Annotated in this window: 37 protein-coding genes and 1 pseudogene (1 of these 38 cut by a window edge); 23 read left to right on the forward strand and 15 right to left on the reverse strand. The window is 38.2% G+C overall.

Translation table 11 applies throughout. The features are described from left to right. Positions 1–202 carry the final stretch of a DUF808 domain-containing protein gene (locus ADA56_RS09375; RefSeq protein ID WP_049370283.1) on the forward strand. Its footprint begins 647 nt before the window's first position, so 202 of the gene's 849 nt are visible here — the last part of the coding sequence; its start codon lies off the left edge, out of view; the stop codon is at positions 200–202. Positions 203–268: 66 nt separating this feature from the next. Here the strand turns inward: ADA56_RS09375 and proA are convergent, their stop codons facing one another. Continuing rightward, the gene (gene proA / locus ADA56_RS09380) at positions 269–1,522 is read right to left on the reverse strand and encodes a glutamate-5-semialdehyde dehydrogenase (RefSeq protein WP_049370284.1); all 1,254 of its coding nucleotides are present in this window, start codon (positions 1,520–1,522) and stop codon (positions 269–271) included. Positions 1,523–1,729: 207 nt separating this feature from the next. On the opposite strand from proA, the gene ADA56_RS09385 reads away from it, so the two are divergent. Beyond that, positions 1,730–2,110, forward strand: coding sequence for a hypothetical protein (locus tag ADA56_RS09385; RefSeq protein WP_049370285.1), 381 nt, complete (start codon positions 1,730–1,732; stop codon positions 2,108–2,110). A 159-nt stretch (positions 2,111–2,269) separates the two neighbouring features. Here the strand turns inward: ADA56_RS09385 and ADA56_RS09390 are convergent, their stop codons facing one another. Next, positions 2,270–2,932 (reverse strand): trimeric intracellular cation channel family protein, encoded by a 663-nt coding sequence (locus tag ADA56_RS09390; protein ID WP_049370286.1) that lies wholly within the window; start codon positions 2,930–2,932, stop codon positions 2,270–2,272. A 132-nt stretch (positions 2,933–3,064) separates the two neighbouring features. On the opposite strand from ADA56_RS09390, the gene ADA56_RS09395 reads away from it, so the two are divergent. Beyond that, positions 3,065–3,865 carry a hypothetical protein gene (locus ADA56_RS09395; protein ID WP_049370287.1) on the forward strand — a complete coding sequence of 267 codons (801 nt, stop codon included), beginning with the start codon at positions 3,065–3,067 and terminating at the stop codon, positions 3,863–3,865. After that, positions 3,865–4,743, forward strand: coding sequence for a DMT family transporter (locus tag ADA56_RS09400; RefSeq protein ID WP_049370288.1), 879 nt, complete (start codon positions 3,865–3,867; stop codon positions 4,741–4,743). Before ADA56_RS09395 ends, ADA56_RS09400 begins: the two co-directional genes overlap by 1 nt. Before the next feature lie 51 nt (positions 4,744–4,794). Here the strand turns inward: ADA56_RS09400 and ADA56_RS09405 are convergent, their stop codons facing one another. Beyond that, positions 4,795–5,013, reverse strand: coding sequence for a YdcH family protein (locus tag ADA56_RS09405; RefSeq protein ID WP_005695756.1), 219 nt, complete (start codon positions 5,011–5,013; stop codon positions 4,795–4,797). A 238-nt stretch (positions 5,014–5,251) separates the two neighbouring features. Between ADA56_RS09405 and serS the strand changes: the two genes are divergently transcribed. Continuing rightward, positions 5,252–6,541 (forward strand): serine--tRNA ligase, encoded by a 1,290-nt coding sequence (gene serS / locus ADA56_RS09410; protein WP_049370289.1) that lies wholly within the window; start codon positions 5,252–5,254, stop codon positions 6,539–6,541. Positions 6,542–6,698: 157 nt separating this feature from the next. Continuing rightward, on the forward strand, positions 6,699–7,643 hold the full coding sequence (gene tehA / locus ADA56_RS09415) for a dicarboxylate transporter/tellurite-resistance protein TehA (RefSeq protein ID WP_049370290.1): 945 nt from the start codon (positions 6,699–6,701) through the stop codon (positions 7,641–7,643). Between the two features lie 78 nt (positions 7,644–7,721). On the opposite strand, the gene ADA56_RS09420 is transcribed toward tehA, so the two are convergent. Continuing rightward, positions 7,722–8,435, reverse strand: coding sequence for a UTRA domain-containing protein (locus tag ADA56_RS09420; RefSeq protein WP_049370291.1), 714 nt, complete (start codon positions 8,433–8,435; stop codon positions 7,722–7,724). Between the two features lie 194 nt (positions 8,436–8,629). Between ADA56_RS09420 and malQ the strand changes: the two genes are divergently transcribed. The 3 genes from malQ to ADA56_RS09435 are packed head-to-tail and all read left to right on the forward strand — an operon-like array spanning position 8,630 to position 14,879. Next, positions 8,630–12,403, forward strand: a complete 3,774-nt coding sequence (gene malQ / locus ADA56_RS09770; RefSeq protein ID WP_080972367.1) for a 4-alpha-glucanotransferase — start codon at positions 8,630–8,632, stop codon at positions 12,401–12,403. Positions 12,404–12,412: 9 nt separating this feature from the next. Further along, positions 12,413–13,204, forward strand: coding sequence for an endonuclease/exonuclease/phosphatase family protein (locus ADA56_RS09430; RefSeq protein WP_049370292.1), 792 nt, complete (start codon positions 12,413–12,415; stop codon positions 13,202–13,204). Positions 13,205–13,214: 10 nt separating this feature from the next. Beyond that, complete coding sequence (locus ADA56_RS09435) at positions 13,215–14,879, forward strand: PTS transporter subunit IIBC (protein ID WP_049370293.1); 1,665 nt, start codon at positions 13,215–13,217, stop codon at positions 14,877–14,879. A gap of 201 nt (positions 14,880–15,080) precedes the next feature. Here the strand turns inward: ADA56_RS09435 and rnb are convergent, their stop codons facing one another. The 3 genes from rnb to ADA56_RS09450 all read right to left on the reverse strand — a co-directional run bounded on the left by rnb (position 15,081) and on the right by ADA56_RS09450 (position 18,756). Beyond that, positions 15,081–17,060 (reverse strand): exoribonuclease II, encoded by a 1,980-nt coding sequence (gene rnb, locus ADA56_RS09440; protein ID WP_049370294.1) that lies wholly within the window; start codon positions 17,058–17,060, stop codon positions 15,081–15,083. Positions 17,061–17,126: 66 nt separating this feature from the next. Beyond that, on the reverse strand, positions 17,127–17,915 hold the full coding sequence (locus ADA56_RS09445) for an SDR family oxidoreductase (RefSeq protein WP_049370295.1): 789 nt from the start codon (positions 17,913–17,915) through the stop codon (positions 17,127–17,129). Positions 17,916–18,000: 85 nt separating this feature from the next. After that, positions 18,001–18,756, reverse strand: a complete 756-nt coding sequence (locus ADA56_RS09450) for a Nif3-like dinuclear metal center hexameric protein (protein ID WP_049370296.1) — start codon at positions 18,754–18,756, stop codon at positions 18,001–18,003. Between the two features lie 440 nt (positions 18,757–19,196). On the opposite strand from ADA56_RS09450, the gene ADA56_RS09455 reads away from it, so the two are divergent. From ADA56_RS09455 to ADA56_RS09470, 4 genes and pseudogenes are all read left to right on the forward strand, one after another. Beyond that, on the forward strand, positions 19,197–19,514 hold the full coding sequence (locus ADA56_RS09455) for a hypothetical protein (RefSeq protein ID WP_049370297.1): 318 nt from the start codon (positions 19,197–19,199) through the stop codon (positions 19,512–19,514). Between the two features lie 13 nt (positions 19,515–19,527). Further along, positions 19,528–20,391 carry a hypothetical protein gene (locus ADA56_RS09585; RefSeq protein WP_053086270.1) on the forward strand — a complete coding sequence of 288 codons (864 nt, stop codon included), beginning with the start codon at positions 19,528–19,530 and terminating at the stop codon, positions 20,389–20,391. Between the two features lie 668 nt (positions 20,392–21,059). Then, positions 21,060–21,341, forward strand: a pseudogene (locus ADA56_RS09985) (hypothetical protein); the annotation flags it as partial. Positions 21,342–21,660: 319 nt separating this feature from the next. Next, on the forward strand, positions 21,661–22,248 hold the full coding sequence (locus ADA56_RS09470) for a hypothetical protein (protein WP_049370299.1): 588 nt from the start codon (positions 21,661–21,663) through the stop codon (positions 22,246–22,248). 82 nt (positions 22,249–22,330) lie between these two features. On the opposite strand, the gene ADA56_RS09475 is transcribed toward ADA56_RS09470, so the two are convergent. Beyond that, positions 22,331–23,266, reverse strand: coding sequence for a Kdo(2)-lipid IV(A) acyltransferase (locus ADA56_RS09475; protein ID WP_049370300.1), 936 nt, complete (start codon positions 23,264–23,266; stop codon positions 22,331–22,333). A 97-nt stretch (positions 23,267–23,363) separates the two neighbouring features. Between ADA56_RS09475 and hldE the strand changes: the two genes are divergently transcribed. Continuing rightward, the gene (hldE, locus tag ADA56_RS09480) at positions 23,364–24,794 is read left to right on the forward strand and encodes a bifunctional D-glycero-beta-D-manno-heptose-7-phosphate kinase/D-glycero-beta-D-manno-heptose 1-phosphate adenylyltransferase HldE (RefSeq protein WP_049370301.1); all 1,431 of its coding nucleotides are present in this window, start codon (positions 23,364–23,366) and stop codon (positions 24,792–24,794) included. A gap of 130 nt (positions 24,795–24,924) precedes the next feature. Further along, on the forward strand, positions 24,925–25,194 hold the full coding sequence (rpsO, locus tag ADA56_RS09485) for a 30S ribosomal protein S15 (RefSeq protein WP_005628925.1): 270 nt from the start codon (positions 24,925–24,927) through the stop codon (positions 25,192–25,194). Between the two features lie 113 nt (positions 25,195–25,307). On the opposite strand, the gene prlC is transcribed toward rpsO, so the two are convergent. Further along, a complete protein-coding gene (gene prlC, locus ADA56_RS09490) occupies positions 25,308–27,347 on the reverse strand; it encodes an oligopeptidase A (RefSeq protein WP_049370302.1) in 2,040 nt (679 codons plus the stop codon). 230 nt (positions 27,348–27,577) lie between these two features. On the opposite strand from prlC, the gene ADA56_RS09495 reads away from it, so the two are divergent. From ADA56_RS09495 to ADA56_RS09510, 4 genes are all read left to right on the forward strand, one after another. Next, complete coding sequence (locus ADA56_RS09495) at positions 27,578–27,940, forward strand: YbaN family protein (protein WP_049370318.1); 363 nt, start codon at positions 27,578–27,580, stop codon at positions 27,938–27,940. Next, positions 27,933–29,495, forward strand: a complete 1,563-nt coding sequence (locus ADA56_RS09500) for a peptide ABC transporter substrate-binding protein (RefSeq protein WP_049370303.1) — start codon at positions 27,933–27,935, stop codon at positions 29,493–29,495. The genes ADA56_RS09495 and ADA56_RS09500 overlap by 8 nt, the downstream gene beginning before the upstream one ends. A 136-nt stretch (positions 29,496–29,631) precedes the next feature. Further along, positions 29,632–30,273: a MerR family transcriptional regulator gene (locus ADA56_RS09505; protein ID WP_049370304.1), complete on the forward strand. Its 642-nt coding sequence runs from the start codon at positions 29,632–29,634 to the stop codon at positions 30,271–30,273. Next, positions 30,270–33,719 (forward strand): acyl-[ACP]--phospholipid O-acyltransferase, encoded by a 3,450-nt coding sequence (locus tag ADA56_RS09510; protein ID WP_049370305.1) that lies wholly within the window; start codon positions 30,270–30,272, stop codon positions 33,717–33,719. The genes ADA56_RS09505 and ADA56_RS09510 overlap by 4 nt, the downstream gene beginning before the upstream one ends. 91 nt (positions 33,720–33,810) lie before the next feature. On the opposite strand, the gene ADA56_RS09515 is transcribed toward ADA56_RS09510, so the two are convergent. From ADA56_RS09515 to ADA56_RS09530, 4 genes are all read right to left on the reverse strand, one after another. Then, positions 33,811–35,115, reverse strand: coding sequence for a sodium ion-translocating decarboxylase subunit beta (locus ADA56_RS09515; protein ID WP_049370306.1), 1,305 nt, complete (start codon positions 35,113–35,115; stop codon positions 33,811–33,813). A gap of 10 nt (positions 35,116–35,125) precedes the next feature. Continuing rightward, positions 35,126–36,916, reverse strand: coding sequence for a sodium-extruding oxaloacetate decarboxylase subunit alpha (oadA, locus tag ADA56_RS09520; RefSeq protein WP_049370307.1), 1,791 nt, complete (start codon positions 36,914–36,916; stop codon positions 35,126–35,128). 15 nt (positions 36,917–36,931) lie between these two features. Then, positions 36,932–37,198: an oxaloacetate decarboxylase subunit gamma gene (locus ADA56_RS09525; protein ID WP_049370319.1), complete on the reverse strand. Its 267-nt coding sequence runs from the start codon at positions 37,196–37,198 to the stop codon at positions 36,932–36,934. A 286-nt stretch (positions 37,199–37,484) separates the two neighbouring features. Next, positions 37,485–38,516: a branched-chain amino acid aminotransferase gene (locus ADA56_RS09530; RefSeq protein WP_049370308.1), complete on the reverse strand. Its 1,032-nt coding sequence runs from the start codon at positions 38,514–38,516 to the stop codon at positions 37,485–37,487. Between the two features lie 481 nt (positions 38,517–38,997). On the opposite strand from ADA56_RS09530, the gene ADA56_RS09535 reads away from it, so the two are divergent. The 3 genes from ADA56_RS09535 (at position 38,998) to ADA56_RS09545 (ending at position 41,584) form a co-directional block, all read left to right on the forward strand. After that, the gene (locus ADA56_RS09535; RefSeq protein ID WP_049370309.1) at positions 38,998–39,888 is read left to right on the forward strand and encodes a transcriptional regulator GcvA; all 891 of its coding nucleotides are present in this window, start codon (positions 38,998–39,000) and stop codon (positions 39,886–39,888) included. Then, a complete protein-coding gene (rlmM, locus tag ADA56_RS09540; RefSeq protein WP_005698765.1) occupies positions 39,885–40,973 on the forward strand; it encodes a 23S rRNA (cytidine(2498)-2'-O)-methyltransferase RlmM in 1,089 nt (362 codons plus the stop codon). The genes ADA56_RS09535 and rlmM overlap by 4 nt, the downstream gene beginning before the upstream one ends. A gap of 113 nt (positions 40,974–41,086) precedes the next feature. Next, positions 41,087–41,584: a hypothetical protein gene (locus ADA56_RS09545; protein ID WP_049370310.1), complete on the forward strand. Its 498-nt coding sequence runs from the start codon at positions 41,087–41,089 to the stop codon at positions 41,582–41,584. 28 nt (positions 41,585–41,612) lie between these two features. Here the strand turns inward: ADA56_RS09545 and ADA56_RS09550 are convergent, their stop codons facing one another. Beyond that, positions 41,613–42,035 (reverse strand): hypothetical protein, encoded by a 423-nt coding sequence (locus ADA56_RS09550; protein WP_005626903.1) that lies wholly within the window; start codon positions 42,033–42,035, stop codon positions 41,613–41,615. A 4-nt stretch (positions 42,036–42,039) separates the two neighbouring features. Further along, the gene (locus ADA56_RS09555; RefSeq protein WP_049370311.1) at positions 42,040–43,077 is read right to left on the reverse strand and encodes an IS1595 family transposase; all 1,038 of its coding nucleotides are present in this window, start codon (positions 43,075–43,077) and stop codon (positions 42,040–42,042) included. Positions 43,078–43,208: 131 nt separating this feature from the next. Between ADA56_RS09555 and ADA56_RS09560 the strand changes: the two genes are divergently transcribed. Continuing rightward, positions 43,209–43,541 carry a helix-turn-helix domain-containing protein gene (locus tag ADA56_RS09560; protein ID WP_049370312.1) on the forward strand — a complete coding sequence of 111 codons (333 nt, stop codon included), beginning with the start codon at positions 43,209–43,211 and terminating at the stop codon, positions 43,539–43,541. Positions 43,542–43,643: the final 102 nt, after the last annotated feature.

The following is a 43,643-nucleotide window of genomic DNA, read 5'->3' on the forward strand; positions in this document are numbered from 1 at the left end:
TTTTATCGGTACGCTTGCGATGTTCTTAGTCGGTGGCGGTATTTTTGTGCATAATGTAGATTTCATTCATCATTTGCTCGCTGATTATCAATTAGCTGATGGCTTATTAGGTAATGTGGCAACGTTAGTCGTTGGTGTGATTGTTGGGGCGATTGCTTGTGCGATTGTATTACCCGCAATGAAATTATTCGGTAAACACTAAAAACGAGATAAAAAATAACCGCACTTTGATGCTTTCAAGGTGCGGTTTTTTTATGGATGAAACAGACTATTTACGAGAAGTGTAATCGCCGATACAGACCCATTTATAGCTGGTTAAGGCCTCTAATCCCATTGGACCACGAGCATGAAGTTTTTGAGTACTTACCGCCACTTCTGCACCTAAACCAAATTGTCCGCCATCGGTAAATCGAGTACTTGCATTAACATACACGGCTGCTGCATCTACTTGATTAATAAACTGTGTCGCTAATCGTTGGTTTTCCGTTAAGATACTTTCTGAATGTTGTGTGCCATATTCACGAATGTGAGCAATTGCCTCATCCATATCTTCAACCACCACGACATTGAGATCGAGTGAGCCCCATTCTTGGCGTAGTGCTTGTTCGGTCACTTCTTGCACATCGACATTTGCAGCTTGAAGAATCGAAAGTGCGGTCGATTTTGCATGGAATTTTACTTTTTTCTCGGCTAAATATTTCGCGAGTTTTGGTAGGAAGGTTTCTGCAATCGAGCGTTGAACTAAAAGCGTTTCCAACGTATTACATGTGCTTGGACGTTGGCATTTTGCATTAGCAATCACCGCAAGGGCTTTTTCTTGGTCTGCACTTTCTTCCACAAAAAGATGACAAACACCCACACCACCGACAATCACTGGAATGGTAGAATGTTGTTTACAAAGCTCATGTAAACCGGCGCCCCCACGAGGAATAATCATATCCACGTAGCGATCCAATTTAAGCAGTTGCATCACAAGTTCACGATTCGGATCGGTAATAGCTTGGACTGCATGGCGTGGTAATCCCGCTTGTTCAAGGGCATTTTGTACCACTTCCACTAAAATTTGGTTGGAATGTTGTGTTTCTTTTCCACCACGTAAAATCACGGCATTACCGGTTTTTAAGCAAAGACTCGCCACATCAATGGTGACATTGGGACGTGCTTCGTAAATGGTACCAATTACGCCAAGCGGTGTACGAACGCGTTCGATTTTTAATCCGCTATCTAAGGTGCCCCCATCAATAATTTTTCCCACTGGATCAGTGAGAGAAATCACATGGCGGACATCATTCGCAATACCTTTTAGGCGCTCTTCGGTTAATAAAAGGCGATCAATTAAGGCTTCAGATAAGCCGTTTTGTTTCGCAATTTCAATATCTTTTTGGTTCGCGGCTAGAATACGCTCCGCTTGTTGTTCTAATTGATCTGCAATAATGCTGAGCGCATGATTTTTTTCAGTGGTGTTTAACTGCGCTAAAATAAAGGCTGCATCTTTGGCCTGTTTGCCCATTTGTTCTAACATATCGAATCCCTTGTTATTGCAACAAAAATATGGTGTAGCTTATCGTAAAAATGCGTAAGGTGAAATGATTAAAATTAAGGATTTTGTGAATTATGAGTAATGATTTATCATCTAGTCAGTTTATATCCCGTGAGTAGGGTGCGATTTGAGAATTTATAAACCCTACTTAAGTCTTAATATTTCTTAAACAATAAAATAAAGGTTTGTATGACATTATTTGAAGAGTGTGTAGAAGCTCTTTCAGACGATTTTAGCCTCTTATCAGAAGAAAAAGAGAAAGAGGTTCTAAATATTTTTTATAAATATCCATTTGAGTATGGAAATATAAATAAATTAAAGGAAGGTATTGTTACTTTAAAATTTGATAAATTGATTAAATTGGTTGAAGAAAAAGTAAAATCTTCAGAAGTTTATGTTTTAGCCGATATAAATGGAGTACCTATCTTTAAAACTAATTTATTCTTAGCTTTAGAAAAAATAGATGATATATCTGCATTATCAACAAAAGTGTTTTTGCTTGGGGATGGTTATTTGGCTCAAATAGTGCCCCAAACACCTCCATTAGATATTGTAGCCTTGAATTCTTAGTAGTTTGTGAGTCGTTTGGGATTTTAGCCGTGTACAATCAAAGTGTTAGAACATAAAATGTGTTTGGTTTTTAAGAAATTTTTAAATGCTTTTATCTTATGGCCCATCATACTATTTCTTTAATTAAAGAAATCTAAATTTACATCTTATCCATTATTTCTATTTCGTTTTCTTCGGTAATTTATCATTTGTTTCCTCTTCTTGCTCTTGGAAATCGAAAACGGGTAATCCCCAACCAAATCGAACTGCAAGTAAGCGCAATGCAAAACCACTGAATAACGTGAGTAAAATTGAAAGCGTGTGTTCTACTTGAAGGTGTTGTAATGCCATATACATAGCGGCAGAGAAGAATGACACGCTGGCGTAAAGTTCTTTTTGGAATACAAGGGGAATGCGGTTACAGAGTAAATCACGTAATACACCACCAAATGCCCCTGTCACCGTTGCCGCAATGGATGTCACGGTAAAGCCATAACCCATATCAATGGCAATCTGCGCACCGATAATGGAATACACGATTAATCCTAAAGCATCTAACACCAAGAAAATCGTGCGGAAGTAGCGCATGAAATGTTTGATGAAGGGCGCGATAAAAACCGTTAATACAGCTGCACCAGCCACCATAATGAAATATTCAGGATGTTTAACCCAGCCAAGCGGGTAGTGCCCAAGTAAAACATCGCGTACCGAACCGCCGCCAATCGCCGTCACGCAGGCAATAATAATTACCCCAAAAATATCCATTTTTTCTCGTCCAGCGGCTAATGCGCCGGTAATTCCTTCGGCAGTTATTCCAATAATATAAAGTACGCTTAATAGCATTTTTTGTGGTTCCTAAAGTGCGGTTATCATTTTGCTTATTTTAAAAGGGAATGAGTCAAAATGCACGAAAGCCATTAAAAAAAGCTGTAAATTTTGGCATAATGACGCCTTCTTTTTCTAATCGAGAATCTTATGTCAGAAGAACAATCCAAACCCTTAGCCGCATTTCTTGCTCTCTTGCCAATTGGGTTGCTATTAATTATTGAATTTTTTGCAGAGTCTTTGCAATCTGCTGAAAAATTGATTCCTCATTTAGCCTTTGGTGTGCTGATTGCTCAGTTACTTTGTTTGGTTGCGTTTATTAAAGGCGAAATTTGCCCAGGGCAGCGCGGACGTTTAATCAAAGCAAATGTCTGTTTTGCACTTTATTGGTTAGTTTGGCTTGGAATGAGCTTAGCCTCACCACATCATTACGTGATGACTGATATTGTCAGCTTATGCGGGTTATCTGCCGTATATGCAGTATGGAAACAACCTAAAGATGAATCGGCTCGGCGTGGTTTTCTCTTAATGGCATCGTTGGTGAGTGGATTGGGTGTAATTGCTTATTTGATGATTTTCTTCGGCAATCCAACACCAAATTTCGTGCAATATAATCCATTGGCACAATCGGTGATGGGCGTATTATTAGCGAATTTATGTTTGTCTGTTTCTCGTAATCGTCTGCAAGGTTTCATTGCGTTACTGCCATTATTGATGATTTTACTACTTGCACTGAATGCGTTGGCAGTACTGATCTTTATTATTTATCAAGGTGTAAGTGCGGTCAATTTTGATGGTGTTTTCGCATACGGTATTTATTTTGTTCTTCATTTAGTAATAGCAGGGGTATTGCTTTTGCACAGTGTTAATAAATGGAAACTCAGTTATAACAGCTTACTCATTTTATTCTTTATGGCGGCGAGTTTGGCTGTCTGGGCAATGTTTATTTAATGGATAAAATAAAATCTTACGCTGCCCCGATGTTAGTCTTGGGCTGTGTGTTATTCGGTTTAGGAAGCCTGATTGTTAAGTTTGTTCCAGTGGGTGGTTATGCCATTGCATTTTGGCGTTTACTTATTGCCTCTTTTATTTTCTGGTTCTTAATGAAATTAAAAAGACAGCGTTTCCCGAAAAGCCGTAAAGCGATGATGTATGCCGCATTAGCCGGCATCTTTTTAGCTTTTGATTTATCTTTTTGGCATGAAAGTGTATATGCGGTAGGGCCGGGTATTTCAACGTTGCTGAATAGTTTGCAGATTTTCTTTTTGGCCGCAATTGGCTATCTCTTCTTTGGTGAACGCCAAACGAAATTACAAATGTTAAGCCTTTTTCTAGCGGTTGCGGGTGTTGTCTTAATCTCAGGGGAAGAGCTACAGCATAATTTTGACGGTATGTACGGCATTATCATTGGGCTCATTTCGGCAGGCATGCTTGCCGCTTCAATGATTATGATTAAAAAAGTGCACGAAGAAGAACCTACTGCTTTATTTTCGTTAATGTTTATTTTGAGTTTAAGTGGTGCGCTTGTCTTAATTGTTCCTTCGTTGATTTTTAATTCCGATAACCTCTATCCTACCACTTTCACCGATTGGGGATTGGTGTTCATTTATGGTGCAGTGATGCAATGTGTCGCTTGGGGCATGATTGCTTATACCATTCCTTATTTGTCGTTAGGTTTAACCGGTTTGTTGCTTCTTTCCGAACCGGTGGTGGCGCTTGTGATTGATTATTTTGGCTTGGATAAGCCCATCAATCATTGGCAATGGACGGGAGCAGTGCTGACATTAGTAGCGATTTATCTGGGCTCTCAAAAGAATAAAACCACTTAAAACAAAAAAGTGCGGTAAATTTCACCGCACTTTGTCTTCACATTAAACCAATTACTCAGCTGCTTTCTTTTTCAAGTATTGATAGAGCTCGTCTTTAATCCGTAATTTTTCTTTTTTCAAGTTCTCAATTTCCGTATGAGTAGCGAGTTCTATGTTATCAATCTTATTTTTGATCTCTTGGTCTAACACATTGTGTTTTTCAAACAAGCGATCAAAATAAGCATCTTTGTTTTTGAGATTAGTAATTAAATCGCGAAATTCAGGAAACATAGGTTACTCCTCTTGGTTAACGTTCATTTTTATTATAGAACTTTTTTTTGCTGTTTCTAGTGCCTCATTCTCAGAATTTGACAGAGATCACAAAATTAAATCATGGCAAAGTGCGGCCATAAAATTGGATGTTTTTGAAGAGGTTAATAAAAGAAAAATCAGGCTTTTAACTGGTTTATTTGCTCAAAGCACGCTAGAATAAAGGTATCTGTTTCATAATGAAAAATAGGGAATTCCAATGATCGATCCAAATTTACTCCGTAATAATCTGGCTGAAGTAGCAGAAAAATTAAAAGTAAAACGTAACTTTATTCTTGATACGGAAAAACTTACCGCATTAGAAGAACAACGCAAAGATTTACAAGTAAAAACTGAAACATTACAAGCAGAGCGTAACGCGCGTTCCAAAGCCATTGGTGCGGCAAAAGCACGTGGTGAAGACATTGCACCATTATTGGCTGAAGTGGATAACATGGGCGAACAGCTAAACGAAGCGAAAACTCAACTTGATGCTGTGTTAGCAGAAATCAATCAAATCGCGTTAAGCATTCCAAACCTTCCAGCAGATGAAGTGCCATTAGGTAAAGATGACACTGAAAATAAAGAAATTTTACGTTGGGGTACGCCGCGTACATTTGATTTTGAGATCAAAGATCACGTGTCATTAGGTGAAGATACCAATGGCTTAGATTTTGCAGCAGGGGCTAAATTAGCGGGTGCGCGTTTTGCGGTAATGAAAGGTCAAATTGCTAAAATGCACCGTGCATTAGCGCAATTTATGTTAGATCTTCATACTGAACAACATGGCTATTTAGAAGCTTATGTACCTTATTTAGTTAACCATGCGACCCTTTATGGTACAGGCCAATTACCAAAATTTGGCGAAGATTTATTCCATACTTTAGCGTTAGAAGGCGAACAACCTTACGCATTAATTCCAACAGCGGAAGTGCCAGTGACTAACCTTGTACGTGATGTGATTGTTGATGAAGCAGATTTGCCAATCAAAATGACCGCACATACACCATGTTTCCGTTCTGAAGCAGGATCTTATGGTCGTGATACCCGTGGTTTAATTCGTATGCACCAATTCGATAAAGTGGAAATGGTACAAATCGTTGATCCTGATAAATCTATGGAAGCGCTTGAAGAATTAACAGGCCATGCAGAAAAAGTATTACAGCTTTTAAATCTGCCATATCGTAAAGTATTACTTTGTACTGGTGATATGGGCTTTGGTTCTTGCAAAACTTACGACTTAGAAGTGTGGGTGCCTGCACAAGATACTTACCGTGAGATTTCTTCTTGCTCTAACATGTGGGATTTCCAAGCGCGTCGTATGCAAGCACGTTGCAAAGCAAAAGGTGATAAGAAAACTCGCTTAGTGCATACATTGAATGGCTCTGGTTTGGCAGTGGGTCGTACATTAGTGGCGGTGCTTGAGAACTATCAAAATGCAGACGGCTCAATTACAGTGCCGGAAGTATTACGTCCTTACATGGGCGGATTAGAAGTGATCTGCAAATAATCAAAAAAATATTAATTCAATTTAGGGCTAATGTTTATTAGCCCTTTCTTTCATTTAGAGAAATGAGATTTTTATTCTAGTCTTTGAGATAAATCCACATCAATATTCATGCTTTTATAGGTAATCTTATAAGGTATCAATTTTTAGGAGAATAATAATGACTGATAAACGACCATTTCCGTTACCAACAGGGTATTTTGCGATTCCATTAGGTTTAAGCGCTTTATCTTTAGCCTGGTTACATATGGGTGATACGCTCTCTTTTTCTCGAAATGTGAGTGATATTATTGGATTAATCTCTGTTTCAGTATGGGCACTTTTCGTCTTGCTTTATATTTATAAAATGATTTATTTCTCTCAAGAAGTACGAGATGAATATTGTTGTCCGATACGTTTTTCTTTTCTCGCCTTAATACCGATTACAACGATGTTAAGCGGGGATGTTCTGTATCGTTGGTTTCCTCTTATTGGCGAGGGATTAATTTGGATCGGGACAATTGGGCAACTGTTGTTTGCTTCAGTGCGTATTAGTGCATTATGGAAAGATGGCACATTTGAGGAAAAATCGACACTGCCACCTTTTTATTTGCCCTCTGTGGCGACTAACTTTACAAGTGCCTCATCATTAGCCTTGTTAGGCTATCAAGATTTAGGTTATTTGTTCTTAGGTGCAGGGATGATTGCTTGGATTATTTATGAACCAGTGTTATTCCAACGTTTACGCGTGTTGCAGATTGAACCACAATTTCGTCCAACAATGGGGATTATTCTCGCTCCAGCATTTGTGGGCTCGTCGGCTTACTTATCGCTTAATGGGGGAGAGATCGATCTTTTCGTTAAACTCTTATGGGGGTACGGTTTTTTACAAATATTCTTTTTAATTCGTTTGTTCCCTTGGATTAGTGAAAAAGGGCTTAATATTGGCTTCTGGGCTTTTTCATTCGGATTAGCTTCTTTAGCGAATGGGGCGGTTTCTTTTGTTCATCATAACGTACTGAGCGGATTGGCAAACGGTGCATTTATCTTTGCTAACTTGATGATGAGTGGTTTGGTGCTGATGACATTAGGAAAAATTTTCAAAGGACAATTTTGGTTAAAATAGCTTAAATAAAAAGTGCGGTTAAAAATGACCGCACTTTTTTTATGAATTTTTTAAATAACAACCTATCATTTACAAAAACTAGACATGTCGTCTTGCTGTTGATGTAAATGCAATTTTATCTGGTCGATAGCTAATACTCCCATATTGAAACGGTCGACCATCCGCCAAATAAGTGGTGCTTGTCACATTCACAACCATGTCATACTCACCAAGATCGATCGCATTTTTTTCTTCTTCGTTAGCATAGCGAAAGATAATTTTTCGTTGTGAGTGACTAATTTTTAATTTTAATTCGTTTTCTAAATAGTGATAAATAGAGTGTTCAGCGATTTCTCGGCTAATAAAAGGCACGATGCGGCGATCAAAATAAGAAACCTCGTATTCAACGGCTTCACCATCAATTTCACGGAGACGAGCAATACGGTAGAAATCGATCTGATCATCGACATTAAAAATATGCATCAGCTCTTCTTCACCTTGCACAATATACAAGCTGGTTAATGTGGTTTTTACTTGGTGCGTTGAGGTACTATTTAATTCGCTGACGGTTTTAATTTCAGAAAGCATTTGTGGTTTAGATAAGTCATGCTCTAAAACAATCGAATTTCGGCCTTGTTGCTTTTGAATGTAGCCATCAATTTCAAGTAAAGAAAGGGCTTTTCGAATAGTATCTTTAGAAAAACCATAGCTTTGCATGAGTTCATTTTCACTCGGGAGCTCTTGCAATGGTGCTAAATTACCATTGTTAATTTGGGTCTTTATCTCGTTATAGACCTGTTTATACTTGCTCATTTTTAATCCTTTTATCGACCGTTCGTTCCATAGGTTTCGCCATAGCATATCATAAAATCATAAATGTTATACGTATAAAATGTGATATTAGTCATATTTTTATGAAAATGTTTTAAACTTTTACGTATAAGTTGTTGCATAAAAATACGCTTAGGTTAGAATGTGCCAAAATATAACTTCCTAGAGGAAATATTATGCTTACTCGTTCAAGTGGTGTTCTTATGCACATTACCTCACTACCAAATGCATTCGGGATTGGTAGCTTTGGGCAATCGGCTTATGATTTTGTCGATTTTTTAGTTGAAACTAAACAAACTTATTGGCAAATTCTTCCACTTACCACCACCAGTTATGGTGATTCTCCTTATCAATCTTTCTCTGCAATTGCAGGCAATACTCACCTTATTGATTTTGACTTATTAACTCAAATGGGTTTGTTGAAAGAAGCGGATTATGCATCGGTTAATTTTGGTGATGATCCAACTAGCGTGGATTATGAACGTATCTTTTACGCACGCCGTCCGATTTTAGAAACAGCCGTAAAAAATTTTTTAGCGAATCAATCACTCCAAGCTGATTTCAATCACTTCGAGAAAAACAATCGATTATGGTTGGACGATTTTGCTGAGTTTATGGCAATTAAAGAGCATTTCGGCAATCAAGCATTGCAAAAATGGGATGATAAAAAAGCCGTTGCACGCGATCCAAAAACATTAGAAAAATATCGCACGATGTTAACGGATCAAATTCAGTACTTTAAAGTGACGCAATATTTCTTTTTTAAACAATGGAGCGAGTTAAAACATTACGCGAATCAAAAAGGCATTAAGATTATCGGTGATATGCCGATTTACGTGGCTGCAGATAGTGTAGAAGTTTGGACAAAACCAGAACTCTTCCAATTAGATGAAGAACGCAATCCGCTTGTTGTTGCTGGAGTTCCAGCGGATCAATTCAGTGCAACCGGACAGCTTTGGGGCAATCCGCTTTACGCTTGGGAAGAGCATAAAAAACAAGGCTATGCGTGGTGGATTCATCGTATTGAAGAAAGTTTCAAGATTTATGATGTACTTCGCATCGACCATTTCAAAGGTTTTTCCGATTATTGGCAGGTAGATGGAAAAGCCGATATTGCTAAATATGGTAGTTGGCAGCCAGGTCCCGGCTATGATTTATTCAAAGCTGTTAAAGAGCAATTGGGTGACTTACCGATTATTGCCGAAGATTTAGGTAATATTGATGATAAAGCCAGAAAATTGCTTGCAGATTGTAATTACCCAGGTATGAAGATCTTGCAATTTGGTTTTGAAGATGTCAGCGGAAAAAGTTTAGATAGCCCGCATTATTGCATCCCACATTCCATTGTTTATACCGGTACACATGATAACGAAGTAACTAATGGTTGGTATAACGGACTTACCGAACAACAGCAACAATATATTAATGATTATACGCATCGTGGTGAGGATGAATCGATTTGTCAGGCGATGATTCGTCAGCTTTTTGCAACGGTTAGCAATACCGCGATCGCCACAATGCAAGATGTTTTAGATTTGCCAGCCAGTTCAAGAATGAATGTTCCTTCAACAATTGGTGGAAACTGGCAATGGAGAATGCAGCAATCAGATTTAACGCAAGATAAAAAAGACTTTTTAGCAAAAATGACCACGTTATATCAACGTGCTAATCAGGAAAAAACAATGATTAAATTTAGTACATTTGTAAAAAACGAAACCAATAAATCGCTTGAGCAATTAAGTGATAAAGAAACTTATATTCAATTATTAAATTACGTAAAAGCACTTTCTGCAGATAAACCTAAAAACACAGGTAAACGTAAGGTTTACTATATCTCAGCAGAGTTTTTAATTGGTAAATTACTTTCTAATAACCTGATTAATCTTGGTGTGTATCAAGATATCAAAACAGAATTAGAAAGTGCGGGTAAATCATTAAGTCATATTGAAGATATTGAACCAGAACCGTCTTTAGGAAATGGTGGGTTAGGTCGTTTGGCTTCTTGTTTTATTGATTCAATGTCTACACTTGGCTTAAATGCTGAAGGGGTAGGTTTAAATTATCATTATGGGTTGTTCAAACAAGTCTTTAAAAAGAATGAACAACATGCGGAGCCTAATGATTGGATTGAAGATAACTCTTGGTTAATTCCAACAGATATTACCTATGAGGTGCCATTTAAGAAATTTACGTTAACCTCTAAACTAGATCGCATTGATATTTTAGGTTATAAGAAAGAAACGAAAAACTATCTCAATTTATTTGATATTCAATCAGTGAATCCTAAACTGATTAAAAAAGGTATCGAGTTTGATAAAACTGCGATTGAAGAAAATCTGACTTTATTCCTTTATCCAGATGATTCAGATAAGAATGGGGAATTACTGCGTATTTATCAACAATACTTCATGGTATCAAATGCTGCACAATTATTAATTGATGAAGCAATTGCGCGTGGCAGTAACTTACATGATTTAGCGGATTATGCGTATGTACAGATCAATGATACCCACCCTTCAATGGTGATTCCTGAATTAATTCGCTTATTAACGGAAAAACATCAGATTAAATTTGCCGAAGCCGTTGAAATTGTACGTAATATGGTAGGCTATACAAACCATACCATTTTGGCTGAAGCATTAGAAAAATGGCCACTCGCTTATTTAGATGAAGTGGTGCCGCATTTAGTGGTGATCATTAAGAAATTAGATAAATTAGTGCGTGCAGAATATAAAGATCTAGCAGTGCAAATCATTGATAAACAAAAACGTGTGCATATGGCGCACATGGATATTCACTTTTCAAATTCAGTCAATGGTGTGGCGGCATTACATACAGAGATTTTGAAAAATTCAGAACTTAAAGCGTTCTATGCGTTATATCCTGAAAAATTCAATAATAAGACAAACGGCATTACCTTCCGTCGTTGGTTAGAGTTTTCTAACCAAGCATTAGCGGCTTACATTAAAGAATTGATTGGTGATGAGTATTTGCATGATGCAACGAAATTAGAGAAATTGTTAGCCTTTAAAGATGATAAAAAGGTTCATCAACAATTAGCGAAAATTAAGTTTGAAAACAAATTGGCGTTAAAAGCGTACCTTAAAGAAAATAAAGGTATTGATTTAGATGAAAATTCAATCATTGATACGCAAATTAAGCGTTTCCATGAATATAAACGCCAACAAATGAATGCGCTTTATGTGATTCATAAATACTTAGAAATTAAAGCAGGTAAATTACCAAAACGTAAAATTACCGTCATTTTCGGCGGTAAAGCTGCACCTGCTTATGTGATTGCACAGGATATTATTCACTTAATTCTTTGTTTATCTGAGTTAATCAATAATGATCCTGAAGTTAACAAGTATTTAAACGTCCATTTAGTGGAAAACTATAATGTGAGTGTGGCGGAAAAACTGATTCCAGCAACCGATATTTCAGAACAAATTTCACTTGCCTCTAAAGAAGCTTCTGGTACAGGTAATATGAAATTTATGCTTAATGGCGCGTTAACCTTAGGCACAATGGATGGGGCTAATGTTGAAATTGCAGAATTAGCCGGTGCTGAAAATATCTATACATTCGGTAAAGATTCAGAAAGCATTATTAAACTTTATGAAACAGCGGGTTATGTTTCAAAAGCGTATTATGAAAACGACAAAGATATTAAAAGAGCAGTTGATTTTATTCTGAATCCTGCCGTGGTGAAATTAGGCAATAAAACACGTTTAGAACGTCTTTATAACGAGTTATTAAATAAAGACTGGTTTATGACGTTAATCGACTTTAATGCTTATGTCGACGCGAAAGAACAAATCTTAGCCGATTATGAAGATCAAGATAGTTGGAATGAGAAAGTGGTGCACAATATCGCCAAAGCGGGCTTCTTCTCATCTGACCGCACTATCGCTCAATATAATGCAGATATTTGGCATTGTGAGGGCTAAGGGGAAGCAATGAAACTACTTACCCTGAATGTACACGCTTGGTTAGAAGCTAACCAAGCGGAAAAAATAGAGATTCTTGCTGAGACTATTGTAGAAAAGGGTTATGACATCATTGCCTTACAAGAGGTTAATCAATTGATGTCGGCTCCTGCTATTTCGCCAACGTTAAAGCAAGATAACTATGGTGTCATTCTGTTAAATAAAATCAATCAACGCGTTGCACAGAAATACTCACTTGTTTGGAGCAATTCGCATATTGGTTACGATAAATATGATGAAGGCATTGCATTTTTAACGCGTTTGCCTGTTTATGATGTTGATGCGTTTTATTGTAGCCAACATCAACGTCTTGACTCGATTCTCTCGCGTAAAATCATTGGCTTGACGGTAGAATATCAAGGCCAGTTAATTGAATGTTATTCTTGTCATATCAATTTGCCAAATTGTGATGGAGAAAACCAACTTGATAATGTTCGTTATATTGTAGAGCGAAGTCAAAGTGCGAATCTTAAAATCCTGATGGGTGATTTCAATACTGATGCAATAAGCGATCAGCAAGCTTACCAGCAGATTAAATCCTTAGGCTTATTCGATACATTTGAAATGGCAGAGCAGAAGGATAGCGGTATCACTGTGGAGAAAGCGATTGACGGTTGGAAAGGCCATAGTGAAGAAAAGCGACTAGATTATATTTTTTTAAATCAGGCAAAAAAGGTTTTATCCAGTCAGGTTATTTTTAATGGGAAAAATAAACCGATTGTTTCCGACCATTTTGGCGTAGAAGTAGATCTCATCTTGTAGGAGGATTGATATGAAAAAACTACTCAGTTTTGAGTTTTGGCAAAAATTCGGTAAGTGCCTAATGGTTGTGATTGCCGTTATGCCAGCAGCGGGTTTAATGGTGAGTATTGGTAACTCACTGCCTTTGATTAGTGACGCAGAATGGCTAGCGCTTGTCGGAAACATTATCGCCCAAATTGGTTGGGGGATTATTGGTAACCTTCATTTGTTATTTGCTTTAGCGATTGGTGGTAGCTGGGCAAATGAGCGTGCGGGTGGGGCATTTGCAGCAGGCCTGGCTTTCATTTTAATTAACTTAATTACCGGTAACTTTTTCGGTGTGAAACTTGAAATGCTAGCGGATCCAAATGCACATGTAAGTACAGTATTGGCCGGTGAAATTCCTGTGGCGAATTACTTTGTGAATGTGCTTGGGCAACCTGCGTTAAATATGGGTGTGTTCGTTGGTATTATCGCCGGTTTTGTGGGTGCAACAACTTTTAACCGTTACTACAATTTCCGTAAATTACCTGAAGTACTGACATTCTTTAATGGTAAACGTTTCGTTCCTTTCGTTGTTATTTATCGTTCTGTATTAGTGGCGATCTTCCTATCATTATTCTGGCCTTTAGTTCAAACAGGAATTAATCATTTCGGTCAATGGATTGCTAACTCACAAAACTCAGCGCCAATTTTAGCACCATTTATTTACGGTACCTTAGAGCGTCTATTGCTTCCATTCGGTTTACACCACATGTTGACTATCCCAATGAACTACACTTCATTAGGCGGTACTTATGAGTTCTTAACTGGTGCACAACAAGGTAAACAAGTATTTGGTCAAGATCCACTTTGGCTTGCCTGGGTGACTGACTTAATCAACCTAAAAGATGCAGGTAATTTAACCCAATATAACGACCTTCTTTCAACAGTGACACCAGCTCGATTCAAAGTAGGACAAATGATTGGTTCAACTGGTATCTTAATGGGCTTGACACTCGCAATGTATATCAATGTGGATGAAGATAAGAAAAAACTTTATAAAGGTATTTTCCTTTCATCTGCACTTGCCGTGTTCTTAACAGGCGTAACAGAGCCAATCGAATACATGTTTATGTTTGTTGCATTACCGCTTTATATTGTTTATGCCTTAGTACAAGGTTGTGCTTTCGCTATGGCAGATATTGTTGACTTACGTGTGCATTCATTCGGTAACATTGAGTTCTTAACGCGTACTCCGATGGCGATTAAAGCGGGTATTGGTATGGATGTGATCAACTTTATTTGGGTATCCATCCTGTTTGCGGTTGCCATGTTCTTTATTGCGAACTTTATGATTAAGAAATTTAATCTCGCGACAGCGGGCCGTAATGGTAACTATGATGCGAAAGGTTCAGATGAAGCTCCTCGTGAGGAGCAAAAGGTCGCAAATGCTAACACGCAAGTTATTCAAATCATTAACTTACTTGGTGGACGTAATAACATTGCAGATGTTGATGCTTGTATGACACGTTTACGTATTACCGTACATAATCCAGATTTAGTGGGTGATGAAGCAAGCTGGAAACAAGCAGGCGCAATGGGCTTTATTGTGAAAGGTTCTGGTATCCAAGCAATTTATGGACCAAAAGCAGATGTTTTAAAATCAGATATTCAAGACGTGCTTTCATCTGGCGTAGAAATTCCTAAAATGTAATTCTACCTAAATATCTATTTTATCCCCGCCTTCAAGGCGGGGATATCATATCAATATCTCATCTTGATGTTCTTCAATATATCCCAATAATCCTTTTATTTAATACTATAGACGTACAAAATATTTTTATAACTTAGGTTTTATAAAAAAATACCGCCTGTTGTGTAACGAGCGGTATTTCTAGATAGAGGGAAGTGGTTATTAAATGATTAATTGACCGACAATACTGCGAGTTTCTTCTCGTACTTCGGTGAGTTTTACTTTCACTAAATCACCGATTTTGTAACGACGTTCCCCTTGGATATACATCGCCAATTCATCAGTATTTACTTGCATTTCATCTTTATTTGGATGCAATGTAGAAGCTGGTACGAACATAGATGCGCCATTTTCTAATAATTGAACACGTAAACCACCACGCATCACATCTTGTACTTCTGCATCAAATTCAGCATTTTCAGCGACTTTGTCAGCAAGGTAGCGACAATATAGCCAATCGGCAATATCACGCTCAACCAAGCGATTTTGACGACGGGCTTCTTGTAAGCGAGCAAGGACTTCATCTTTTGGTTTTTCACAAGCTTGCTGTGTGAGCACGGCTTTAATTAAACGATGGTTCACCATATCGGAATATTTACGGATAGGTGATGTCCAGGTTGCATAACCTTCTAATCCAAGCCCAAAATGTGGAGCAAGTTCCGATTTAAACTCCGCAAAGGTTAAATAACGACGTAAACGGAATTCTAAATAGTCACCTTCAATCGGTTCAATATCATGACGCATTTGGCAATAACCTTTTAAGGTTGCCAAATTTTCCACTGAATAACGCTCTGCAAGCTCGGCTTGATTTTCTTCATTAGCTAAATTTGCCATTAAGAAATTATGGGCATTTTCTAAGAATTTCTTATCAAAGCCCGTATGTGTATTAAAGATACCTGTTTGTGCATGCTCCGCTAAGAATTGAGCGGCACAAATGTTGGCAATAATCATGGATTCTTCCACGATTTGATTTGCAATACGACGATATTCCGCCTTAATTTCTTTTACTTTGCCATTTTCAGCGAGAATAAAGGAATAATCCGGTTTCTCTTTAAATAACAATGAATGGGTTTTACGCCATTGAATACGCGCTTGAGTAAATTGATGTAACCAATCAATTTGTTGGGCAATTTCAGGTGTTTCCGGTTGCCATGCATCCGGTACTTGTTCTAAATAATCTGAAATCTTGTTATAGGCTAATTTCGCTTTAGATTGCACATAAGCGGATACAAAATGTGGTTTAGCCGTGATGTTACCTGCAAGATCTGTTTCAATGTAACACACTAAAGCAGGACGAGTTTCATTTGCCATTAATGAACATAATTCATCGGATAATTCACGAGGCAACATAGGAATGTTAAAGCCAGGCAAATAATTGGTGAAACAACGCTGTTTCGCATCTTTTTCAATTTGTGAATCTAATGCAATGTAAGCTGTGGGATCCGCAATGGCAACGACTAATCGCCAGCCGGTTTGTGTACCATTTTGCTCGACAGGTTCGATGTAAAGAGCATCGTCCATATCCTGCGTGCTTTCAGAGTCAATAGTGACAAAATGAAGTGCGGTCAGATCTTCGCGTGTTTGTTGATCTAACATTTCATAACTTTCTGCACCTTGCACAGGATGACGAGATTGTTCATGACGTGCCAATGTCACCCACCAAGGGGCTAATTCATCATCAGGACGGCAGATAAATTGATTGATAGTCGCATAGAAAAAGCGATCATCACGTAATGGGTGTGTTTTCAAATTTGCAACGACCCAGTCGCCTTCTTGTAATTCTTCTTTGACGGATTTAGCTTGTTGCGCACCAATGGGTTGGTTGATACTTGGATGATCAACCAAAACTTGCAATTTCTTGTCTTTATTGAACCGCACTTTGGCAATAAAGCGCGTGAGCATTGGCTCAATTAATTCTTCAGGTTCAGCTTGCTCTTTATCGCCTTGTTTTTCAATGGTGGCTTTGATTTTGTCACCGTGCATGACTTTTTTCATTGCAGGCGGGGTAATAAAGTAGCTTTTTTTATCGCACTCTAAAAACCCATAAGCTTTATCAGTACTTTTTACCACGCCTTCAACGTGTTCTTTACTATCGTGGATTTGTTGCTTAAGTTGTGCGAGTAATGGATTATCTTGGAACATAGTTATATTTAAAAAAAGAGAAAAGGCAGACTGAAAAGCCTGCCTAAAAATAGATTGTACGAAAAATTATTCTTCGCCTAATTCGCCCATTGCAGTGATGCTGAAACCTGCATCTACGCGAACAATTTCACCAGTGATACCCGATGCTAAATCAGAGCATAAGAATGCTGCTGAGTTACCCACATCTTCGATAGTAACAGTGCGGCGTAATGCTGCGGTTTTCTCAAATGCAGAAAGCATTTTCTTGAAGTTTTTAATGCCTGATGCCGCTAAGGTACGGATTGGACCAGCAGAAATCGCATTCACACGAATACCTTCTTTACCTAAATCCGCAGCCATCACGCGAGTAGCCGCTTCAAGAGACGCTTTCGCTAAACACATCACGTTGTAGTTAGGAATTGCGCGCTCTGCACCTAAGTAAGAAAGGGTTAATAACGCTGCATTTGGATTTAAGTAAGGACGTGCCGCTTGTGCCATTGCAACAAAGCTGAATGCACTGATGTCGTGAGCGATACGGTAGCCTTCACGAGTTGCTGCGTTTACGTAATCACCATCTAATTGGTCGCCTGGTGCGAATGCGATAGCGTGTACGAAACCATCAAATTTTTCCCAACGTTTGCTTAATTCTGCAAAGCAGTTTTGGATGCTTTCATCGGTCGCTACGTCTAAAGGAAGGACGATGTCAGAACCAAATTCTTTTGCAAATTCTTCTACGCGTGGTTGTAATTTATCGTTTAAATAAGTGAAAGCAAGTTCAGCGCCTTGTTCTTTCATTGCTTTTGCGATCCCGTAAGCGATAGAACGGTTGCTTGCAAGACCTGTTACTAAAATACGTTTACCAGTTAAGAAACCCATATTTTCTCCTATGTTTGAGTTAAAAAAATCGACAAGATTATACTTGTTTTGTGTGCTTTCGGCAATTAATCACACTTTGTACCAGTTAGGCTGGATTATCAATATCTTTAAATTCTACATCCAGACCATATTCCGTTGCCAACCATTCACCTAATGCTTTAATGCCGTAGCGTTCTGTTGCATGGTGACCAGCCGCAAAGAAATGAATACCTTGCTCACGAGCAGAGTGAATTGTTTGCTCCGAAACCTCGCCGGTAATAAAGGCATCACAACCTTGTGCTGCCGCTAAATCAATATAGCCTTGTCCGCCACCAGTACAAATGCCTACTTTACGGATTAAGTGCGGTCCGTTTTCGGTGCAAATTAACGGTTTACGGTGAAGTACTTGTTCAATACGATGCGCAAATTCTTCAGCGTTAACGGGATCTTTTAACGTTCCCCAAACAGGAATGCTGGTTGAGCTATTTTCTAAAGGTTGAAGATCGATAATCCCCAATAACTGAGCAAGTTTTGCGTTGTTACCTAATTCTGGGTGGACATCCAAAGGCAAGTGGTAGCCGTATAAATTGATATCATTCACAAGCAACGTTTTGATGCGTTTGCCTTTCATGCCGCGAATACATGGATTTTCACTTTTCCAAAAATAGCCGTGGTGGACAAGCACCGCATCAGCTTGTTGTGCAACGGCATAATCAATCAAAGCTTGGCTTGCGGTGACACCCGTGATGATCTTTTTGATCTCTGATTTGCCTTCTACTTGCAAACCGTTAGGGGCGTAATCATTTATTCTATCTGTGCTAAGTTTTTCGTTTAGTAAACGTTCAAGTTCTAGATTGTTCATTATTTTTGAGAGAAAAGAAAAAGGTGAGATATGGTAAGGGATTTAAAAAAAAATGGCTAGTGCAAAAGGAGTGGGGGGGAATGCACTAGCCAGTAGTGTGTTTGTAATAAAACAAGTTTACTATCTAAAACGAGATTCATTATATATTTAATTATATAAAGATCAAGAAAAATTTTAGATATTTTTTAAAAATTGAATCATTGACAGATTTATCAGTCCTCAATGGCAGTTTTTTTACAAAATTTTATAGGGAGAATTTGCTGAGTTAGTCGCGTAATCGAGTAATTGGCTCTAGGTATAATTAAAGGCATAACTAATTGTTTTAAATATATTTTATACCAAGAAGTATACTTCTTTTAGTTGGTATTGACATACCAACTAAACAAACACTGATAAAAATATTTTTAATTAACATTTAACATAAGGAATCGGAGTAAAACATGCCAAAAATTGAATTATCAAGTAAATGGTCTTGTGATGGGCGTGAGTTAAAACCTAAATCAGGAGCAACTTCACAAAATACTTGGATATATGACGGTCGTTATCTAAAACCTAAATTTTCTGCAACATCAAAAAATACTTGGGTGTATGACGGACGTGAATTAAAACCTCAATTTTCAGCTAATTCACAAAATAGTTGGGTAATTGAAGGGAATAAAATTAAACCTCAATTTAGTTCAAATTCGAGTAATACTTATGAGTTTGATGGGCACTCAATTTTAGTTGCTTTTGGTCAAGTTGTTTTAAAACTTTGGTAAGAGAGAGGTAGTTATGTCTAAAAAAATTAGAAGCTGTGCAATTTATAAAGATTTAATTATCGAATCTGCTGAAGATTATACCGTTACTATCAGATGCCGTGACAGAAAAACACGGAGCATGTTAAGAGAAATTTCTGAAGATCTTGGTTTTGAATATTCTGATGACTGGAATACTCGTTATTTTGGCCATCGATTAATTAATTTCATCAACGGCGTTGATACCCGTAGAGAAACTACAAAACTAGCAGAGGATAAATTCCCAGAAGAACTTATCACTGATACCGATACTACAGGGAATATTTCTAATGAAGATTGGGAGTGGTGGTGTAGTTTATCTTATGTAATGAAGTGTGTTCTGTTATGGAATCTTAGAGATAAATTTCTTGAAACTGATCATAACTTAATCCCTGAATTGGACACTGAAAATGGTGATATTTCTATTTCAGTCGATCTTAACGATAGAAATACTGCTATTAGTTACTATGTAGGTAAATATTTAACAGGTCAGTATGGTTCAGATCATACATATAAGCCAGGAACAGTTACTTCTCTTGTTATTCCTCAAGTTTATGATGTAGAAGATGATTTTGATAAATTATCACATATCAAACAATTGTCATCGTTGTCACTTAGAGATAAAGATATAATTGTTCAAGGATATGTAACATCAATGATTGCGAGCATTCCTCAATTAGAAGAGTTAGATCTTTCTGGTAATGATCTATTTTTATATTCATTAGAATCACTTAAAGATATTAAAAATCTTAAAAAACTCTATTTAGAGAGAGTAAAAATTGCATTTACAGAGGATTACCTCAGTTCAGATGAACTAAATGTGGTTAAGGAATTGCTGCCAAATTGCGAAATTATTGCATAATGAAGCGTTATAACTATTTATAACTATATAGACATATGATTTTTTATGACACTATATTAAATTGATTTAATAGCAAATATTTATGATTATGTTAATGTAGTTACACTAGCCTATATGGACAAACATTAGTTACATATAGGCTATTTTTTTATTCTCTAAATTAGAATTAGCCGATGACTAAAAAAATTAGAAATTTTACAGTTTATAATGATGTCCGTATAGAATTAAGTAATGAAGGTATTAAAGTAATATATCGTGATACAATTAAAATGTTACGTGAAATTATGGATAGATTGGGCATTTTATATGGAAAAATGGAAAACCCTCAGAGTTTGAGCCGTCACCTTATTTCCCATATAACTGGCAACTCCAACTTTTCAAAGGATGCAGATTTCTCCGCTGAGTATGATGAGTTTTTTATTGAAAAAGTAAATGGGTATGTGACAGTTATGCATCGTAATGTCAGGCTCATATTAGATGAAATAGCAAAATCAGTTGGTTTTGAATTCGAAAGTGAGAAAGATCTCAATAAATTCAGCGAAGAGCTAGTAAGCTTTATTAATGCTCAGAAAATTAGAAAGATAATTCAAATGTCAGAGGATGAGATTGCTGACAATGAGTTTATTTCTGATGACGATTGGGATTGGTGGTGCCATTTATCTAACACAATGAAGTATATCTTAATATGGGATCTTCCTAATCAAGAAGAGGAAATTGGTATCAGTGAGTTTTATGATGAAAATTCTCTTGATACTGAGGCAGATATATATGATCGGGATACTTTTGGGCTCTTGTTAGGTGAATATATAACAGGATTATGTTTGTTAGATGATACTTTTATAGAGCCTGTTCTTGATAATGTAAATATTCCTAATAATGTTTATGAAATTGACAATTTGGATCCTTTAGTCTACCTAAATAATCATATTTTATCTATTTCATTTAGAGATTGGAGTGGCCAGGTTAGTGAGTCTATGTTTGATTCAATTATTCAATTTAATAAATTGGAAAGCTTAGATCTTTCCTATAATCGAATAAATATTGATGAGTTGTATAAACTAACTAAATTAAACCATTTGAAAAAGCTTTATCTAAGACGAGTGATGGATTTTTCTGATGAACTTGTTAACTTTAATGAGAGTGAGATATCTCAATTAAAGGGAGCCTTGTCTCATTGTGAAATCCTGATGTAAAAAACTTACTTTTACATAGGGTCTATCATATGTACTTAAATAGCTTTTGATATTGATAAAATATATTGGAGAAAATATGGAAAAAATTTTACCCCCTGAACCAAGTGTTTCAGAAGTTAATAAATATCTTAAAGGGTGGAAAAAACTTGAAAAGTACACTTCACAAGAAAGGGCATTAAATAAACTTTTTCTAGAGTTATTACCTGGAAATTCTGAAATAACTGATATTTTATTGAAAGCATCATGTTTAAATGATTTTTATAGCACAAATATTTTTGCTATTCACTCTGTTGCAGAGCATATTTTAAGTGTTAAAGATCTAGATAAACGTTTAAAGGATGGTGATATTAAACTAGTTCGTGAATTAGGAGAGGTAAAAATTGGTGAGCACAAGAAGTATTTTTATTCTTTTGCGACTAAATATTGTAGTCACCATAATCCAATTGCTTTCCCAATTTATGATAGCTATGTGGAGAGAGTTCTCCTCTATTTTAATAAAGTAGATAAGTTTTCATCTTTTAAAAGGCAAGATTTAAAAGATTACAGGAAATTTAAAGGGATTTTATTAGATTTTCAAAGATATTATAAATTAGAGAGATTCAATTTAAAAGAGATTGACCGATATCTCTGGTTATTAGGTAAGGAGTTTTTTCAAAAAAAATAATAACCTATTCTTAATATAAAATAAAAGGCTAGATTCTTTATAGTATCTCGCCTTTTCTGATTTTTTAGTAGAACCATCTTTTTTACAAATACAAACTTGGTTCATTTTCAGTTGGACGCGTTTTAAAGCGGCGGTGTAGCCACATGTATTGTTCCACACCTTTTAAGATTTCTTTTTCCACGACTTTATTCATTCTCTCTGCGATCGCTGTATCATCTGAAAGATCGGAAAAATCCACTGGTGGCGAAATACTGACCGTATAGCCTGAGCCGTCTTTATTACGCAATGGAGCAAAAGGGACAACTTTACAATTTGGTGCTGATTTAAGCAGATAATAACTGCCTGTCGTGGTTGCGGCTTCTTGAACAGCGAAGAAAGGCACGAATACCGCATTTTTTCTGCCGTAATCATGATCGGGCGCATACCAAATGGTTTCACCTTTACGCAAGGCTTTGAGCATGCCACGTAGATCTTTTCGGTTCAGCATATCTTTATTTGAACGTAAGCGACCTTTAATTTGTAACCAATCCAATACAGGATTGTCATTTGGACGATAAACGCCTACGCCAGGATGATGTAAGCCCACAATACGTGCGCCTAATTCAAGGGTGAGGAAATGAACACCCACAAAGATAATGCCGTCTTGGGCGTTTTCTTTTAAATAATTTAAGCCCTCAATTTTTGACCATTTTTTAATGCGCGCATCAGACCAAAACCATGCCATGCCGGTTTCAATAATCGCCATCCCAACGGCACGCAAGTTTTCTTGCAAAATGGCTTCACGTTCTTGCTCGGACATTTCTGGAAAGCAGAGCTCAAGATTTCGGCGTGCGATAGCGGCACGGCGTTTTCCCACTTTTAATTTTGAGAAAAGCCAGCCTAAGCCATTGCCGATGTGGCGTAGAATTGGATAGGGAAGTAACAAAAGGCTTCGCCAAATCGCCACACCAAGCCAAAATCCCCAGTATTTAGGGGCAAGAAAGTGCGGTTGAAATTGAGGGAGTTTTTCGTTTTTCATAATTCTTTTCTGGTTAGTTCGGCGTGTAGTTTATCGCAAATTTGAGTTGTGGTAAAATTGCGCCAAATTTTTATTATTCCAACAGAGAGATTTCAAAATGGCTCAATATTCTGCCAATTTTAATCAAGCAAAAGTATTAGTGTTAGGCGATGTAATGCTTGATCGTTACTGGTTTGGTGCGACTAATCGTATTTCGCCAGAAGCACCGGTTCCTGTGGTTCGTGTACAAGATAATGAAGAGCGTGCAGGTGGTGCAGCAAACGTGGCAATGAATATTGCTTCTCTTAATGTCCCTGTGCAAATTTTAGGTTTAATTGGTCAAGATGAAACAGGCACAGCCTTAACCAATTTATTACAACATCAAAAAATTGATTGTAATTTTGTGGCATTGGATACTCACCCAACCATTACGAAATTACGTATTTTGTCTCGTCACCAACAATTACTTCGTTTGGATTTTGAAGAAGATTTTCAAAACGTTGAATGTCATGAGTTGCTTGCGAAATTAGAATCGGAAGTGAAAAACTTTGGTGCGTTAGTGCTTTCTGATTATGGTAAAGGCACGTTAAAAGATGTGCAAAAAATGATTCAAATTGCACGCAAAGCAAACGTACCAGTCTTGATCGATCCAAAAGGTACAGATTTTGAGCGTTATCGTGGTGCGACTTTACTGACGCCAAATATGTCAGAATTTGAAGCGGTGGTAGGTAAGTGTGATTCTGAAGAAGAAATCATTGAGAAAGGTTTAAAATTAATTTCAGACATCGAATTGACCGCACTTTTAGTGACCCGTTCTGAAAAAGGCATGACACTACTTCGTCCAACTCAAGAGCCTTTCCATTTGCCAACCGTTGCCAAAGAAGTATTCGATGTAACAGGTGCGGGCGATACGGTAATCAGTGTTTTAGCAACCGCACTTGCAGATGGTCGTTCTTTTGAAGAATCTTGCTACTTAGCCAATGTGGCGGCAGGTATTGTGGTCGGTAAATTGGGTACATCAACGGTTTCTACTGTGGAACTAGAGAATGCGATCCATGGACGTTCTGAAACGGGCTTCGGTATTATGTCTGAAAGCCAATTAAAAACTGCGGTAGCTCATGCTAAAGCGCGCGGTGAGAAAATTGTGATGACAAACGGTTGTTTCGATATTCTTCACCCAGGTCACGTGTCTTATTTAGAAAATGCTCGCAAACTAGGTGACCGTTTAATTGTTGCCGTAAATACGGATGATTCCGTCAAACGCTTAAAAGGTGAAAGTCGTCCAATTAACAATCTGAATACACGTATGGCAGTATTGGCTGGTTTAGCATCAGTGGATTGGGTGGTTTCTTTTGATGAAGATACGCCACAACGTTTAATCGGTGAGATTTTACCGGATTTATTAGTAAAAGGTGGCGATTACAAACCTGAAGAGATTGCAGGCAGCAAAGAAGTGTGGGCGAACGGCGGCGATGTTCGCGTATTGAATTTCGAAAATGGCTGTTCAACTACAAATGTGATTGAGAAAATCAAATCGCTGAAAGATTAATTTATTAAGGAATGAGTAGAATAAAGCTTGCCTTTATCCTGCTCAATCGTTAAAATTCAGGCTCCTTGTCATCGCTGAGTTAGAGATCGGCGAATGATGTATTAATAACACTACCTTTTAGGAGTAAAAAATGTCTCTAAGTACTGAAAAAAAAGCAGCAATCGTTGCTGAATTTGGTCGCGATGCGAAAGATACTGGTTCTTCTGAAGTTCAAATCGCATTATTAACTGCACAAATCAACCACTTACAAGCTCACTTCGCTGAGCACAAAAAAGACCACCATGGTCGTCGTGGTTTATTACGTATGGTTTCTCGTCGTCGTAAACTTTTAGACTACTTAAAACGTACTGATCTTGCTTTATACCAAAGCACTATCGCTCGTTTAGGTTTACGTCGCTAATTTTTATTACGATAGTAAAAATAAAAGCCTTCGGATTACCGAGGGCTTTTTTATTTTCTGCATATTGGAAGATAAAAAAGCGGTCAAAAATTTGACCGCTCTTTTTTAGTTCATTAGTTTGCAATGCCTTTATGACGAAGCAATGCGTCTAATTGAGGTTCGCGTCCACGGAAGCGTTTGAATAAGACCATTGGTTCTTCAGAGCCGCCGCGAGTGAGAATTTCATCCAAGAAAGATTTACCCGTAACCGGATTGAAAATCCCTTCTTCTTCAAAACGAGAGAAGGCATCTGCAGATAGTACTTCAGCCCATAAATAGCTGTAATAACCTGCTGCGTAACCGCCAGCAAAAATGTGGCTAAAGCTATGTGGTGTTCTTGCCCATTCAACGCCTTTAATCACGGCAACTTTATCTTTCACTGCTTTTAAGGTATCAAGTACTTGATTAGCTTTGCCCACTTCAAAAGTATGATGAAGGGTAAAATCAAACAAGCCAAATTCAAGCTGACGTAACACAAACATCGCTGCTTGGTAGTTTTTCGCTTTGAGAAGTTGATTTAATTTTTCTTCTGGTAATGGTTCGTGCGTTTCAAAGTGACCCGAAATAAAATCAAGGGCTTCTTTTTCCCAACACCAGTTTTCCATAAATTGACTTGGTAGTTCTACCGCATCCCAAGGTACACCATTGATCCCCGCGACATCTGGCACATCAACTTTGGTGAGCATGTGATGAATACCATGACCAAATTCATGGAAGAGAGTGGTGACTTCATCATGGGTGAATAGCGCAGGTTTATCACCAATAGGCGCGTTGAAGTTACACGTTAAATAGGCAACCGGTTTTTGAATTGAACCGTCGGCATTGCGTTTTCTGCCGATACAATCATCCATCCATGCGCCGCCACGTTTATTTTCACGCGCATAAAGATCAAGATAGAAACTGCCACGTACTTCATCGGTTTCATCAATTAAATCAAAGAAACGTACATCTTTGTGCCAAGTATCTACACCAAAACGTTCAACTGCACGAATATTAAAAATACGCTTAATTAATTCAAATAAACCCGAAATAACGCGATCTTCAGGAAAATAAGGACGAAGTTCTTCATCATTGATCGCATATAAATGTTGTTTTTGTTTTTCGGAATAGAAACTGATATCCCAAGGCGCAAGTTCAGTGACACCAAATTCTTTTTCACAATAAGCTTTAAGTTCAGCTAATTCTTTCTCACCTTGTGCTTTTGAACGATCCGCAAGGTTATTTAAGAAATCTAACACTTGTTGTGGATTTTCAGCCATTTTGGTCGCAAGTGAGCGTTCAGTATAGGTATTGAAACCTAGCAATTTAGCTAATTCCACGCGTAACGTCATGATTTCTTCAATAATCGTCGTATTATCCCATTTACCGGCATTTGGACCTTGATCAGAAGCGCGAGTTGCATAAGCACGATACATTTCTTCGCGTAGTGCTGCATTTTCACAATAGGTCATGATTGGTAAATAACTTGGGATTTCTAACGTAAAGCGATAGCCTTTTAAGCCTTTACTTTCGGCAGATTGTTTTGCCGCAAGTAATGCAGATTCAGGAAGACCTGCTAATTCACTTTCATCTTCAATGACTTTTTCCCAGCCCATGGTGGCATCGAGCACATTATTGCTAAATTGTGCGCTTAATTCAGATAAGCGAGCAACAATCTCACCATAACGTTTTTGTTTTTCTTCAGATAAACCGATACCTGAAAGCTCAAAATCACGTAGTGCATTTTCAATGGCTTTTTTCTGCGCCACTGAATAAGTGGCAAATTCAGGGCTATTTTTTAAGGATAAATAGGCATTGTATAACCCTTCGTGTTGGCCAACCCAGGTACTGTATTCAGAGAGTAGTGGTAAGCAAGCTTGATACGCATCACGTAATTCATGGCTGTTTTTAACTGAATTTAAATGGGAGATCGGTGACCAAGCACGACTTAAGTGTTCACCTGCTTCAGAAAGCGGTTCAATAAAGTTTTCCCAAGTAAAGTGCGGTTGTTTTAGAACTTGTTCAATGGCTTGACGATTTTCTTCGATGAGTTTTTGGATTGCGGGTTGAATATGCTCCGGTTTGATTTGAGAAAACGGAGGTAAGCCTTCAATATGAAGTAATGGATTAGACATAAATATTCCTTTTGCTAACTGTTTCTTTAGTAAATTGCGACAAATTCTATAATATCAAGGTTGAAAAATCTAAAAAATCAGTAATAATTGCGTATCACTTTTATTTAGGGTTTATGATGAACGGCGCTTCCTTTTTTTCTATTATCATTTTTTCTGGCATCATTGCTCTTACGATTGTTATAGGTGTTGTTTCACTTAAGTTTTTCCCAAAAACTTCTTTAACCAAGGCTATGTATGTTGTTCTTGGATTCATTTCTTTAATATTAGGTGTTATTGGTATTTTTTTACCTATTCTTCCGACAACACCTTTTTTACTGCTTACACTTTATTCTTTTGCGAAAGGTTCTTCTCGTTTAGAACAATGGTTTTTAGGGACGAAGCTTTATCAAAAGCACCTAAAATCCTTTAATGAACGTCGTGCATTAACAAAAAAAGCAAAAATTTCTATTCTAACCTTTTCAACTACGATGCTTTTAATTGGCTTTTACTTTACTCCAAGTGTAGTGGGGCGAACGATCATTGCCATTTTAATTGCGGTAAAATATTGGTTCTTTTTCTTTTGGATTAAAACAGAAGACGTTGAAAATGGATAATTCTTTCTTTACTTGGCTTAAAAGTGCGGTCATTTTTGGTGTTGTTTTTGGATTGAGTGGTTGTGATAAATTAAACAGTCCTAAATCTACAAACACAGCAGCAGAAGAGCAACCAACACAAAGTCAGTCTATCGAACAAGAAAATACATCAAAACCGAGTCGAACTTTGCTGACTCGAGCGTTTACTCATCCCCCTTCTTTTGAGCCTTGGTTTGTGCGTTATCCAGAACAAGAAAACTTATTGCGTGATTTATATGAAGGTTTAACCGCTTATGATTCGGAAGGGCGAATCGTGCCGGGTATCGCAGAAAGTTGGCAAACGAAAGACAACAAAACCTGGATCTTTACCTTGCGTGAAGGGCTTCGTTGGTCAAATGGTGATCCTTTAGTCGCTCAAGATGTCATGCTTTCTTGGCAAGCATTATCTCAATCAAATAGTCCATTAAGATCTTATTTGGCTTATCTTAATCTAAAAAATGCGAAAGGCGTTTTAGAAAAAAATAAACCTTTTAAGAGCTTAGGAATTTATGCGGAAAATGACCGCACTTTACGTATTGAGCTTGATAAACCAACACCGTATTTGCCGGAAATGTTGGCGCATATTAGCCTCGTGCCACAATATAGCGATCCTGATTCTCCCGTGACAAACGGGGCTTATATGATCGAAAGTGAAAATGTGAAAAGTATACACTTAGCTAAAAACCCCTATTATTGGCAAAAAAATAATGTCGCTTTTGAGCGTGTAGAATATTTGCCTTTTATCGCCACTAAATTATCTCACTTTGATGTGGTGGTTGATGTGCCGGAAGTCCACTCAGAGCTCCAGCATTTTCCGCAGCTTTGTGGATATTTTTATGAATTTAATTTAAACGATCCTAAAGTTGCTAAGGCAGATGTGCGTAAGGCGATTGCGTCGTTGGTTTCGGTTACGAATATTGTGAATAATGAGATTCCAGCGGCAATTCCAAGTTCGTATTTTTTACCGAAAGCTATGTTAAATGGACAAGACTCAAGATGGGAACCCGTTGTTGCCGAGCAGTTATTGGCTCAAAATAAAATTGATGAAAGACATCCGCTACATTTAAATGTGCTTTATGATGATGCACCCTTGCATGTAAATATTGCGCAACGTTTAGTTGGCCAATTAACACAATCCGATATGTTGCGCGTGGATGCTCAACCTGTTAATTGGCAAACATTACAGACTAAGCGTCAAAAAGGAGATTTCCAAGTCATTCGTTCTGGTTGGTGTGCTGACTTTAATCATCCGATGGCATTTTTAGGCTTGTTCTATTCTAAAAGTCCAGATAATAAAAATGGCTATGCCAATGCGGAATATGACCAACTTTTTGAACAAGCATTGAAAAGCTTAAATGAAAAAGAACGGTCAGAAATTTACTTAAAATTAAGTGAGAAGATCCAACAGGAAAACCTTGCTTTACCGCTTTTCCAATACACCACACCGGTTTATATTTCTTCAACTATTATGGGGGCGAAGAAAAATTCAGTGGGCGTCATTTACAGTAAGGATCTATGGCGAAAAGTTGAAAACTAAAGCTGATTAAGAAAGTTGTTCATAATGTGATGAGCAACTTTTTTATTAAATCTAATTAAAAGTGTAAAGTAACACTATTTACTTTTTATTTTTATACGCTACAATACACAACAAATCAACCTAGAGGGAAATCCTGATGTTAAAAATGAATGATTTGGTTAAGCTTAGTCAGACACCAAAATCCACGGTGCTGTACTATGTGAAAGAAGGTTTGTTGCCAGAGCCGGTGAAAGATAAACCGAATTTTCATCTCTATGATGAACATTGTGTGAAGTTGCTCAGTTTTATTAAATATCTACAAAGCAATTTCAATGCAACGATTTCACAAATTAAAGCACTTTTTGCTCATCCTCGTTTTGATTGGAATAATCCTTATGAAAGCCTTATTGGATTATTGGATATCATCATGGGGGCTGAAAATGAAATGTTTTCAGTCGAGCAACTCTCTGAAGAGTTTCATCTTTCTACTCAGCAAATCGAAGACATGGTAGCAGAAGGATTATTGAATCCTCGCGAAGGTATTTTTACCGCAAAAGAACGTGATATTTTGGCGATCTTGTCTCGTTGTGATGAAGCTGAAATGGATGTGGTGAAAGCTTATTTAGCTGCTGCGAAAATGTTAGCGGAAAAAGAGGTGAATGTGACTTTAGCGGCATTAGCCAATAGCGAACAAAAGGATGAAAAATTAAAACATTTATTTGATTTGTTGTTGGTGTTAAAACCTTATCTCTTGAATATGAAAACCTTCAATCTTTATCAAGCGGAGAGTGCGAAATGAAACTCTTAAAATATGCTGGCTTTGTGCCTTATTTAGCCATTGCCTTTATTAATGCCAGTGTGGATTTGGCACATAAAATTACCATTCAAAATGTATTATTGAAAAGCTTTTCAGGTGAGAGCTTGGTTGTTTTAACGGCATTAATTAATGCGATGATTTTATTGCCATTTATTTTCTTATTTTCCCCTTCGGCATTTATTAACGATAAATTTTCGCGCACCAATGTGATTCGTTATAGCAGTTTAGCGGCTGTGGTGATCAGTGCGGGGATTTTATTGAGTTATATGACGGGAATGTTTGCTATTTCCTTTGTACTGACATTGATTTTGGCGGCGCAAAGTGCGGTCTATTCTCCAGCCAAATATAGCATTATTAAATCGATTGTGGGCACTGAAAATATTGGTATGGCAAACGGTGTCATTCAAGCGCTCACCATTGTGGCCATTCTATTTAGTTCTTTTGCATTTTCTTTCTTCTTTGAAGCGCATTATGTGGCATCAGATGACCCGAATGAAGTATTACAAAGTGTTTGGGTGATAGGTGTTGCGTTAGTATTGCTGAGTGCATTAGAAGCCTATTTTGCTTTTAAAATCCCATTCTTTAAGCAAGAAGCTGAGAATACAGATGGGCAGTTTGATATGAGAAAATACCTTTCTTTAGGGTATTTGAAAGATAACGTTCGCATATTAAAAGCAGATCAAAATATTTGGTTGAGTGTTATTGGATTAAGCCTATTTTGGGGCGTGTCACAAATTATTGTGGCGGCATTCCCTGCGCATTATAAAGCGATGTTCAATGAAGATAATGCTGTTGTCATTCAAGCGATTCTTGCGGTGAGTGGCATAGGGCTTGCGCTTGGTTCATATCTTGCTGGTCGTGCTTCTCGTTTGCATATTGAGTTAGGTATTGTTCCGCTTGGTGCATTGGGTATTTGTGTATCGTTATTCTTCTTAACTCTAGCCCAAAGTGGAGTAGTATTAGCACTTTGTTCTTTTGTCTTTGGTTTCTCTGGCGGTTTATTGATCGTGCCATTGAATGCAACCATTCAGTATTTCGCACCTGAGAAAATCAGCGGCAAAATCATGGCGGGTAACAACTTTGTGCAAAACGTGTTCATGGTGGTCTTCTTGCTATTAAGCATTGTTTTTGTACAACTTAATGTTTCGACTCAAGGTTTATTCTTAGTAACTTCAGCTGCATGTTTTGCTGCGAGTCTATATACCATGTCGAAAGTGCCTCATTTATTTACGCGTTTATTCTTACTCTTTGCGTTAAAAGCAAATTACCGTTTTCATGTGGATGGGTTAAAAAATCTTCCACAAAGTGGTGGCGTGTTGTTATTAGGTAACCATATTAGCTGGATTGACTGGTTGGTGTTACAAGCGGCTAGCCCTCGTGCGATTAAATTTGTGATGTATCGTCCGATTTACAACAAATGGTATCTCACTTGGTTCTTCCGTATTTTCAAAGTGATTCCAATTGGTGGCAGTTCAAGTCGTGAATCTATTGAAACCATTCGTGAATATTTAGCGCGCGGTGAAGTGGTGGCTTTATTCCCAGAAGGTCATATCAGCTATAACGGTCAAATTAATGAGTTCCAAAAAGGCTTTGAGCACGTATTAAAAGATTTAGAGAATGTGACGACTGTACCTTTCTATTTACGTGGATTATGGGGTAGCAGCTTCTCTCGTGCGGATTCTTTCTATAAGAATTTAACTAAACGCCAAGGTAAACGTGAAATTTTAGTAGCATTTGGTAAACCCATTCATGGCTTTATTGATGCGACAGCGATGAAGCAAAAAGTACTCGAACTTTCTTTCTCCGTATGGGAAAAAGTCATGAGCAAACGTAAACCGCTGATGCACCATTGGTTGAATTCAGCAAAATCGCATTTATTCAAAGAAGCCGCGGTGGATGCGCAAGGCACTAAACTGAATAACCTGAAATTTATTGCTGCAGTATTGATGTTTGTGAAAACCTTGAAAGCCGCTTTAGGGAATGAAAAAAATGTTGGCGTGTTATTACCAAGTTCATCAATCGGGGCAATTATCAATATGACCTTAATGGTGATGGGCAAAGTACCGGTAAATTTAAACTACACGCTAAGCCCTGAAGTGATGGAAAAAGCGTTGAAAAAAGCTAACATTTCGCAAGTCATTACTTCTGAAAAATTCTTGGATAAGTTGAACGCAAAAGGTTTTGACTTTAGCCAAGTGGTGGCTGATAAAGCTCTCTTTATGGAAAATTTAGGGAAATCTATTACTAAAGCGAATAAAGTGCGGTCATTTTTAACGGCGTTTTTAGCACCGCAATGGTGGATTAAATTACGCTACTTTGCAGACGTAAGCTTGGAAGATACTGCAACCATCTTATTCAGTAGTGGCAGTGAAGGTGATCCTAAAGGCATTGAATTAAGCCATAAAAACTTACTGACAAACATTAAACAGATCGGTGAATTATTAAATTTCCATAAAGATGATGTGATTTTGAATTCCTTACCAATTTTCCACTCATTTGGCTTAACCGTGACAACCTTATTGCCATTGTGTGAAGGGATTAAAATGGTGAGCGTGGCGGATCCAACAGATGGGGCTACAGTAGGAAAAATGTGTGCTCGACATCGGGTGAGTATTTTATTTGGGACTTCAACTTTCTTTAGATTGTATGTTCGTAATAAGAAATTCCATCCGTTGATGCTACAAAACGTGCGTATGGTTATTGCGGGTGCCGAAAAATTGAAAGCAGATGTAAAAGAAGCCTTCAAACTTAAATTTGGCTTGGAAATTTACGAAGGTTATGGGGCGACTGAAACGGCACCGGTAGCTAGTGTCAATATGCCTAATTTACTTGATCCGGAAACCTTACAGGAATTTACCTTCAATCAAGCTGGTACGGTAGGTATGCCATTACCGGGCACCATTATCAAAATTGTGGATCCGGAAAGCTTGCAGGAATTACCAGTCGGCGAAGACGGTTTGATCTTGATTGGTGGTGGACAAGTCATGAAAGGTTATTTGGATGCCCCTGAAAAAACAGCAGAAGTGATTGTTGAAATTGATGGTGTACGTTATTACAAAACTGGCGATAAAGGCCATATCGATCATAACGGCTTTATTACCATCGTGGATCGTTATTCTCGATTTGCTAAAGTCGGCGGAGAAATGATCAGCCTCGGCAGCGTGGAAGAGAAACTTTCACAAGTATTTGATGAAGAAACTCAATTTGTTGCTGTTGCCTTGAGCGATGATAAAAAAGGCGAGAGCATTGTGCTTTTAATTAAGTCTGCGCTTTCTTTAGATGAGATCAATGAACGTATTAAAGGATTAAATGTACCGCCGATTATGCTCCCAAGCCAAGTCTTCTTAGTGGATGAAATCCCGATGCTCGGAAGTGGCAAAGTGGATTTCAAAGGTGCGAAGAATCAGGTGATGAGTTTGGTTGAGTAACGAAAATTATCATAAATAAAAGAGCGGTCAAATTGACCGCTCTTTTTGTTATTTAATGAACCTCATTTAGGTATTTTCAGCATTTTTAACCTTACATCAACGTACCGACATATTTTAACATGACCCCAGCGGCAATAGCTGAGCCAATTACACCAGCAACGTTTGGTCCCATCGCGTGCATGAGTAGGAAGTTTTGGTTATCTGCTTCCAATCCGATTTTATTGGAAACGCGAGCTGCCATAGGAACGGCAGATACACCAGCAGAACCAATGAGCGGGTTAATTTTATTTTTGCTGAATTTGTTCATCAATTTTGCCATTAATACACCACTGCCGGTACCAATACCGAAAGCAATTACACCAAGAACTAAAATACCCAGTGTTTGTGGTTGTAGGAATTTATCCGCAATCAGTTTAGAACCCACAGATAAGCCAAGCACGATGGTTACGATATTAATTAAGGCGTTTTGTGTGGTGTCGCTTAAACGTTCAACTACGCCGCTAACGCGCATGAGGTTACCGAAACAGAACATCCCGAGTAATGGGGCAGCATCCGGTAGGAGTAAACCAACGAGCAACAGCAAAATAACCGGGAACAAGACTTTTTCACGATTACTCACATGGCGCATTTGCGTCATGCGGATTTTTCGTTCTTCTTCTGTGGTTAACGCTTTCATAATCGGTGGTTGAATCAACGGCACTAATGCCATGTAGGAATAGGCCGCTACGGCAATCGCGCCAAGCAATTCAGGGGCGAGTTTACTGGTAAGATAAATTGCAGTCGGACCATCTGCACCACCGATAATACCGATAGACGCAGCTTGAGGTAGCGTAAATTCGATAATACCGAAATAATTTAACGCTAGCGCACCGAGTACAGTAGCGAAAATACCGAATTGAGCAGCGGCACCAAGTAGCAATGTTTTAGGATTGGCTAATAGCGGGCCAAAATCTGTCATTGCACCTACGCCCATAAAAATGACCAATGGTGCAATGCCGTAGCTTATCGCAACTTTATAGAATAATGCCAAAATACCGGCGCTGTAACCCATATCCACAGATAAAACTTCTAATTGATTTATCATAGATATCGGCGCAGAATTTAGCGCTGTTTTAATTGCAGCAAGATCGGGTGAAACACCCAACTGCGCGGCGATTACCGCAATTTGCTCTGGTGAGCCGAGATGAAGCAAATTCTCCAATGCTGTCATAGCAAGACCTGCCTCAGGGATATTTGACAATAGTCCGCCGAAACCAATTGGCAGTAACAACAATGGTTCAAATTTGCGCGAAATGGCAAGCCATAGCAACAGTAGGCTCACAGCGATCATTACCGCTTGCCCCCATTGCAGATGGAATATACCCATCCCTTTAATTAACGCAATAATACTCTCCATAGACCATTCCTTATGCTAAGGTCATCACGGTGTCACCTACGGCGACAGCATCACCGGCTTTGACGCAAATGCCACGTACGGTACCAGCCTGTGCAGCTTTCACTTCGGTTTCCATTTTCATGGCTTCGAGAATGAATAATACATCGCCAGCTGCTACGGTTTGACCTTCTGTTGCAACAACTTTCCAAATATTACCTGCCATCGGCGCCGTAACTGGTGTGCCACTAGTTGCTGGAGCAGGAGCCGCTTGCGGTGCAGCTTGCGGAGCAGTAGTCGCCACATGAGAGATGTCACCGCCTTCGCTTACTTTCACCACAAAGGCTTTGCCTTCTAATTCCACGGTATAAACAGCAGAGCCTGAAGCAGCTGGTGCAGCTTTAGAAACAGGTTTATTTTCCACCGCACTTTCATTGCCGGTAGGGGCTGGCTCAAAGGCGGCAGGGTTGTTGCGGTTTTCTAAGAATTTCCACGCAATTTGAGGGAAGAGCGCCACGATTAAAGCATCATCCACAGCATTGTCTGCTAATTTCACGCCTTTCACTTTAGCTTGTTCTGCAACTTCAGCTTCAATTTTCGCCATTTCAGGCGCAATGTGATCGGCAGGGCGGTCTGTTATTGGTGCCGCACCTTCTAATACTCGAGCTTGCAACGCACTATCTACTGGTGCAGGCGTTTTACCGTATTCACCTTTTAAAATACCGGCAGTTTCTTTGGCGATAGTTTTGTAGCGTTCGCCAGTGAGAACGTTAATAACCGACTGTGTACCAACAATTTGAGAAGTTGGTGTAACGAGTGGAATGTAGCCCAAGTCTTTGCGCACGCGTGGGATTTCTTCTAATACTAAATCTAACTTATCGGACGCATTTTGTTGTTTTAATTGGTTTTCCAAGTTGGTGAGCATACCGCCTGGCACTTGTGCCACTAAAATACGGCTATCTACACCGCGTAATTGGCCTTCAAATTTGGCATATTTTTTACGCACATTACGGAAATAGGCAGCAATTTTTTCCAAACGAGGAATATCCAAACCGGTGTCATATTCAGTGCCTTGTAAGGTGGCGACTAGGGATTCAGTTGCAGGATGACCATAAGTACCTGACATAGAAGAAATTGCCGTATCAATACCATCTACGCCTGCTTCAACCGCTTTTAATAACGCCATTTCTGCCATACCAGTGGTGGAGTGACAGTGTAAATGCAATTCTACGTCGAAACGTTTTTTGATTTCGCGCACTAAGTCTGCAGCCGCCATTGGATTTAAAATACCGGACATGTCTTTGATGACCAAGCTGTCGATACCGATTTCAAGTAATTGCTCAGTCGTATCAAGCCAGGTTTGCATGGTATGAACTGGGCTGGTGGTATAACTTAAAGTCCCTTGAGCATGACCACCAAATTTACGTACTGCTTGTAATGCCGCTTTCATATTACGTGGATCATTGAGTGCATCAAATACACGGAAAACATCCATACCATTCGCTACACAACGTTCTACGAAACGTTCTACTACATCATCAGCATAGTGGCGATAGCCTAATAGGTTTTGGCCACGTAATAACATTTGTAATGGAGTTTTTGGACAAGCTTTTTTCAATTCACGCAAACGAACCCAAGGATCTTCCCCTAAAAAGCGAATACAGCTATCAAATGTTGCACCGCCCCAAGCTTCCAACGACCAATAGCCAATATCATCTAATTCATGAGCGATTGGTAACATATCATCAAGACGCAAACGCGTTGCGAAAAGTGATTGGTGGGCATCACGAAGCACCAGTTCTGTCATTTTAATTTTTTTAGCCATGGTAAAATCCTTATTTTATTTGAACTGTTGGGTACGGCGATGGTGTGCGATAGCCGCTGCAATCACAGGACGTAACCGCTCAAAATCGTCAGTAGGTGCCGCAGAAAGTGCGGTTGAATTTTGGGAAGTTTTGGGTTCGGGTTGAGGTTCTGGAAAGAATCGGTTGATAAGTTTAGACATCACTCCAATTGCCCAAATTAAAATGAGCAAAAAGACCAATACAAAACCCATCCCTGAAAACATCAGGTTAATTCCTTCGCCTATAAGTGCAGAGGGAGTCATCATTTTTCTTCCTTATTTGCTTGAAAAAATGGACAATTTTATTCTAATCGATCTGTTTGAATAAAACTGTGATGAAGATCATAATTTGAAATATAGGCACACAATAAAAGGGGAAATGTGCGGTTGATTTTGAAGTATTTTGGCGTGAGTTAAATATTATTAATGAGGTGTTTCTACTGAAACATACGTTATACAAAGTGTGTAAAAATTAAAAGGACTAAGTCCTATAGTGATAGAACTTAGTCCTTGAATTAAATGAATCTCGATTTGTTGATAGAAAGAAAAATTATTCTACTTTTACAATCCAGCCTTCAGGGGCTTCAATATCACCGAATTGGATGCCGGTTAGCTCGTTGTAAAGTTTACGTGTAACAGGGCCTACTTCAGTTTCTGAATAGAACACGTGGAATTTACCTTTGTGTTGAATACCACCTACTGGTGTAATCACTGCAGCAGTACCACAAGCCCCCGCTTCGGCGAATTGATCAAGTTGATCGATATACACGTCACCTTCAATTGCTTCCATGCCTAAACGTTCTTTTGCAATGTGAAGTAATGAGTATTTCGTGATACTCGGTAAAATAGAGTCAGAAGCTGGCGTGATAAATTTGTTATCTTTGGTAATACCAAAGAAGTTTGCCGCACCCACTTCTTCAATCTTAGTGTGAGTTTTTGGATCAAGGTAAATCGCATCTGCAAATTTACGTTCTGGCGTACCTTCTTCTGCGGCTAGTTCATGTGGAAGCAAACTTGCCGCATAGTTACCACCCACTTTTACACCACCTGTACCCATAGGTGCAGCACGGTCGTAATCAGTTGTAATGAAGTTAGATGGCGCTAAACCACCTTTGAAGTATGCGCCGACAGGGCAGCAGAATACAGAGAAAATAAATTCTGGTGCGGTTTTTACACCGATATTCGCGCCAGTACCAAAGAGGAATGGACGTAAATATAATGTTGCGCCAGAGCCGTAAGGGCCTAACCATTCTTGATTTGCTTTCACCACTTCTTTACAAGCACGGATAAATAATTCTGTTGGCACTTGTGGCATTAATAAACGATCAGAGGTGTGTTGCATGCGTTTTGCATTTTGATCAGGACGGAATAAGTTGATTGAACCATCTTTACAACGATAGGCTTTTAAGCCTTCAAAGCATTGTTGACCGTAGTGAATTGCAGTTGAACCTTCGTGGATATGTAGCATATTATCAGTGGTAAGTTTCCCTTCATCCCATTTACCATCTTTCCAATGTGCGATGAAACGATAATCTGTTTTGATATAACTAAATCCAAGATTGTTCCAGTCTAAGTCTTTCATTTTGCTTCCTTAATTTGTATAAATAATTTTATGAATGGAAATGCAGTTAATCTACACCATAACGGCTACTATGAAAACCTTTAAACACAAAAATATTGTGATTTCTCAAAATTTTTATTGGATTTTCAAATTTGTGAAGTTGGTCAGGAAATAAAATTTTGCTTATGTTAGAATGCGGGAATAAAAAAACGCCGCTCGAAATGAGCAGCGCTTAACCAGAATGGTTTAATATATACAGGAAGTAAATGAGTAACTTAATTGTTACTCCAGTTCGGAGAACCGAACTATATGCAAACACAACATCATACTTAAGTCTGAAACTCATTAACTTGTAAGGAATTACCAATCATTAAGTATGGTTGTATTGTAGGTAGAAGGTGATGGAAGGACAAATGATGTTTTTTTATTTGACGAATAAAAAAAACTAATCCGAATTAGATCTTCATCATTATAAACTAAAATTTAGCCGTTGGGAAGAATTATGTATAAACGTTTGCCTCCCTTGAATTCATTGAAGTCTTTCGAATCAGCTGCACGACATTTAAGTTTCACAAAAGCTGCGGATGAACTTTTTGTGACACAAGCCGCAGTGAGCCATCAAATAAAATTATTAGAAGATTTTTTAGGTGTCGAGCTTTTTATACGTAAAAATCGTTCACTCGAATTGACTGAATTTGGGAAAGCCTATTTTGTTGATATTAACAAAGTTTTGCGAAAATTAAATGAAGCGACCGAACGTTTATTAACACTTAAAGCAGAGCCACATTTGGCAATTAGTGTGCCACAAACCTTTGGTATTCAATGGCTTGTGCCGCATTTGAGTGATTTTAATAAGCAACACCCTGAAATTGAAGTGCGCTTAAAAGGCGTTGATCAAGATGAAGGTTTATTAAATAAAGAAATTGATATTGCCATTTATTATGGCAAAGGTGATTGGGAAAATTTACAAGTCGATCGATTAGGTGAAGAAAACTTAGTGATTTTGGCAGCACCTTCATTGCTTGAGAAAATTCCCGTTCGCCGTCCAGATGATTTGAAAAAGCACACGCTGATTCACACACATACTCGAGATAACTGGCAAGCGATGGCAGATTATCTCAAATTAGATGATTTGAATATTCAGCAAGGCCCGTTATTTAGCCACACATTTATGGCATTGCAAGCTGCTGTTCATGGTCAGGGTATCGTGCTGGCTAATCGTATTTTGGCTCAGCAAGAAATTGAAAATGGTCATCTGCAAATTGTGTTACCAACCGAATTACGGGATCCGAAATCATTCTATGTAGTCAATCATTTAGATCGTTTAGATGATGAACAGATTCAAGCCTTTAGAACATGGATTAAAGATTCAATAAAATTAGGGAAAATATGAATAAATTAGCCTTATATTGTCGAATTGGCTTTGAAAAAGAAGTGGCCGCAGAAATTACCGACCGAGCTTCTGAGCGTGGTGTATTTGGTTTTGCTCGCGTGGTAGAAAACAGCGGCTATGTCATTTTTGAATGCTATCAACCAGGTGATGCAGATCGTTTAGCGCGAGAAATCCCTTTTAATCGTTTGATTTTTGCACGTCAAATGATCGTTGTGTCAGATCTCTTAGAAAATCTCGATCCTCAAGATCGTATTTCGCCAATTCTGGCTCAATATGAACGCATTGCAGAAGACATTAATCTTAAGCAAGCGGTAGAGCTATTTGTTGAAACAGCAGATACGAATGAAGCCAAAGAGCTTTCGACATTTTGCCGAAAATTCACCGTGCCGTTGCGCCAAGCATTGAAAAAGAAAGGTTGGTTACAAGGCAAGCCGAATGCAAAGCGCGGTCAGATTTTGCATTGTTTTTTCACGCAGCCGAATTGTTGCTATGTGGGGTATTCCTATCTTGGTAATAACTCCACCCACTTTATGGGAATCCCACGTTTAAAATTCCCAGCGGATGCACCAAGCCGTTCAACTTTAAAATTGGAAGAGGCAATTCTAACCTTTATTCCTCGAAATGAAGAAAGTAAACGCTTGAATGAAAATATGGTAGGGGTTGATCTCGGTGCTTGCCCTGGCGGCTGGACCTATCAATTAGTGAAACGTGGTTTATTTGTGTATGCGGTTGATCACGGCAAAATGGCGGCGAGCCTACATGATACTGGCAGAATAGAACATTGCCCAGAAGATGGATTTAAATTCCAACCACCAAAACGTAAGCATATTGATTGGCTTGTGTGTGATATGGTGGAGCAACCAAGTCGAATTGCGAATTTAATTGGAAAATGGTTAATTAACGGCTGGTGCCGAGAAACTATTTTCAATTTGAAATTGCCAATGAAAAAACGTTATCAAGAAGTGATGTTGTGCTTAGAAAATCTTGCGGTGATGTTAGCAGAAAAAGAACTGGAATTTGATATTCAGGCGAAGCATTTGTATCACGATCGTGAAGAGATTACGGTACATATTGCTTTAAAATAAAAAAGCAAAGTGCGGTCAAAAAATCCGGTATTATGTAGCAGTTGCACAAAGACCTAACCGCTTGAAAATACTAAAATCTCCATTGAAAGTTTAACTCAATGGAGATTTTTATTATGGCAGAATCCCACCTTATTTCTCAACTTACCAAATTAATCGAAAGTAGCTATAAAGAAAAAGCAATTCTTGAACATCAACTTGAGCAGTTAAAACAACAGAAATCAGATTTAGAGGATAAAATACTTTGTTTTGAGAATACCTTGATATACATTGAACCCAATTTCGATTTAAGGCAAATCAAAACACAATTTAATGTTTCAAGGCTAATAAAACCTCGATTGTTTAAGCAAAATCTTCAATTGTTGGTTGCAAGAGTATTAAAGCAAAGTGATAGTTGGAAAACATTATACTTTATTACAGAGGCGGCGTTGGAATTAGACACTGGCAAAGATTATCCTCTCCCCCAAAAAGAACATGAATTAGCTGTTGCTCGCGTATTGAAAGAACTGTATAAGAAAGGAATTATTGAACGGAAAGAAGTTGAATTACATAAACGGACACTAAAGCGAAGATTTTTCAGGCGTTCTGAATGGCGATTAAAACCTCTTGAGTAGAAATGGATAAGTAGCGGTAGAAATACCGCTATTTTTGTTTCCATTGCCAGTGAACCTCATTTCGGCTGATTTGAACTCTATTAATCCATTCTCTTTTATAAAACTCATTCAGTTGTTTACGAACGGAATCAAGATGTTTTTCGGACGGTGTATCAGGATTTTGTTCAATATCAAAAATGCGCTGCGTAAGCTCGGCAATTGTAAAGGCTTTATTAGGTGCTTCTCGCATCATTTGTACGATGTATTTACGAATTTTCCCTTTAAAGAGCTTATATTTGGAACGGTACACAAAGTTGTCCGTATTATAAAGGGCTACATCACTTTCCTGTTGAGTAAGCTCAATAGCACGTTTTAATGTGGCAATGTTCGCATCAAGTAACGCAAGATGATGTAATACCTGTTTACGCTCAAATTCAAACTCTTTGAGTTTCTTATCTAGGTTATATGCCATATATCTATTGCCAAATCACTTCTTGATGAATAATTTTACGTTGCCAATAACCGCACCATTCATTGTTATCGTTGGTGGTTTTCAAACATCGGCTTAATACATCAATAAACTGCGCTTTATTTGAGGTACGGCGATTGTCCTCACGGTACGCAATTTCATTAGCATAGTTAAGTAGGTATTCATTACTAATTCGGTGAACTTGTCCGTAGTACATACGTTTAAAACGACTGAACAAACTTTCTGCCTGATTGTTCGTTACGCCTAAGTCACTACGATATTCTTCTTTATGGTTTACAGTTCTCAAGTTATAGTAAGGCAACAAGACATCATAAGCCGTGCTTTCATCCGTATTGATTTGCGTATTAGGTTTAATGAATTTGTTAGCAAAACTTTTCACTACCGATTGCGATTCAGTATGCGCTACAAAAACGTGAGAGCGTTTTGCCCCACAATGCAGCACATTACTGGCTTTTTCTTCTGGCGAATAATGCTCACGTGCAACCATGACACAACGTTTATCAGGATTCTGATTTTCCTTTAAACGATAGTCAATGCGATCAGATTTCTTATTTGCTTTACGTGGTGCAGGATGAACATAAGTACCGTCCATATCCACTACACCTGAAAGGGGTTTCATATCACGACTTTCTAATAATGCCTTGCGGAATTTATGCGATAAAACAAATGCTGTGCGAGGATTAAGTTTTGCATTACGTGCTAATTGAAGGGAAGATAACCCTTTGACAGCATTTACCCATTCCATTAAAGCATAGAGATAAACCTTAATCGGTTTCTTGCGATTGGAAAAAATGGTGCCAGAAGTGACACTAAAAGTGTGATTACAATGTTTGCAGCGCCATTGTTTGCGTGTAGAAATATAATAAGGCTTGTGTTGCACCCCACATTTAGGGCAAGTGATGAACTCTTTGCCACCCCATCTTAATTCACAAAGCAAATCATACGCTTCTCCTTCCGAGAGTTGTGCGATCTCGTAAGAAGAAAGCGTGCGAGCTTTGCTAGAAAGTAAGAAATGCTGAGTCATCGTCTTGTTTAAAATTTATGTTAATAGAGATTTTAAATATGCTCAAACGTGATAAAATACGTTTAAACTCAAAACAAATATACGCTCATATGTGTAATTTGTCAATTATAAATTGAAAATGGAACGCTCAAATGTGCATATCAGAAAGATTAAGACAAGTATGTGAAGCTAAAAATTGGAAAATTACAGATTTTGCAGAGCAGGCAGGAATAGCTTATCGTACGATGCAAGGTTATATCGGTGGTGAACGTGAACCCAATGCGGAAGGCATGACTGGGATCGCTAAAGCTGGGGTCAATTTAAATTGGCTCGTTAGCGGTGAAGGTGAGATGTTTCAATCTGTAATACAAAAAAACGAAATATCGGAACAGGAAGAAAAATTGATCGCGGACTACCGTTCTATGCCAGAAAACCTAAAAGATGCTTTCTCAATTTCTTTCAAAGAAATTTCTAATAAACAATAAATATTTAACTTGACATTAACTCAATAAGGAACAAAAAATGTCCCTACAAGCCTACAAGCCTACAAGCCTACAAGCCTACAAGCCTACAAGCCTACAAGCCTA

Source organism: Parahaemophilus parainfluenzae, assembly GCF_001055095.1.
GTDB lineage: Bacteria > Pseudomonadota > Gammaproteobacteria > Enterobacterales > Pasteurellaceae > Haemophilus_D > Haemophilus_D parainfluenzae_Z.

What these genes read in the sequence shown, in the direction of transcription:
- hldE (WP_049370301.1), top strand. Translation starts at nt 23,364, where the DNA reads ATGGCTCAATATTCTGCCAATTTTAATCAAGCAAAAGTATTAGTGTTA.
- ADA56_RS09530 (WP_049370308.1), bottom strand. Translation starts at nt 38,516, where the DNA reads ATGAAAGACTTAGACTGGAACAATCTTGGATTTAGTTATATCAAAACA.
- ADA56_RS09535 (WP_049370309.1), top strand. Translation starts at nt 38,998, where the DNA reads ATGTATAAACGTTTGCCTCCCTTGAATTCATTGAAGTCTTTCGAATCA.
- ADA56_RS09430 (WP_049370292.1), top strand. Translation starts at nt 12,413, where the DNA reads ATGAAACTACTTACCCTGAATGTACACGCTTGGTTAGAAGCTAACCAA.
- rlmM (WP_005698765.1), top strand. Translation starts at nt 39,885, where the DNA reads ATGAATAAATTAGCCTTATATTGTCGAATTGGCTTTGAAAAAGAAGTG.
- prlC (WP_049370302.1), bottom strand. Translation starts at nt 27,347, where the DNA reads ATGTCTAATCCATTACTTCATATTGAAGGCTTACCTCCGTTTTCTCAA.
- serS (WP_049370289.1), top strand. Translation starts at nt 5,252, where the DNA reads ATGATCGATCCAAATTTACTCCGTAATAATCTGGCTGAAGTAGCAGAA.
- tehA (WP_049370290.1), top strand. Translation starts at nt 6,699, where the DNA reads ATGACTGATAAACGACCATTTCCGTTACCAACAGGGTATTTTGCGATT.
- ADA56_RS09405 (WP_005695756.1), bottom strand. Translation starts at nt 5,013, where the DNA reads ATGTTTCCTGAATTTCGCGATTTAATTACTAATCTCAAAAACAAAGAT.
- ADA56_RS09395 (WP_049370287.1), top strand. Translation starts at nt 3,065, where the DNA reads ATGTCAGAAGAACAATCCAAACCCTTAGCCGCATTTCTTGCTCTCTTG.
- ADA56_RS09525 (WP_049370319.1), bottom strand. Translation starts at nt 37,198, where the DNA reads ATGACTCCCTCTGCACTTATAGGCGAAGGAATTAACCTGATGTTTTCA.
- ADA56_RS09435 (WP_049370293.1), top strand. Translation starts at nt 13,215, where the DNA reads ATGAAAAAACTACTCAGTTTTGAGTTTTGGCAAAAATTCGGTAAGTGC.
- ADA56_RS09475 (WP_049370300.1), bottom strand. Translation starts at nt 23,266, where the DNA reads ATGAAAAACGAAAAACTCCCTCAATTTCAACCGCACTTTCTTGCCCCT.
- ADA56_RS09560 (WP_049370312.1), top strand. Translation starts at nt 43,209, where the DNA reads ATGTGCATATCAGAAAGATTAAGACAAGTATGTGAAGCTAAAAATTGG.
- ADA56_RS09500 (WP_049370303.1), top strand. Translation starts at nt 27,933, where the DNA reads ATGGATAATTCTTTCTTTACTTGGCTTAAAAGTGCGGTCATTTTTGGT.
- oadA (WP_049370307.1), bottom strand. Translation starts at nt 36,916, where the DNA reads ATGGCTAAAAAAATTAAAATGACAGAACTGGTGCTTCGTGATGCCCAC.
- proA (WP_049370284.1), bottom strand. Translation starts at nt 1,522, where the DNA reads ATGTTAGAACAAATGGGCAAACAGGCCAAAGATGCAGCCTTTATTTTA.
- rpsO (WP_005628925.1), top strand. Translation starts at nt 24,925, where the DNA reads ATGTCTCTAAGTACTGAAAAAAAAGCAGCAATCGTTGCTGAATTTGGT.
- ADA56_RS09505 (WP_049370304.1), top strand. Translation starts at nt 29,632, where the DNA reads ATGTTAAAAATGAATGATTTGGTTAAGCTTAGTCAGACACCAAAATCC.
- ADA56_RS09555 (WP_049370311.1), bottom strand. Translation starts at nt 43,077, where the DNA reads ATGACTCAGCATTTCTTACTTTCTAGCAAAGCTCGCACGCTTTCTTCT.
- ADA56_RS09470 (WP_049370299.1), top strand. Translation starts at nt 21,661, where the DNA reads ATGGAAAAAATTTTACCCCCTGAACCAAGTGTTTCAGAAGTTAATAAA.
- ADA56_RS09495 (WP_049370318.1), top strand. Translation starts at nt 27,578, where the DNA reads ATGTATGTTGTTCTTGGATTCATTTCTTTAATATTAGGTGTTATTGGT.
- ADA56_RS09420 (WP_049370291.1), bottom strand. Translation starts at nt 8,435, where the DNA reads ATGAGCAAGTATAAACAGGTCTATAACGAGATAAAGACCCAAATTAAC.
- ADA56_RS09515 (WP_049370306.1), bottom strand. Translation starts at nt 35,115, where the DNA reads ATGGAGAGTATTATTGCGTTAATTAAAGGGATGGGTATATTCCATCTG.
- ADA56_RS09550 (WP_005626903.1), bottom strand. Translation starts at nt 42,035, where the DNA reads ATGGCATATAACCTAGATAAGAAACTCAAAGAGTTTGAATTTGAGCGT.
- ADA56_RS09585 (WP_053086270.1), top strand. Translation starts at nt 19,528, where the DNA reads ATGTCTAAAAAAATTAGAAGCTGTGCAATTTATAAAGATTTAATTATC.
- ADA56_RS09450 (WP_049370296.1), bottom strand. Translation starts at nt 18,756, where the DNA reads ATGAACAATCTAGAACTTGAACGTTTACTAAACGAAAAACTTAGCACA.
- ADA56_RS09400 (WP_049370288.1), top strand. Translation starts at nt 3,865, where the DNA reads ATGGATAAAATAAAATCTTACGCTGCCCCGATGTTAGTCTTGGGCTGT.
- ADA56_RS09510 (WP_049370305.1), top strand. Translation starts at nt 30,270, where the DNA reads ATGAAACTCTTAAAATATGCTGGCTTTGTGCCTTATTTAGCCATTGCC.
- rnb (WP_049370294.1), bottom strand. Translation starts at nt 17,060, where the DNA reads ATGTTCCAAGATAATCCATTACTCGCACAACTTAAGCAACAAATCCAC.
- ADA56_RS09385 (WP_049370285.1), top strand. Translation starts at nt 1,730, where the DNA reads ATGACATTATTTGAAGAGTGTGTAGAAGCTCTTTCAGACGATTTTAGC.
- ADA56_RS09445 (WP_049370295.1), bottom strand. Translation starts at nt 17,915, where the DNA reads ATGGGTTTCTTAACTGGTAAACGTATTTTAGTAACAGGTCTTGCAAGC.
- ADA56_RS09545 (WP_049370310.1), top strand. Translation starts at nt 41,087, where the DNA reads ATGGCAGAATCCCACCTTATTTCTCAACTTACCAAATTAATCGAAAGT.
- malQ (WP_080972367.1), top strand. Translation starts at nt 8,630, where the DNA reads ATGCTTACTCGTTCAAGTGGTGTTCTTATGCACATTACCTCACTACCA.
- ADA56_RS09455 (WP_049370297.1), top strand. Translation starts at nt 19,197, where the DNA reads ATGCCAAAAATTGAATTATCAAGTAAATGGTCTTGTGATGGGCGTGAG.
- ADA56_RS09390 (WP_049370286.1), bottom strand. Translation starts at nt 2,932, where the DNA reads ATGCTATTAAGCGTACTTTATATTATTGGAATAACTGCCGAAGGAATT.